This window comes from Ornithinimicrobium sp., assembly GCF_035267225.1.
Classification (GTDB): domain Bacteria; phylum Actinomycetota; class Actinomycetes; order Actinomycetales; family Dermatophilaceae; genus Ornithinicoccus.
The window spans coordinates 1-56,107 of record NZ_DATFMA010000062.1 but is presented as its reverse complement, the minus strand read 5'-3'; the positions used below and the strand labels follow the sequence as shown (position 1 = coordinate 56,107).

Annotated in this window: 58 protein-coding genes and 1 tRNA gene (1 of these 59 cut by a window edge); 51 read left to right on the top strand and 8 right to left on the bottom strand. The window is 70.9% G+C overall.

The window, feature by feature from the left end; all coding sequences use genetic code 11:
* The 13 genes from VJ976_RS05325 to VJ976_RS05265 all read left to right on the top strand — a co-directional run.
* Positions 1–516, top strand: the 3' portion of a protein-coding gene (locus VJ976_RS05325; RefSeq protein ID WP_324099075.1) for a hypothetical protein. 9 nt of this gene lie to the left of the window's left edge; 516 of the gene's 525 nt are visible here — the last part of the coding sequence; its start codon lies off the left edge, out of view; it ends in the stop codon at positions 514–516.
* Between the two features lie 42 nt (positions 517–558).
* Positions 559–1,467, top strand: a complete 909-nt coding sequence (gene pdxS / locus VJ976_RS05320; protein ID WP_324099074.1) for a pyridoxal 5'-phosphate synthase lyase subunit PdxS — start codon at positions 559–561, stop codon at positions 1,465–1,467.
* Positions 1,468–1,547: 80 nt separating this feature from the next.
* Complete coding sequence (pdxT, locus tag VJ976_RS05315; protein WP_324099073.1) at positions 1,548–2,195, top strand: pyridoxal 5'-phosphate synthase glutaminase subunit PdxT; 648 nt, start codon at positions 1,548–1,550, stop codon at positions 2,193–2,195.
* A 4-nt stretch (positions 2,196–2,199) separates the two neighbouring features.
* The gene (locus VJ976_RS05310) at positions 2,200–2,958 is read left to right on the top strand and encodes a YebC/PmpR family DNA-binding transcriptional regulator (RefSeq protein ID WP_324099072.1); all 759 of its coding nucleotides are present in this window, start codon (positions 2,200–2,202) and stop codon (positions 2,956–2,958) included.
* A gap of 38 nt (positions 2,959–2,996) precedes the next feature.
* Positions 2,997–4,232, top strand: a complete 1,236-nt coding sequence (locus VJ976_RS05305; protein WP_324099071.1) for a potassium/proton antiporter — start codon at positions 2,997–2,999, stop codon at positions 4,230–4,232.
* A 181-nt stretch (positions 4,233–4,413) separates the two neighbouring features.
* Positions 4,414–5,058, top strand: coding sequence for a crossover junction endodeoxyribonuclease RuvC (locus VJ976_RS05300; protein ID WP_414693568.1), 645 nt, complete (start codon positions 4,414–4,416; stop codon positions 5,056–5,058).
* Complete coding sequence (gene ruvA, locus VJ976_RS05295; RefSeq protein WP_324099069.1) at positions 5,055–5,678, top strand: Holliday junction branch migration protein RuvA; 624 nt, start codon at positions 5,055–5,057, stop codon at positions 5,676–5,678. Before VJ976_RS05300 ends, ruvA begins: the two co-directional genes overlap by 4 nt.
* Positions 5,675–6,790, top strand: coding sequence for a Holliday junction branch migration DNA helicase RuvB (gene ruvB, locus VJ976_RS05290; protein WP_324099068.1), 1,116 nt, complete (start codon positions 5,675–5,677; stop codon positions 6,788–6,790). The genes ruvA and ruvB overlap by 4 nt, the downstream gene beginning before the upstream one ends.
* A gap of 173 nt (positions 6,791–6,963) precedes the next feature.
* The gene (locus tag VJ976_RS05285) at positions 6,964–7,317 is read left to right on the top strand and encodes a preprotein translocase subunit YajC (RefSeq protein ID WP_324099067.1); all 354 of its coding nucleotides are present in this window, start codon (positions 6,964–6,966) and stop codon (positions 7,315–7,317) included.
* Positions 7,318–7,324: 7 nt separating this feature from the next.
* On the top strand, positions 7,325–9,139 hold the full coding sequence (gene secD, locus VJ976_RS05280; protein ID WP_324099066.1) for a protein translocase subunit SecD: 1,815 nt from the start codon (positions 7,325–7,327) through the stop codon (positions 9,137–9,139).
* Positions 9,139–10,305, top strand: coding sequence for a protein translocase subunit SecF (gene secF, locus VJ976_RS05275; protein WP_324099065.1), 1,167 nt, complete (start codon positions 9,139–9,141; stop codon positions 10,303–10,305). Before secD ends, secF begins: the two co-directional genes overlap by 1 nt.
* A complete protein-coding gene (locus VJ976_RS05270) occupies positions 10,302–10,862 on the top strand; it encodes an adenine phosphoribosyltransferase (RefSeq protein WP_324099064.1) in 561 nt (186 codons plus the stop codon). Before secF ends, VJ976_RS05270 begins: the two co-directional genes overlap by 4 nt.
* Before the next feature lie 55 nt (positions 10,863–10,917).
* On the top strand, positions 10,918–13,218 hold the full coding sequence (locus VJ976_RS05265; RefSeq protein ID WP_324099063.1) for a bifunctional (p)ppGpp synthetase/guanosine-3',5'-bis(diphosphate) 3'-pyrophosphohydrolase: 2,301 nt from the start codon (positions 10,918–10,920) through the stop codon (positions 13,216–13,218).
* A 22-nt stretch (positions 13,219–13,240) separates the two neighbouring features.
* Here VJ976_RS05265 and VJ976_RS05260 read toward each other — a convergent pair whose 3' ends face one another.
* From VJ976_RS05260 to VJ976_RS05250, 3 genes are read right to left on the bottom strand one after another with little or no spacing between them, the layout of a single operon-like run.
* The gene (locus VJ976_RS05260; RefSeq protein ID WP_324099062.1) at positions 13,241–14,569 is read right to left on the bottom strand and encodes a M18 family aminopeptidase; all 1,329 of its coding nucleotides are present in this window, start codon (positions 14,567–14,569) and stop codon (positions 13,241–13,243) included.
* A 12-nt stretch (positions 14,570–14,581) separates the two neighbouring features.
* Positions 14,582–15,976 (bottom strand): DUF349 domain-containing protein, encoded by a 1,395-nt coding sequence (locus VJ976_RS05255; protein ID WP_324099061.1) that lies wholly within the window; start codon positions 15,974–15,976, stop codon positions 14,582–14,584.
* Positions 15,973–16,692, bottom strand: coding sequence for a peptidylprolyl isomerase (locus tag VJ976_RS05250; protein WP_324099060.1), 720 nt, complete (start codon positions 16,690–16,692; stop codon positions 15,973–15,975). Before VJ976_RS05250 ends, VJ976_RS05255 begins: the two co-directional genes overlap by 4 nt.
* Before the next feature lie 161 nt (positions 16,693–16,853).
* Between VJ976_RS05250 and VJ976_RS05245 the strand changes: the two genes are divergently transcribed.
* From VJ976_RS05245 to VJ976_RS05190, 12 genes are all read left to right on the top strand, one after another.
* A complete protein-coding gene (locus tag VJ976_RS05245; protein ID WP_324099059.1) occupies positions 16,854–17,615 on the top strand; it encodes an MBL fold metallo-hydrolase in 762 nt (253 codons plus the stop codon).
* A gap of 10 nt (positions 17,616–17,625) precedes the next feature.
* Complete coding sequence (gene hisS, locus VJ976_RS05240; protein WP_324099058.1) at positions 17,626–19,014, top strand: histidine--tRNA ligase; 1,389 nt, start codon at positions 17,626–17,628, stop codon at positions 19,012–19,014.
* Positions 19,015–19,081: 67 nt separating this feature from the next.
* Positions 19,082–19,411 (top strand): YerC/YecD family TrpR-related protein, encoded by a 330-nt coding sequence (locus VJ976_RS05235; RefSeq protein WP_324099057.1) that lies wholly within the window; start codon positions 19,082–19,084, stop codon positions 19,409–19,411.
* 61 nt (positions 19,412–19,472) lie between these two features.
* Positions 19,473–20,396: an ATP phosphoribosyltransferase gene (hisG, locus tag VJ976_RS05230; protein ID WP_324099056.1), complete on the top strand. Its 924-nt coding sequence runs from the start codon at positions 19,473–19,475 to the stop codon at positions 20,394–20,396.
* Positions 20,393–21,718: a histidinol dehydrogenase gene (hisD, locus tag VJ976_RS05225; protein WP_324099055.1), complete on the top strand. Its 1,326-nt coding sequence runs from the start codon at positions 20,393–20,395 to the stop codon at positions 21,716–21,718. Before hisG ends, hisD begins: the two co-directional genes overlap by 4 nt.
* Entirely contained in the window at positions 21,715–22,839 is a 1,125-nt protein-coding gene (hisC, locus tag VJ976_RS05220; RefSeq protein WP_324099054.1) for a histidinol-phosphate transaminase, read from the top strand. The genes hisD and hisC overlap by 4 nt, the downstream gene beginning before the upstream one ends.
* Positions 22,836–23,960, top strand: a complete 1,125-nt coding sequence (gene hisB, locus VJ976_RS05215; protein WP_324099053.1) for a bifunctional histidinol-phosphatase/imidazoleglycerol-phosphate dehydratase HisB — start codon at positions 22,836–22,838, stop codon at positions 23,958–23,960. The genes hisC and hisB overlap by 4 nt, the downstream gene beginning before the upstream one ends.
* Positions 23,957–24,571 (top strand): imidazole glycerol phosphate synthase subunit HisH, encoded by a 615-nt coding sequence (hisH, locus tag VJ976_RS05210; protein WP_324099052.1) that lies wholly within the window; start codon positions 23,957–23,959, stop codon positions 24,569–24,571. The genes hisB and hisH overlap by 4 nt, the downstream gene beginning before the upstream one ends.
* Positions 24,564–25,310, top strand: a complete 747-nt coding sequence (gene hisA / locus VJ976_RS05205) for a 1-(5-phosphoribosyl)-5-[(5-phosphoribosylamino)methylideneamino]imidazole-4-carboxamide isomerase (protein WP_324099051.1) — start codon at positions 24,564–24,566, stop codon at positions 25,308–25,310. The genes hisH and hisA overlap by 8 nt, the downstream gene beginning before the upstream one ends.
* The gene (gene hisF, locus VJ976_RS05200) at positions 25,307–26,098 is read left to right on the top strand and encodes an imidazole glycerol phosphate synthase subunit HisF (protein ID WP_324099050.1); all 792 of its coding nucleotides are present in this window, start codon (positions 25,307–25,309) and stop codon (positions 26,096–26,098) included. The genes hisA and hisF overlap by 4 nt, the downstream gene beginning before the upstream one ends.
* Positions 26,095–26,742 carry a bifunctional phosphoribosyl-AMP cyclohydrolase/phosphoribosyl-ATP diphosphatase HisIE gene (gene hisIE, locus VJ976_RS05195; RefSeq protein ID WP_324099049.1) on the top strand — a complete coding sequence of 216 codons (648 nt, stop codon included), beginning with the start codon at positions 26,095–26,097 and terminating at the stop codon, positions 26,740–26,742. Before hisF ends, hisIE begins: the two co-directional genes overlap by 4 nt.
* A gap of 8 nt (positions 26,743–26,750) precedes the next feature.
* Complete coding sequence (locus VJ976_RS05190) at positions 26,751–27,800, top strand: Leg1-related protein (protein ID WP_324099048.1); 1,050 nt, start codon at positions 26,751–26,753, stop codon at positions 27,798–27,800.
* On the opposite strand, the gene VJ976_RS05185 is transcribed toward VJ976_RS05190, so the two are convergent.
* Positions 27,751–28,359 carry a hypothetical protein gene (locus tag VJ976_RS05185; protein ID WP_324099047.1) on the bottom strand — a complete coding sequence of 203 codons (609 nt, stop codon included), beginning with the start codon at positions 28,357–28,359 and terminating at the stop codon, positions 27,751–27,753. The genes VJ976_RS05190 and VJ976_RS05185 overlap by 50 nt on opposite strands.
* 37 nt (positions 28,360–28,396) lie before the next feature.
* On the opposite strand from VJ976_RS05185, the gene VJ976_RS05180 reads away from it, so the two are divergent.
* The 21 genes from VJ976_RS05180 (at position 28,397) to VJ976_RS05080 (ending at position 46,765) form a co-directional block, all read left to right on the top strand.
* Positions 28,397–29,374, top strand: coding sequence for a site-specific tyrosine recombinase XerD (locus VJ976_RS05180; protein ID WP_324099046.1), 978 nt, complete (start codon positions 28,397–28,399; stop codon positions 29,372–29,374).
* Positions 29,375–29,454: 80 nt separating this feature from the next.
* Positions 29,455–30,384, top strand: coding sequence for a ParA family protein (locus tag VJ976_RS05175; protein ID WP_324099045.1), 930 nt, complete (start codon positions 29,455–29,457; stop codon positions 30,382–30,384).
* A complete protein-coding gene (locus VJ976_RS05170) occupies positions 30,368–31,234 on the top strand; it encodes a ScpA family protein (protein WP_324099044.1) in 867 nt (288 codons plus the stop codon). The genes VJ976_RS05175 and VJ976_RS05170 overlap by 17 nt, the downstream gene beginning before the upstream one ends.
* Entirely contained in the window at positions 31,231–31,860 is a 630-nt protein-coding gene (gene scpB, locus VJ976_RS05165; protein WP_324099043.1) for an SMC-Scp complex subunit ScpB, read from the top strand. The genes VJ976_RS05170 and scpB overlap by 4 nt, the downstream gene beginning before the upstream one ends.
* Positions 31,857–32,627, top strand: coding sequence for a pseudouridine synthase (locus tag VJ976_RS05160; RefSeq protein ID WP_324099042.1), 771 nt, complete (start codon positions 31,857–31,859; stop codon positions 32,625–32,627). The genes scpB and VJ976_RS05160 overlap by 4 nt, the downstream gene beginning before the upstream one ends.
* 19 nt (positions 32,628–32,646) lie before the next feature.
* A complete protein-coding gene (gene cmk, locus VJ976_RS05155) occupies positions 32,647–33,381 on the top strand; it encodes a (d)CMP kinase (protein ID WP_324099041.1) in 735 nt (244 codons plus the stop codon).
* The gene (locus tag VJ976_RS05150) at positions 33,365–34,234 is read left to right on the top strand and encodes a sulfurtransferase (protein WP_324099040.1); all 870 of its coding nucleotides are present in this window, start codon (positions 33,365–33,367) and stop codon (positions 34,232–34,234) included. The genes cmk and VJ976_RS05150 overlap by 17 nt, the downstream gene beginning before the upstream one ends.
* The gene (locus VJ976_RS05145) at positions 34,234–34,701 is read left to right on the top strand and encodes a SufE family protein (RefSeq protein ID WP_324099039.1); all 468 of its coding nucleotides are present in this window, start codon (positions 34,234–34,236) and stop codon (positions 34,699–34,701) included. Before VJ976_RS05150 ends, VJ976_RS05145 begins: the two co-directional genes overlap by 1 nt.
* Positions 34,698–36,173, top strand: a complete 1,476-nt coding sequence (der, locus tag VJ976_RS05140; protein ID WP_324099038.1) for a ribosome biogenesis GTPase Der — start codon at positions 34,698–34,700, stop codon at positions 36,171–36,173. The genes VJ976_RS05145 and der overlap by 4 nt, the downstream gene beginning before the upstream one ends.
* A gap of 82 nt (positions 36,174–36,255) precedes the next feature.
* Positions 36,256–36,329 (top strand) — tRNA-Pro (locus tag VJ976_RS05135).
* 292 nt (positions 36,330–36,621) lie between these two features.
* Positions 36,622–37,263 (top strand): CDP-alcohol phosphatidyltransferase family protein, encoded by a 642-nt coding sequence (locus VJ976_RS05130; protein WP_324099037.1) that lies wholly within the window; start codon positions 36,622–36,624, stop codon positions 37,261–37,263.
* Positions 37,260–38,132: a DUF881 domain-containing protein gene (locus tag VJ976_RS05125; RefSeq protein WP_324099036.1), complete on the top strand. Its 873-nt coding sequence runs from the start codon at positions 37,260–37,262 to the stop codon at positions 38,130–38,132. The genes VJ976_RS05130 and VJ976_RS05125 overlap by 4 nt, the downstream gene beginning before the upstream one ends.
* A complete protein-coding gene (locus VJ976_RS05120; protein WP_324099035.1) occupies positions 38,129–38,461 on the top strand; it encodes a small basic family protein in 333 nt (110 codons plus the stop codon). The genes VJ976_RS05125 and VJ976_RS05120 overlap by 4 nt, the downstream gene beginning before the upstream one ends.
* Positions 38,462–39,187 carry a DUF881 domain-containing protein gene (locus VJ976_RS05115; RefSeq protein ID WP_324099034.1) on the top strand — a complete coding sequence of 242 codons (726 nt, stop codon included), beginning with the start codon at positions 38,462–38,464 and terminating at the stop codon, positions 39,185–39,187.
* Between the two features lie 66 nt (positions 39,188–39,253).
* Entirely contained in the window at positions 39,254–39,643 is a 390-nt protein-coding gene (gene gcvH, locus VJ976_RS05110; protein ID WP_324099033.1) for a glycine cleavage system protein GcvH, read from the top strand.
* 88 nt (positions 39,644–39,731) lie between these two features.
* Complete coding sequence (locus tag VJ976_RS05105; protein WP_324099032.1) at positions 39,732–40,187, top strand: FHA domain-containing protein; 456 nt, start codon at positions 39,732–39,734, stop codon at positions 40,185–40,187.
* Positions 40,184–40,915, top strand: coding sequence for a MerR family transcriptional regulator (locus VJ976_RS05100; protein WP_324099031.1), 732 nt, complete (start codon positions 40,184–40,186; stop codon positions 40,913–40,915). The genes VJ976_RS05105 and VJ976_RS05100 overlap by 4 nt, the downstream gene beginning before the upstream one ends.
* 46 nt (positions 40,916–40,961) lie before the next feature.
* Positions 40,962–41,480 carry a bifunctional nuclease family protein gene (locus VJ976_RS05095; RefSeq protein WP_324099030.1) on the top strand — a complete coding sequence of 173 codons (519 nt, stop codon included), beginning with the start codon at positions 40,962–40,964 and terminating at the stop codon, positions 41,478–41,480.
* A 151-nt stretch (positions 41,481–41,631) separates the two neighbouring features.
* Positions 41,632–42,204 carry a MerR family transcriptional regulator gene (locus VJ976_RS05090; RefSeq protein WP_324099029.1) on the top strand — a complete coding sequence of 191 codons (573 nt, stop codon included), beginning with the start codon at positions 41,632–41,634 and terminating at the stop codon, positions 42,202–42,204.
* Between the two features lie 106 nt (positions 42,205–42,310).
* Positions 42,311–45,196, top strand: coding sequence for an aminomethyl-transferring glycine dehydrogenase (gene gcvP, locus VJ976_RS05085; RefSeq protein ID WP_324099028.1), 2,886 nt, complete (start codon positions 42,311–42,313; stop codon positions 45,194–45,196).
* Between the two features lie 48 nt (positions 45,197–45,244).
* Positions 45,245–46,765, top strand: coding sequence for a glutamate--cysteine ligase (locus VJ976_RS05080; protein ID WP_324099027.1), 1,521 nt, complete (start codon positions 45,245–45,247; stop codon positions 46,763–46,765).
* Here the strand turns inward: VJ976_RS05080 and VJ976_RS05075 are convergent.
* Positions 46,737–47,357 (bottom strand): histidine phosphatase family protein, encoded by a 621-nt coding sequence (locus VJ976_RS05075; RefSeq protein WP_324099026.1) that lies wholly within the window; start codon positions 47,355–47,357, stop codon positions 46,737–46,739. The genes VJ976_RS05080 and VJ976_RS05075 overlap by 29 nt on opposite strands.
* Positions 47,358–47,459: 102 nt before the next feature.
* Between VJ976_RS05075 and VJ976_RS05070 the strand changes: the two genes are divergently transcribed.
* Entirely contained in the window at positions 47,460–48,743 is a 1,284-nt protein-coding gene (locus VJ976_RS05070; protein WP_324099025.1) for an APC family permease, read from the top strand.
* Positions 48,744–48,795: 52 nt separating this feature from the next.
* On the top strand, positions 48,796–49,362 hold the full coding sequence (locus tag VJ976_RS05065) for a type 1 glutamine amidotransferase domain-containing protein (protein ID WP_324099024.1): 567 nt from the start codon (positions 48,796–48,798) through the stop codon (positions 49,360–49,362).
* Between the two features lie 12 nt (positions 49,363–49,374).
* On the opposite strand, the gene VJ976_RS05060 is transcribed toward VJ976_RS05065, so the two are convergent.
* Positions 49,375–50,214 carry an aldo/keto reductase gene (locus VJ976_RS05060; protein WP_324099023.1) on the bottom strand — a complete coding sequence of 280 codons (840 nt, stop codon included), beginning with the start codon at positions 50,212–50,214 and terminating at the stop codon, positions 49,375–49,377.
* 81 nt (positions 50,215–50,295) lie between these two features.
* Between VJ976_RS05060 and VJ976_RS05055 the strand changes: the two genes are divergently transcribed.
* A complete protein-coding gene (locus VJ976_RS05055) occupies positions 50,296–50,916 on the top strand; it encodes an L-threonylcarbamoyladenylate synthase (RefSeq protein WP_324099022.1) in 621 nt (206 codons plus the stop codon).
* Positions 50,917–50,991: 75 nt separating this feature from the next.
* Here the strand turns inward: VJ976_RS05055 and VJ976_RS05050 are convergent, their stop codons facing one another.
* On the bottom strand, positions 50,992–53,472 hold the full coding sequence (locus VJ976_RS05050; protein ID WP_324099021.1) for a LysM peptidoglycan-binding domain-containing protein: 2,481 nt from the start codon (positions 53,470–53,472) through the stop codon (positions 50,992–50,994).
* Positions 53,473–53,710: 238 nt separating this feature from the next.
* Here VJ976_RS05050 and VJ976_RS05045 point away from each other — a divergent pair, with 238 nt between their 5' ends.
* Both VJ976_RS05045 and VJ976_RS05040 read left to right on the top strand, forming a co-directional pair.
* Positions 53,711–54,535, top strand: coding sequence for a D-hexose-6-phosphate mutarotase (locus tag VJ976_RS05045; RefSeq protein WP_324099020.1), 825 nt, complete (start codon positions 53,711–53,713; stop codon positions 54,533–54,535).
* Entirely contained in the window at positions 54,532–55,881 is a 1,350-nt protein-coding gene (locus tag VJ976_RS05040; protein WP_324099019.1) for an AI-2E family transporter, read from the top strand. The genes VJ976_RS05045 and VJ976_RS05040 overlap by 4 nt, the downstream gene beginning before the upstream one ends.
* 15 nt (positions 55,882–55,896) lie before the next feature.
* Here VJ976_RS05040 and VJ976_RS05035 read toward each other — a convergent pair whose 3' ends face one another.
* Positions 55,897–56,079, bottom strand: coding sequence for a CsbD family protein (locus VJ976_RS05035; RefSeq protein WP_324099085.1), 183 nt, complete (start codon positions 56,077–56,079; stop codon positions 55,897–55,899).
* Positions 56,080–56,107 lie beyond the last annotated feature (28 nt).

Sequence of the window (56,107 nt, the reverse complement as noted above, 5' to 3'; positions counted from 1 at the left end):
CAGACCGTGTCCATCTTCGCCGTCCTGCTCTCGGTCCTGCTGGCCGTGGGGTGGTACCTCTCCTACACCGCGGTGCGGCTCGACCGCCTGCACACCCGTCTGGACGCCACGGCGGCGGCGCTGGACGTGCAGGTGGTGCGTCGCGCCGAGTGCGCCATCGAGCTGGCCTACGCCGGTGGTCTCGACCCGGCCGGCTCCGCGCTCGTGCTCGACGTGGCCAGGGCGTCCTTGGAGCAGGAGGGCCCGTGGACCCGGCAGCGGAGGGAAGCCGAGTCGGCCATGACGGCCATCCTGCGCCGGGTGCTCGCCGACGGGGACGAGTGCGCGGCGATGCAGGACTGCGCGCTGCGAGTGCGGCTGGCCCGCCGGTTCCACAATGAAGCCGTGGACCGGACCCGGGCGGTCCGCCGACGCCCGGTGGTGCGGGCCCTGCGTCTAGCGGGCCACACGGACCTGCCGGAGCCGGTCGACTTCGACGACGACTGGCCGGGCGTCACCGGCGCTCGGGCGGCGTAGACTGGGAGTCGTTCCCCACTTGTTCTTCTGAAAGGCCTCTGCATGTCGCTCACCCAGTCCGCCCCCGAGCAGCGCAGCGGGACCATGCGAGTCAAGCGTGGGATGGCCGACATGCTCAAGGGTGGCGTGATCATGGACGTGGTCACCCCCGACCAGGCCAAGATCGCCGAGGACGCCGGCGCCGTCGCCGTCATGGCGCTGGAGCGCGTACCGGCCGACATCCGCGCCCAGGGTGGCGTCGCTCGGATGAGTGACCCGGACATGATCGCCGGCATCGTCGATGCCGTGTCGATCCCGGTGATGGCCAAGGCCCGCATCGGTCATTTCGTGGAGGCTCAGATCCTCCAGGCCCTCGGGGTGGACTACATCGACGAGTCCGAGGTGCTCACGCCCGCCGACTACGCCAACCACATCGACAAGTGGCAGTTCACCGTGCCCTTCGTGTGCGGGGCGACCAACCTGGGGGAGGCGCTACGACGGATCACCGAGGGCGCGGCGATGATCCGCTCCAAGGGCGAGGCCGGCACCGGCGACGTGTCGAACGCGACCACACACATGCGCAAGATCGGCGGGGAGATCCGTCGGCTGCAGAGTATGTCCACGGACGAGCTGTTCGTCGCTGCGAAGGAGCTCCAGGCGCCCTTCGACCTCGTCACCGAGGTCGCGGAGGCCGGCTCGCTGCCCGTCGTCATGTTCACCGCCGGGGGGATCGCCACGCCCGCCGACGCCGCCATGATGATGCAGCTCGGTGCCCAGGGTGTCTTCGTCGGGTCCGGCATCTTCAAGTCGGGCAACCCTCAGGCTCGTGCGGAGGCCATCGTCAAGGCCACCACCTTCCACGACGACCCCGAGACCCTGGCCTCGGTGTCGCGCGGCCTGGGCGAGGCCATGGTCGGGCTCAACGTGGACGACATCCCGGAGCCTCACCGCCTCGCCGAGCGCGGGTGGTGAGAGGGCCGCTGGGGCGTTCGGGGCCGGATTGCGCACGGCAGGCCGGGCGCGATCCGGCCCGCGTCGCCCCTGTGGTGGGTGTGCTCGCGCTGCAAGGCGACGTCCGCGAGCACCGGGACGCCCTGGGCCTCGTCGGTGCCGACACCCTGGAGGTCCGTCGCCCGGCCGAGGTGGCCGCCGTGGACGCTCTCGTGGTTCCCGGTGGGGAGTCCACCACCATCGACCGGCTCACCCGCATCTTCGGCGTCCGCGAGCCGATCCTGAAGCGGATGGCGGCGGGCATGCCGGTCTTCGGCTCCTGCGCGGGCATGATCATGCTGGCCGACCAGGTGCTGGACGGCCATCGCGACCAGCAGAGCCTGGGCGGGCTGGACATCACGGTGCGGCGCAACGCCTTCGGCCGGCAGGTCGACTCGTTCGAGTGTGACCTCGACGTCACGGGCCTGGCCAGTGACCCGGCCTACGGCATGGTGCAGGACCAGCCGTTCCGTGCTGTCTTCATCCGCGCTCCGTGGGTGGAGCGGGTCGGGCCACGGGTCGAGGTGCTGGCCACGGTGGCGTACCAAGGTCAGGACCACGTCGTCGCCGTCCGGCAGGGGAACCTGCTGGCCACGTCCTTCCACCCCGAGGTGAGCGGTGACTACCGCGTGCACGGCCTCTTCGTCGACATGGTCGCCGCGCACGTCGGTAGCATCGGCAGCCGACCCGACCACCACCACGAGGGATGAGCGCATGAGTGGGCACTCCAAGTGGGCGACGACGAAGCACAAGAAGGCGGCCATCGACGCCAAGCGTGCCAAGTCCTTCGCCAAGCTGATCAAGAACATCGAGGTCGCGGCGCGCACCGGCGGCGGCGACATGGCGGGCAACCCCACCCTGTACGACGCGGTGCAGAAGGCGAAGAAGACCTCGGTCCCGAACGACAACATCGAGCGCGCGGTCAAGCGCGGTTCGGGCGCTGAAGCGGGGGGAGCGAGCTACGAGGCCCTGACCTACGAGGGCTACGCCCCCGGCGGAGTGGCTCTGCTGATCGAGTGCCTGACCGACAACAAGAACCGCGCCGTGATGGAGGTACGCACCTCGTTGACCCGCAACGGAGGGCAGATGGCGGACTCCGGCTCGGTTGCCTACCTCTTCAACCGCAAAGGGGTGGTCGCGGTACCCAAGGAGGGCCATACCGAGGACGAGGTGCTGGAGGTCGTGCTCGACGCCGGGGCCGAGGAGATGAAGGACACCGGCGACGGGTTCGAGATCGTCAGCGAGGCCGGCGACATGGTGGCGGTCCGCACGGCCTTGCAGGACGCCGGGATCGACTACGACTCGGCGGACGTGTCGTTCCTGCCGAGCGTCGAGGTGCCCCTGGACGCTGACGGGGCCCGCAAGATGATCCGGGTCGTCGACGCCCTCGAGGACTGCGACGACGTCCAGAACGTCTACACCAACGCGGACGTGTCGGACGAGGTGCTCACCGAGCTGGACAGCGCCGACTAGGCCTGTCCTGTTCTTCTGCCACGCCGAGGGGGCTGAGAGTGGCTGTCGACAACGCCTCGACCGCGATGCTGTTTGCGGGCGTGCTGATCCTGCTGGCGGTGCTGGCCGCCCGGCTGTCGGAGCGCATCCGCGTCCCCACCCTGCTGCTGTTTCTGCTGGTTGGGATGCTGGCGGGCTCGGAGGGTCCGGGCGCAGTCGAGTTCGACTCGCCCGCTCTGGCCCAGGCCGTCGGCTCAGCGGCCCTGGCGGTCATCCTCTTCTCCGGGGGCCTGGACACCCGGTGGTCCTCCATCAGGCCGGTGCTGGCTCCGGGCCTGGTGCTGGCCTCAGCAGGGGTGCTCGTCACGGCCGGCATCGTCGGCACGTCCGCTTGGGTGCTGCTGGGGTCCTTCACCGACTTCGAGCTCGGTACCCAGGGGCTGAGCTGGCCCGAGGCGCTGCTGCTGGGGGCGATCGTCTCCTCCACCGATGTCGCGGCCCTCTTCGGCCTGTTCCGCGGACCGACCCCCGCTCCACGTGCCCGCATCCGTAGCCTGCTGGAGCTGGAGTCCGGGACCAACGACCCGGCGGCGATCATCCTGACCACGACGCTGCTCGGCCTGCTCGGCACCTCGGACGCAGGCGCCCTCGACGTGCTGGTCGACGTGACGAGGCAGGTGAGCCTCGGCCTGCTCTTCGGACTCGTGCTCGGACTCGGGGGAGTGTGGTTGGCCAACCGACTGCACCTGCAGAGCACCGGGCTGTTTCCCCTCTACGTGCTCTCGATCGGGCTGGTCAGCTTCGGCGTCGGGGAGATCGCCGGGGCCAACGCCTTCCTCATCGTCTACATCGCAGGCATCGTCATCGGCAACCGGCTCCGCAGACACCGCGACCTGGTGCTGAGCACGACCGACGCCTTCGCGTGGCTGGCCCAGATCATCATGTTCCTGGTCCTGGGCCTTCTCGTGGTGCCCAGCCACCTCGTCGACATCGCGCCGGTGGCGATCGTCCTGACCCTCATCCTCGTCGTCATCGCGCGCCCGGCAGCGGTCATCCTGTGTCTGGCTCCGTTCGACTTCGACCGTGAGTCGACGCTCTATGTCTCGTGGGCGGGGCTGAAGGGGGCGGTGCCCATCGTGCTGGCCACGTTCCCCGCCACCTACGGCATGGCGGGAGCCAGCAACATCTTCTCCATCGTCTTTACCGTGGTCGTCGTCTCGGTGCTGGCTCAGGGCGTGAGCCTGCCGAGCGTCGCTCGGCGGCTGCGGGTCACCGAGGACGAGTCCCGCAGCTGAAGGGGGCGCTGGTCGAAAGTGCCGGTACAGAGCGGGAGCAACGGCGAGTCGGTCACCTCCTCCAGCCTCGCCTCATCGTAGCGTGGAAGCGAACACATGTTCGTAGTCCTGAGGTCAGGGACAATCAGCGTCGAGCGAGGAGTTCGATGCAGACCGTCGGAGGAGGACGTCCGTGCGCGTCATGGCAGTCGACCCTGGGCTGACCCGGTGTGGCCTGGGCGTGGTCGAGGGTGACCGTGGCCGGTCGCTGCGCATGGTCGGCGTCGGAGTGGTCCGTACGCCGGTCGGCGACGATCCCGGGGAACGACTGCTCACCTTGCAGACCGAGATCGACGCATGGTTGGTCGAGCACCGGCCCGACGCAGTGGCGGTCGAGCGCGTGTTCGCCAAGGCCAGCATCAGAGGGATCATGGGGACCGCGCAAGCCTCGGCAGTGCCGATGCTTGCGGCCGCACGGCTGGGGCTCCCGCTTGCCCTGTACACGCCCACCGAGGTCAAGGCGGCGGTCAGCGGGAACGGCCGTGCGGACAAGGCCCAGGTGACGCACATGATCACGCGGATCCTGCAGCTCGAGGTCGCCCCGACGCCCGCAGACGCGGCCGACGCCCTCGCGCTGGCCATCTGTCATCTGTGGCGCTTCGGTGGCCAAGGACAGCGGGACCATGCGGCCTCGACGGAACGAACGCGGCGGGCCTCGTATGGGTCCGCATCCTCGGGATCGAACCGCCTGGCAGCCCTACATGCACAGGCCACGACGAAGACGGCCCCGGGGTCGGCACAGTGGGCGGTCCACGCGGGTCGTCGGCACAGGAAGACACAAGGATGATCGCCACCGTCCGCGGCACGGTGGCTCACGTGGGGCTGGACCATCTGGTCGTCGAGATGGGCGGTGTCGGCGTGAGGGTGCTCACCACGCCTGCCACCGCCGCCGCCTTCAGCGCTGGTGACGACGCCCACCTGCACACGTCGCTGGTGGTGCGCGAGGAGTCGCTGACCTTGTACGGCTTCGCAGACGGTGAGGCCCTGGCGCTGTTCGAGCAGGTACAGACCGTCTCCGGGGTGGGCCCGCGCCTGGCCCAGGCCATGTTGGCCGTGCACGACCCGCTGGAGGTGCGGCGGGCGATCAGCGGTGGCGACGTGGTGGCCCTGACGAAGGTGCCGGGGATCGGGCGCAAGGGGGCGGAGCGCATCGTGCTCGAGCTGCGCGACAAGGTGACTCCACCGGCGTTGGCCCACGATGCCGCCCCGTCGGCCGCGTCCACGAGCCAGACGGGGCATCCGGAGTCCGGTCAGGTCGTCGAAGCGCTCGTCGGTCTGGGCTGGAGCACCCGCCAGGCGGAGGAGGCGGTGCGCACGGTGACCGAGGACCCCGGCCCCGCGAGCTCCACCGGGGCGGCCGAGGTTTCCGGCCTGTTGCGGGCCGCACTCCGGGAGCTCGGGCGATGAGCGTGCCCGACCAGCCGTTCGCCGACGGCTCGGCCGACGCGACCGACAGCTCCCGCCTTCTGGGCGCGGAGCCGGTCGAGGACGAGCGCCAGGTCGAGGCGGCGCTGCGACCGCGCCGGCTGGCCGACTTCCCCGGGCAGGGGCGTGTGCGCGACCAGCTCGGGCTGCTTCTCGAGGCGGCTCGTCGTCGCGGTGCCCCACCTGACCACGTGCTGCTCTCGGGCCCCCCAGGACTGGGCAAGACCACGCTGGCCATGATCGCCGCCGCTGAGCTCGAGCAGCCGATCCGCATCACCAGCGGCCCGGCGATCCAGCACGCCGGAGACCTGGCGGCGATCCTGTCGTCGCTGTCCGAAGGAGAGGTCCTCTTCCTCGACGAGATCCACCGGATGTCGCGGCCGGCTGAGGAGATGCTCTACCTCGCCATGGAGGACTTCCGGGTCGATGTCATCGTCGGCAAGGGACCGGGGGCCACGGCCATCCCGCTCGAGCTGCCGCCGTTCACCGTGGTGGGAGCGACGACCCGTGCCGGCCTCCTGCCCGCTCCGCTCCGGGACCGGTTCGGCTTCACCGGGCATCTCGACTTCTATGGCACCGACGACCTGGTGACCATCCTGACCCGCAACGCCCAGCTGCTGGACATCCGTGCCGATGCGCCGGGCGTGGAGCAGATCGCCTCGCGCTCGCGCGGTACCCCGCGCATCGCGAACCGTCTGCTCCGCCGCGTCCGGGACTGGGCGCAGGTCCACGGGCGGCACGTGGTGGACCTCGAGGCGGCGATGTCCGCGCTGTCGCTGTTCGACGTGGACGACCGCGGCCTGGACCGGCTCGACCGGGCGGTGCTGGACGCGCTGTGCCGGCGCTTCGACGGCGGTCCGGTGGGTCTGAACACTCTGGCCGTCGCCGTGGGGGAGGAGCCCGACACCGTCGAGAGCGTCGCTGAGCCCTTCCTGGTCCGGGAGGGTTTCGTGGTGCGTACGCCGCGCGGGCGTTCCGCCTCGCCGGCAGCCTGGCGTCATCTGGGTCTCCGTGCCCCGGATGAGTCAGCCCAGGCCGCGTTGCCGTTCGCAGCAGGCGATGGTCCCGCCGAGGGGCGCAGCAGGCTGGGCTGACACGCGTTCCCGCTCGGGGCAGGGCGTGTGTGACACGCGGCACCCGGCGGGCGGCGCGCCCAGGAGCCGCGCGTGATTGTGGCGGCCCGCTGGGCCTCACCTACACTGCCGAAGGGCCATCGCGGGCGTACGGCCCCGAGCGATCACCACTGTTCCGCCGTCGAAGGACGATCATGCATGTCTATGCCGCCGCCGCCAGCGGGGGAGGGAGCGGCTCGCTCTCTCTGTTGATCTTGACCCTGCCGCTGCTGCTCCTGGCCTACCTCATCTTCTCCCAGCGTCGGCGAGCCCGCCGCGAGGCCAAGGTGCAGCAGGAGCTGGCCGAGGGTGACGAGGTGATGACCCGGGCCGGCATGTTCGGCACCATCACCTGGCTGAACGGCCCGGTCGTGGGTGTCCAGGTCGCGCCCGGGGTGGTGCTCACCTTCGACCGTCGAGCGGTGATCCCTGCCGTCGTGCCCTCCTCCCGCGACGCCGGGCAGGCCCAGGACCCCGACCCGGACGCCCCCGACGACGGTCGGGGCTGAGGCCTTCGTGGCGCTCAAGCCGCGCAACCGGAAGCCGGCGCGCACCCTCGGTGCGCTCGTCGCCCTGATCGTGCTGCTCTTCGGCGGGCTCGTGGCGGCGACCCAGTGGGCCGACCCCAGAGCGCAGCTCACCCCCCTGCTCGGCCTGGACCTGGCCGGGGGACGTCAGATCGTCATCGAACCGGTGGTCAGCGGGTCGAGCGAGGCGTCCGAGGAGCAGGTGCAGCAGGCGATCGACATCATCCGCCGACGTATCGACGGCAGTGGCACCGCCGAGGCCGAGGTCTCGCGGCTCGGAGGCGACAACATCGCGGTAGCGATCCCGGGCAATCCCTCGGCGGCACAGCTGGAGGCCCTGAGCCGCTCCTCTCAGCTCCAGTTCCGCCCGGTGCTGGTGGCCCAGCCGGTGGGAGCGGACGCCGAGCAGCCGACCGAGCAGCCCGTTCTGCCACTGCCGGACAGCTTTCAGCCCGAGCCGTCGGTGGAGGGCCAGGAGGGCAGCCCCGACGCGCCGACCACCGAAGAGGGTCCCGACGACGCTGAGACGAGCAACGGACCCTTCCCCGAAGGACTGCGGGCGCAGGACGACGCAGACCGGACCGAGGACGTCCCAGGACTGCCCGAGGACGGTGTGGCCCCGGAGCCGAGTGACGCCAGCGACCTGGCGCAGATCACCCCCGAGCTCGAAGAGGAGTTCCTGGCCCTGAACTGTGCCGAGAACACCGAAGGTGAGCGGGTGGCAGCCGCCGCCGAGGACGAGCCCGTCGTCGCGTGCGCCACCGACGCCTCCGAGAAGTACATCCTGGGCCCGGTCGAGCTGACCGGTGCCGCGGTGCAGGACGCCACTGCGGGGCTGGAGCAGGGGCAGGGTGGCTCGACCACCGGTCGCGTCCAGGTGGCCCTCGACCTCGACAGCCAGGGCGGGGACAAGTTCGCCGAGATCACGGCCCGGTTGTTCCAGTACCCGCAAGGACAGGCACAGAACCGGTTCGCCATCGTCCTCGACGGCAGCGCCATCACCGCTCCGGGGATCAACGAGCCGATCTCCGGGGGCCAGGCCAGCATCACCGGTGACTTCACGATGGAGACCGCCGAGATCCTGGCCAACCAGATCAAGTTCGGCGCGCTGCCGATCTCCTTCGACACACTGACCAGCGAGCAGATCAGCCCCACCCTCGGTGGCGAGCAGCTGCGGATGGGCATCATCGCTGGAGTCGTCGGGCTGATGCTGGTCTTCGGGTACTCCTTGGCGCAGTATCGCGCCCTCGGCCTGGTCACCATCGGCTCCTTGGCGGTCGCGGCCGTCCTCGCCTACCTGGCGGTGAGCCTGCTGGGGTGGGCCGCCAACTTCCGGCTCACCATGGCCGGCGTGACCGGGCTCATCGTCGCCATCGGCATCACCGCCGACTCCTTCATCGTCTACTTCGAGCGCATCCGCGATGAGGTACGCGCCGGTCGTCCGTTGCGGTATGCGGTGGACACGGGCTGGGCCCGGGCCCGGCGCACCATCCTCATCTCCGACGCGGTGAACCTCATCGCCGCGGGGGTGCTCTTCTGGCTCTCCGAGTCCAGTGTCAAGGCCTTCGCCTTCACCCTGGGTCTGATCACGGTCATCGACCTCATGGTGATCTTCATGTTCACCCACCCGGTGGTCAGTATGCTCGCCAACACCAGGTTCTTCGGGGAGGGACACCGGTGGTCCGGAATGGACCCCGAGCGCTTGGGGGCCAAGCGGTCCACCTACCTGGGGCGCGGCCGGGTCAACCTGCCGCCGGTCAAGACGAAGCCCTCGCGTGCCGAGATCGAAGGGGGTGTGGTCTGATGGCCCGCTTCGCCACCCTGGGCAACGACCTCTACACCGGCAAGCGTTCCTTCGACATCGTCGGGCGACGCAGGCTCTGGTATGTCGTCTCGGCCGTGCTCATCGTGCTGTCCCTGGTCGGGTTGCTCGGCAGGGGGCTGAACTTCGGCATCGAGTTCCGCGGGGGCTCCGAGCTGCGGGTCAGCAGTGTGCAGGACCTCGGTGACTACGAGGACACCGCGACCGCCGCTGTGGAGCAGGCGGCACCCGATACCGAGCCAACGGTCACCCTGATCGGCGACGACACGGTCCGGGTGCAGACCGGCCAGCTGCGCAACGCCCAGTCCGAGCAGGTGCGAGCCGACCTCGCCGAGGCCTTCGACGTCGGGACCGAGGAGGTGACCAGCTCGTTCGTCGGGCCCTCCTGGGGCGACACGGTCACCACCAAGGCGATCCAGGCGCTGGTCGTCTTCCTGCTGCTGGTCTCGCTGGTGCTGGCCTTGTACTTCCGGACCTGGAAGATGTCCGCCGCCGCGCTGGTGGCGCTGCTGCACGACGTGGTCTTCACCGTCGGCACCTACGCTCTGCTCGGCATCGAGGTCTCACCAGCCTCCATGATCGGCTTCCTGACCATCCTGGGCTACTCGATCTACGACATGATCGTCGTGCTCGACAAGGTGCGCGAGAGCACCGAGCAGGCCATGGACACCAGCCGGATGACGTACGCCGAGGCCGCCAACCTCGCCGTCAACCAGACGCTCGTGCGCTCGATCAACACCTCGGTGGTGGCACTGCTGCCCGTCGCCACCATCGTGGTGGTCGGCGTCGTGTTCATCGGTCCCGGCACGCTGCTCGACCTCGCGGTTGCGCTGTTCATCGGGATCGCGGTGGGCACGTTCTCCTCGATCTTCATCGCCACTCCGCTCTTGGTGCAGCTGCGCCAGCACGACGACGAGGTCGTGACCCTCGACGGCAAGGTGAACCGGCGGGTCCAGCGTGACGCCGCCAAGGCGGACGCGGTCGCTGGGAACACCGGACTCGGTGAGGGCGACCCCGCTGCGTCGTCGCCAGGCTCAGCGTCCGGGCGGCCGGCTCCCCGAGAGGCGGTGACGGGGCGAGAGGTCCACCCCTGGGCCCAGCGCGGTCCACGTAACCAACCCAAACGCCCACCGAGGTCGCGCCGATGAGCTCACTGTCCGATCCCCACCCCGACCAGCGCCGTGACGAACTGGCGCGTGAGGTCTCCCAGGTGCTCCGGGACGTCCCGGACTTCCCGGAGCCCGGCATCGTCTTCAAGGACTTCACGCCTCTGCTGGCCGATCCCGGCCTCAGCGCCCGCGTGGTGGATGACCTGGCCGGGCGGCATCGAGGCGAGATCGACATCGTGGCGGGGATCGAAGCGCGAGGCTTCGTCTTCGGCGCGGCCACCGCCTACGCACTCGCCGTCCCGTTCGTGCCCATCCGCAAGGCCGGGAAGCTGCCCAGCGCGACGTACCGGGTGGACTACGACCTCGAGTACGGCAGCGCGACGCTCGAGATGCACACCGACGCCGTCCGGCCCGGCCAGCGCGTGCTGCTCGTGGACGACGTCCTGGCCACCGGTGGCACCGCCGCGGCGACCGTCGAGCTCCTTCGCCGTGCGCAGGCTCACGTCAGTGCGGTGGAGGTCATCCTCGAGCTCGGCTTCCTGTCCGGCCGGGAGGCCGTGCCGGACGTCATGGTCCGCTCGCTGCTGAGCACCTGAGGCCTCGTTCTCCTCGCCTCGGGGCGGCCACACCCTGCGGGCATACACTGGAGGTATGGGTGAGGACACCGTGGGCCAGGCCGCACCGGCTGTCTCGCCTGGTGTCCGGGCCCGTTGGGCGATTCTCGGCGGTACCCGGTCCACCGACAACCCGGTGCTGGAGCCGCTGCTGCGCGCTGTGCGGGCCACCCACCCGCGGGGCGACCTCAGCCTCATCGAACGCGCCTACCGGGTCGCCGAGGGCGCCCACCGGGGGCAGATGCGCAAGAGCGGCGATGCCTACATCACCCATCCGCTCGCCGTAGCCACGATCCTGGCCGAGCTCGGCATGACCCCCTCGACCATCGCTGCGGCCCTGCTGCACGACACCGTGGAGGACACCACCTACTCGCTCGAGCAGCTCCGCTCCGAGTTCGGCGACGAGATCGCCATGCTCGTCGACGGCGTGACCAAGCTGGACAAGGTGGTCTACGGCGAGGCCGCCCAGGCCGAGACCGTGCGCAAGATGGTCGTGGCCATGTCGCGCGACATCCGGGTGCTGGTCATCAAGCTCGCCGACCGGCTACACAACGCCCGTACCTGGCGCTACGTCTCGGCCGAGTCCGCCGCCCGCAAGGCAGCGGAGACTCTGGAGATCTACGCCCCCCTGGCCCACCGGCTGGGGATGAACACGATCAAATGGGAGCTGGAGGACCTGTCCTTCGCCTACCTCTACCCCAAGGTGTACGACGAGATCGTGCGCATGGTGGCCGAGCGGTCACCGGCCCGGGAGGAGTACCTGGCCCGGGTGCGGTCCCAGATCAGCGCGGACCTCAAGGTCAGCAAGATCCGCGCCACGGTCACGGGCAGGCCGAAGCACTACTACTCGGTCTACCAGAAGATGATCGTGCGTGGGCACGACTTCGAGCAGATCTACGACCTGGTGGCCGTCCGTGTCCTGGTGGAGTCGGTCGGGGACTGCTATGCCGTGCTGGGGGCCCTGCACGCCCGCTGGAGCCCGGTGCCCGGGCGGTTCAAGGACTACATCGCCGTGCCCAAGTTCAACATGTACCAGTCGCTGCACACGACGGTGATGGGGCCGGACGGCAAGCCGGTCGAGGTGCAGATCCGGACGTACCACATGCACCGCCGCGCAGAGTACGGCGTGGCCGCCCACTGGAAGTACAAGGAGGTCGGCAAGGCCAAGAACGGCGACGGCAACGGTGCGGGGGACATGACGTGGCTGCGCCAGCTGGTGGACTGGCAGCGCGACACCAGCGACCCGGACGAGTTCTTGGAGTCACTGCGCTACGAGATCCGCGAGGCCGAGGTGTACGTCTACACCCCGGCCGGCGACGTGATCGCGCTGCCGTCGGGGTCGACCACGGTGGACTTCGCCTACGCCGTGCATACCGAGGTCGGTCACCGGTGCGTCGGCGGCAGGGTGAACGGCAGGCTCATCCCCCTGGAGAAGCCGCTGGTCAGCGGCGACTGCGTAGAGATCATCACCTCCAAGGCGCAGGACGCGGGACCGAGCCGAGACTGGCTGACCTTCGTCAAGAGCGGCCGGGCCCGCACCAAGATCCGGCACTGGTTCTCCCGTGAGCGCCGGGACGAGGCGATCGACCGCGGACGGGATGAGATCGCCAAGGTGCTGCGCAAGCGCAACCAGCCCCTGCAGCGCCTGATGTCCCACGAGTCACTCACGGCGGTGGCAGGCGAGCTGCGCTACCAGAGCATCGAGTCGCTCTACGCCGCGGTCGGAGAGTCCCACGTCTCTGCCGACCACGTGGTCAAGCAGCTCGTGGCCACCCTGGGCGGGGAAGCGGGGGCGACCGAGGACATGGCCGAGGCGGTCACCCCGCGTCGAGGGCGCACCCGCGCGACCAACCCCGGGGTGATGGTCGTGGGGACCGACGACGTCTGGGTCAAGGTCGCCAAGTGCTGCACCCCCGTTCCGGGCGACGAGATCCTGGGCTTCGTCACCCACGGCAAGGGTGTCTCCGTACACCGTGTCGACTGCACCAACGTGGAGAACCTCAAGCGCCACCCCGACCGGCTGATCGACGTCGCCTGGTCGCCGACCGAGGCCAGTGTGTTCATGGTCAACATGCAGGTCGAGGCCCTGGACCGGCCGGGCCTGCTGACCGACATCACCCGGACGCTGGCCGAGCAGCGGGTCAACATCACCTCGGCGTCGGTGCAGACCAGCCGGGACCGGGTGGCGCTGTCCCGGTTCACGTTCGAGATGGCCGACCCCTCCCACCTGGAGAGCGTGCTTCGGGCGGTGCGCCGGGTCGAGGCCGTGCTGGACGTCTACCGGGTCACCGGCACCCAGAACACCGACCCGCACCGGCGGGAACAGCAGGGAGCCTGAACCTGAGCACGCGAGGACGTTTTCAGGCGGTGGGAGCCAGGAAGGCGGCCAGCGCGGCGACGTAGGCAGCGTGGTCGGCCACGCCACACACCTCGCGGGCCGAGTGCATGGACAGCGTGGCCGCGCCCACGTCCACCGTGCTCGCCCCGGTGGCCGCAGCGGTGAACGGCCCCACAGTGGAGCCGCAGGGCAAGTCGGTGCGGTTCACGAACACCTGCAACGGCACCCCGGCCTGTTCGCACGCCAGCCGGAAGGCGGCGGTGCCGACCGCGTCGGTGGCGTAGCGAGCCTGGGCGTTGACCTTCAGGACAGGACCGCCGTTCATCGCCACCGGGTGGAGCGCGTCGTGGCGCTCGGGGTAGTTGGGGTGGGTGGCGTGGGCCATGTCCGCCGAGGCGACCACGGTGCCGGCCATCGCCCGGGCATAGGTCTCGCGTGATCCGCCTCCGGCCAGCACGATGCGCTCCAGCCAGGTGGGGAGAAGCGATGACTGGGCGCCGCTGGCCGTGGTGCTCCCTACCTCCTCATGGTCGAAGAGCACGACAACCGGCACGGGGCCTTGGCCGTCGTGCGCGCCCGGCACGCTACGTAGCAGCGCCTGCACCGCGGCGTGGCAGGTGGCCTGGTTGTCCAACCGAGCCGAGGCCACCAGGTCCCGGTCGCGCCCGATCCGACGAGCGGGGGTCAGGTCATGGGCCATAGCCTCCCAGGCGAGCAGGTCCTGGGGGGCCACGCCCAGACGATCAGCCAGATAGCCGTGGAAGTCACCTGGCTCGTCACCCAGCCCCCAGTGCGGGGCCAGGTGGCGCGCCGGGTTGAGCTTCAGCCCCTCGCGTGTGCTGTCGCGATCGAGGTGGATCGCCAGCTGGGACACTCGCAGCAGCGGGTCGTCGAGATGGAAGAGGATGTGCTGGGCGGCCGTGCCGCGGTCGGTCCGGAGGACGGCTCGCCCCGACAGCCCGAGGTCACGGTCCAGCCAGGAGCTGAGCAGGGGGCCCCCGTAGACCTCGACCCCCAGGCCCTGCCACCCGGCCACGCTCTGGTCAGGGCGAGGTTTGATCCTCAGGTTGGGTGAGTCGGTGTGGCCGGTGACGACGCGGAACGTCGTGGCCGGCGGGTCTGGAGTCCTCGACCATCCGGCACCGGGTTGCACCCAGGCGAGCAGCGATCCGCCCCGGCGCAGCAGGTAGCGGCCGGGGGCGGTGGGCGTGCTGTCTGCCTCGTCGACCTCCACGAAGCCGGACCCGCTCAGCTGTGCCGCGGCGGTGGCCACCGCATGGAAAGGAGAGGGGCTGGCGTCGAGGAAGGCGCACAACGAGCCGGCCAGCTCCGCCGGGTCGGGTACCGACACGTGCAGTCCGCCTCAGCCCGACAGGCCGGAACGCGCCGACGCAAGCCACTGGCGCCTCGTCGTCAGGGCCTGCTCGGCGGCGACGGCGGCCGCGTCGTCACCCCGTTCCCGAGCCGCAACCAGGTCACGCTCCAACCCGGCGACCGCCTTCTCCAGCTGCTCGACCATCGACTGTGCCCGTGCGGTGAGCTCGGGGTCGGTGCGCTTCCATCGGCGGTCCTGCGCGTCGCGGACCGCCTGCTCGACCTTCTTCAGCCGTCCCTCCACCCGCTGCATGTCCGATCGTGGCACCTTGCCGGCCTCATCCCATCGGTCCTGGATCGAGCGCAGCGATCGCTTGGCTGCGGCGAGGTCGGTGATGGGCAGCAGCGCCTCGGCTTCGGCCAGCAGCTTCTCCTTCACCGCGAGGTTGGCCTCGAACTGCCTCCCCTCGGCCGCCACGACTTCGTCCTTGGCGGCGAAGAAGCTGTCCTGCGCGGTGCGGAACCGCTGCCACAGGGCCTCATCGGTGGTGCGCTGGGCTCGGCCCGCGCGGCGCCAGGCCTCCATGAGGCGCTTGAACTCGCCGGCCCCTGCGGCCCAGTCCTTGCTGCCCGACAGTGCCTCGGCCTGCGCCACCAGCCGTTCCTTCTCCCGGCGTGCGGAGGCCTGCTCCTGCTCCAGGTTGGCGAACCAGGCCTTCCGCGTGGCGTCGAACTCCGAACGCGCGTGGGTGAAACGACGCCACAGCTCGTCCTCGACCGGCTTGTCCAGCCGGGGCCCCGCCTGTTGCTGGGACTTCCACTCCTCGAACAGCTCACGCATCCGAGCGCTGGCGGACTTCCACTGCACTTTCGCCGGGTCCTTCTCCGCCATCTTCTCGGCCGCCCGCACCACCTTCTCCCGGGCAGCCGCGGCCGTCGCCTTGGCCTCGGCTCGACGCTGCGACTCGGTCTCCGCGCGGCGGGAGAGCTGGGCCTCGATCTGGCTCACGCGCGCTCGCAACAGCTCCAGGTCACCCACCACGTTGGCTTCGCCGATGTGGGCTCGCAGCGTCTTCAGCGCCTCACGACCTTCCTGAGCGGACAGGTCCGTCTGCTCCAGCCGCTGCGCGAGAAGCACCGCCGAGGCCATGAGCTCGTCGTACTTGCGGGCGAAGTAGGCCAGCGCCTCGGACTCGGTCGAGCCGGGGTATGAGCCGACGGCGCGTTCGCCGTCGGCCGTGCGTACCAGCACCGTCCCGTCGGGGTCGACCCGCCCGAAGGCCAGCGAATCCGGGTCCGGCCCAGGGTGGGCAGCGACGGCAGGACGCACCCTCGCCTTGCGCCCTGCCAGCTGTGCGGGCGACGGAGCCGCAGGTCGCGCGGGGTCTGGCTGCCGGTTCTGCTGGGCGGCGGCCGTCGGCTCCGGTGCGGGCTTCTCGCTCACGACGACGCCTCTCCCTCGATGTCGATCCCGACGATGCTGATCGGCTGCGCCGGGGGGCCTTCGGTTCCACCACCGTCCACACCCTGATCGGCGATGTGATCCACGATGTCCATCCCGCCTGTGACTCTACCGAAGATGGTGTAGCCACCCCCGGCGACCGGCAGCTCGGTGTCATCGAACACCACGAAGAACTGCCCGCCGTTGCTGTCCGGATCCTGGCTGCGCGCCATCGCGACGGTACCCCTCGGGTAGGTGCCGTTCGGGGGTGCGTTCTCGATCCCGAAGGTGTAACCCGGGCCACCTCGGCCGGTGCCCGTGGGATCGCCACACTGCAGCACGTGGATGCCCGAGTCCACCAGCCGGTGGCACGGACTGTCGACCCAGTAGTCCCCCTTGCTGAGCAGCAGGAACGAGGCCACAGTCTGGGGAGCGTCGGCCCCGTTCAGCGTCAGCGTGATCGGCCCGCAGTTGGTCTCGACGGTCACAACCTGCTCATCCGGCGCCGTGGCCGACGGCGCCTGGGTCGAGCGGAAGGTGGGCACGTCGCTCGGCAGCGGTGGCGGCTCGTCGCAGAGTCCGGACCCGGACGCCTGCTCGGGCCCTTGGTCCGCCTGCTCGGCGTCGCTCTCCGGTGCCGCGTCCGAGCTGAAGGTGCACCCGGTGAGCAGGACCGCACCGAGCATGACCGTGAGGAACCCACGGGATCGCCGCGTCATCGGCCGATGACAGGGCAGCATGCATGACCTCCAAGTAGTCCAGGGGCACGGGTCGACCTGCCAGTGTAGGCAACTGCCGCTCCGCGCGAGGTCACCGGCAGGCAACAGTTCAGACACGACTCATGGGGGGCTGGGTCACATCACGTGGCTAGGGTGAGGAGGTGATCGTGCACGCCCTCGAGGCGCAGGCCTTCGGCACCAACTGCTACGTCATCGCCGCCGACGCGGGTGCCGAGTGCGTCATCGTCGACCCCGGTGTCGGAGTCGCGGACCGGGTCAGCCGCCTTCTGAAGCGGCAGCGGCTGACGCCCGCGGCGGTGCTGCTGACCCACGGTCATCTGGACCACGTCTACGACCTGCCCCTCGTCGTAGGGGCCGCGCCGGGGCGACCCGCCGCACATATCCACCCCGAGGACCGCTACCGGCTGCGCAACCCCGCTGGCGACCTGGACCCGGCGTTCGTGACCATGATCGAGGCCCAGCTGGGCTCGCGAGCCGTGTGGCACGAGCCGGAGGTCGTGGTCGAGCTTGCTCCCTCGTGCACCACCGGCGCACGGGCGCCGGGGGTGATGGCCACCCTGTCCGTGGCGGGCCTGGACATCTCGGTGACCCATGCGCCGGGACACACCGAGGGCTCGGTGGTGTTCGGCTTCGACGAGGTCCCCGAGGGGCCGGTCCACCCGGCCGGCTCGCAGAGCGAGCCACCACTGCAGCGGACCGTGCTGTCCGGAGACGTGCTGTTCGCCGGGGCCATCGGTCGCACCGACCTCCCGGGCGGTGACCCCGCCGCGATGACCCGCTCGCTGCGCGACGTCGTCCTGGCCTGGCCAGACTCGACGTTGGTCCTTCCCGGTCACGGCCCCGCGACCACCATGGCCCGCGAGCGCACCTCGAACCCGTTCCTGCGCGGCCGCCTCGTCTAGACTCCGCGGCGTGATCACACCGCGCACGCCCTCCGGAGTCCTGGAACTGCTGCCGGCTGAACAGATCGCCTTCCAGCGGATGCTGGACACCATCCGCGCCGGGTTCGAACGCTTCGGCTTCCTGCCCGTCGAGACGCCCGCCTTCGAGGTCAGCGATGTGCTGTTGACCAAGACCGGGGGGGAGACCGAGCGGCAGGTGTACTTCGTGCAGTCCACCGGTTCGCTGGAGAAGGCCGCCGACGGTGACTCCGGCGCACGGCCGGAGATGGCCCTGCGCTTCGACCTGACTGTCCCGCTGGCCCGCTACGTGGCCGAGCACGAGCATGAGCTGACCTTTCCCTTCCGGCGCTACCAGATGCAGCGCGTCTACCGGGGGGAGCGAGCCCAGCGCGGCCGGTTCCGCGAGTTCTACCAGTGCGACATCGACATCATCGGCAAGGACCACCTCAGCGTGCGGCACGACGCCGAGTGCCCGGCGGTCATCCACGCGCTGTTCGCCGACCTGGACATCGGGCCGGTGACCATCGGCATGAACAACCGCCGCCTGATGCGCGGCTGCTTCCAGCGGCTGGGGCTGGACGACCCCGCCTTGCAGGGCCAGGCGCTGCGTGAGGTGGACAAGCTGGACAAGAGGGGTGAGGGACACGTCAGGGCGGCGCTCTCGTCCGCGCCGTTCGACCTCGATCCGGGCCAGGTGCAGGAGCTCATCGAGCTCGTCGGGGTGCGCAGCACCTCGCACGCAGACGCGATGGCGCACCTGGACCGCCTCGCGGCTCTGCCAGGGCAGGACGCCGAGCTCGAGCAGGGTGTCGCCGAGCTCCGTGAGGTGCTGGAGCTTGTGCGGGCCCTGGGGGTTCCGGAGAGCGACTACTGCCTCAACCTCTCGATCGCCCGCGGGCTGGACTACTACACCGGCACGGTGTACGAGACCACCCTGGACGAGCACCCCGGCATTGGTTCGATCTGCTCGGGTGGGCGCTACGACGAGCTCGCCCGTCATTACACGAGGTCCTCGCTGCCGGGTGTCGGCATCTCGATCGGCTTGACCCGCCTGTTCTGGCAGCTTCGCGAAGCCGGCCTGCTCCACGTCGCGACCAGCACGGTGCAGGTGCTCGTGCCGCTGGTCGACGCAGGCCTGATGACGGAGTCCATGGAGCTGACCACCACGCTTCGCCGCGGTGGCATCAACACCGAGTCGGTCCTGGAGGGCGGCAAGCTCGGACGCCAGCTGCGCTACGCCGACCGCGCCGGAATCCGGTTCGTCGCCATCCTGGGCCCGGCCGAAGTCGCGGAAGGCACCGTCACGCTGCGGGACCTGTGGCGTCAGGACCAGTACACCGTGCCCCTGGCTGAGGCTGTGCGGACCCTGCGCGTCGAGCTCGCCCAGCCGCGGGTGTGAGACGAGCGCGACCGATGTGTTAGCGTGCTATCGCACTAGCACGTCCCGTCCCTGGTCCGAGGTAGGTATGAAACGCCGCAGCCCCACGCGCGACAGCGTGACCGAGCTGTCCTGCGTGCTCGCCGCCCTCGACGACCCGGAGGTGGTCGCCGACTTCCTGGTGGACCTCTGCACTCCGGCCGAGCTGGAGGCGCTGTCGGACCGATGGGCGGTGGTGCCGCTGCTGGCCGAGGGGGTGGCCTACCGTGCCATCCACGACCGCACCGGAGTGAGCGTGACCACGGTGGGTCGCGTGGCCCGCTGTCTGGAGCAGGGGTCGGGTTACCGCGCGGCCCTGGCCTGCCATACCGACCAGGCTGCGCAGCCCGGCGAGCACCGGACCGCACCGGCACGCTAGCCGCGCCGCCCGCCGGCACCGGCACGCCCCCTTGTCCACTCCCGTCGCCACGGAAGGCTCCATGACTCCTGCTGCCGCCCCACGAGAGCGCCTGCGCGTCGCGATCCAGCGCTCCGGGCGCCTGGCCGCCCCCTCACGTGACCTGCTGGCCTCCTGCGGACTGACCTGGCGGGAGAGCCGGGACAAGCTGTTCTGCTACGGCGAGTCGCTGGCCGTCGACCTGCTCCTGGTGCGCGACGACGACATCCCGGGCCTCATCGCGGACGGAGTCTGCGACCTGGGGATCGTCGGTCGCAACGTCGTGGTCGAGCACGACCTGGCCCGTGCCGCCGCCCACCCCGACGAGTCGCTGACCGAGCTGCGAGAGCTGGGGTGGGGCCGGTGCCGGCTGGACATCGCGATCGACGCGGGCGAGCGGTGGCAAAGCCCTGCCCAGCTGGCCGGGCAGCGGATCGCCACCTCCTACCCGTGCATCGTGGGCGCCTGGCTGGCGGAGCACGAGGTGGAGGCCGACGTCGTCACCCTGTCCGGCTCGGTCGAGATCGCCCCTCGCCTCGGGCAGGCCGACGTGGTGTGCGACCTGGTCTCCAGCGGGGCGACGCTGGCCGCGAACAACCTGACCCCGGTGGCCACCCTGCTGCACTCGGAGGCCGTGGTGGTCGGGCCCTCCCATGCGTTGGAAGAGAGCCGGGGCGATCTGGCCGACCTCCTCCTGCGCCGGATGGACGGCGCGCTGCGCCTGAAGGAGACGCGACTGCTGATGCTGCGCAGCCCGCGTGCGGACCTCTCGGTGGTGCTCAACCACCTCCCCGAGGGCCACGAGCCCACCGTCACCGCGGTGGACTCCGCTGCCGGCGGCGTGCAGGACGAGGTGAGCGTCCAGATGCTCTGTCACGGCGCCGTCTCGTGGCAACGGCTGGAGGAGCTGAAGCGCGCCGGTGCGCGCCAGGTCATGGTGCTTCCGGTGGAAGGGATGCTGGCATGAACATCGTCGAGTGGTCTTCCCTCGGCTTCCGGGAGCGCCAGGAGGTCACGGCCCGTGCCACCGCTGCCGCCGGCCCCGAAGTGACCGCGTCGGTCACCCGGACCATGGCGGCCGTCGAGGCCGAAGGCGACGCGGCGGTCCTGGCTGCCACCGCGCGCTTCGACGGGGTCGATCTCGACACTCTCGCCGTGAGCCCGCAGCAGGTCCAGGACGCGGTGAGGCGCCTGACGCCCGAGCTACGGGGGGCGATCACCGAGGCCGCGGGGCGCATCCGGACGTTCCACGCCGCCGGAGCCGTGCCGGACTATGCCGTCGAGACCGCCCCCGGGGTGCGGTGCGAGCGCGTCATGCGCCCGATCGAGCGCGTCGGGCTGTACGTCCCGGCCGGTTCGGCACCGTTGCCCTCGACCGCTCTCATGCTCGGGGTTCCGGCCCAGCTGGCCGGATGCCCGCACATCGTCCTCATCACCCCACCCGACCCGAGCGGCCAGGCCGACGACGCGGTGCTGGCGGCGGCCGCCGAGTGCGGCATCACCGAGATCTTCCTCGGCGGCGGAGCACAGGCGATCGCCGCCCTGGCCTACGGCACCGAGACCGTTCCCGCATGCGACAAGATCTTCGGGCCCGGCAACGCCTGGGTGACCGAGGCCAAGCGCCAGGTGAGCACGGCCGAGGGTGGCCCGGGGATCGACCTGCCGGCCGGGCCCTCCGAGGTCGTGGTGATCGCCGACTCAGGGGCGGACCCGGAGTTCGTGGCGGCGGACCTGCTCTCCCAGGCCGAACACGGGCCGGACTCCCAGGTGCTGCTGCTCACCGACGACCGTCCCCTGGCCGAGGCCGTCGTGGAGCAGGTGGAGACCCAGGTCGAGCAGCTGCCCAGGGCCGAGATCGCGCGCAAGGCGCTGGCCAGCAGCAGGGTGGTCCGGACCGCGACCCTGGACGAGGCCTTCGAGGTCAGCAACGCCTACGCGCCCGAGCATCTCATCCTGGCCCTGCGCGACGCCCACGCTCGCCTGGCGGACGTGCGCCGCGCCGGCTCGGTGTTCCTCGGCGACTGGGCACCGGAGACCCTGGGCGACTACTGCAGCGGCACCAACCACGTGCTGCCCACGGCTGGCGCCGCGCGCTACACCGGCGGGGTCAACGTAGCCAGCTTCCAGGTCGCCATGACCGTCCAGACGGTGACCGAGCAGGGGCTGCAGGCGGCCGGCCCCTGCGCCGTGGAGCTCTCCGAGGCGGAGCACCTGCACGCCCACCAGCGTGCCGTGACCCGGCGGCTGGACCGCGCGGCGCGGCCACCCGGTGACGGAGGGCGGCCATGACGCGCTTCCCGCGCCATCTGGTGCGGGCGGACCTGCAGGCCTTCGACGGATACTCCTCGGCGCGCACCAGCTTCGCCGGACCGCCGGCCCGGATCTGGCTGAACGCCAACGAGGCGGCCGAGCCCAACCGGGCCGATCCCGGCGGAAGCGTGCGTCGTTACCCACCGCCCCAGCCGGAGCCGCTGCGGCGGTCGTTCGCGGACTATCTCGGCGCCCGGCAGAGCCAGGTGCTGTTGGCGCGGGGGAGCGACGAGGCCATCGACGGCCTGGTGCGGACGCTGTGTCCCCCGGGCAGCGACGCCGGGATCGTGGTGTGCCCGCCGACGTTCGGCATGTACGCGGTCAGCGCCGCCGTGCACGGAGTCCCCGTGCATGAGGTGCCCCAGGTCGACGCCGGGCACCGGTTCCGCCACGACCTGGGGGCCGTTGCCGACACCGTCCGCCGGACCGGCGCGCGCGTGGTCTTCCTCGACTCGCCAGGCAACCCCACCGGCAGCACCGTGGACCCAGGCCAGCTGGACACGCTGCTGGGCGACCTCGCCGAGCACAGCGTGGTCGTGCTGGACGAGGCCTACGCCGAGTTCGACGTGGCCGGCAGATCGTGGGTGCCGGACCTGGCACGCCACCCCCACCTGGCCGTGCTGCGCACCATGTCCAAGGCGCACGGCCTGGCCGGGGCCCGCGTGGGCGCCCTCGTCGCCGACCCCGAGCTGGTGCAGGTGGTCGGTCGGGTGCAGGCTCCCTACCCCTTGCCCGCTCCGGCGGTCGAGATGGCGCTGAGCGCTCTCGCACCCGAGGCCATCCAGCACACCCACGCCCGGGTGGCCGCCACCGCGCGCCGCCGTGAACGACTGGCGGCCGTGCTGGCCGGGCACCCGGGCGTGGCCACCGTCTACGACTCGGCCGCCAACTTCGTTCTGGTGCGCTCCGGAGAAGCCGACTCGATGCTGAGCCGACTGCGCGAAGCCGCGATCGCAGTGCGCGACATGCGCCACCTACCCGGCTTGTCCGACGCGCTGCGGGTCAGCGTGGGCACCGAGGAGGAGATCGACGCGGTCGTCCGAGCCCTGCGCGATGACCGCGCCCCCGCCACTGCCCTCAGAGAGGAGCGTGCGCCATGAGCGCCTCGCCCCAGCCCGTGCTGCTGCTCGACCGTGACGGCACCCTGATCGTCGAGCCGGAGGACAACCAGGTCGACTCGTTCGACAAGCTCGCCCTCGTCCCCGAGGTCGTTCCCGCCCTGCTTCGGTTGCGCGATGCGGGCTTCGCCTTCGTCATGGTGAGCAACCAGGACGGCCTGGGCACGCCCGCGTTCCCGGCCGAGGACTTCCAGGGCCCGCACGACCTGCTGCTCCAGATCCTGGCCAGCCAGGGCATCGCGTTCCGCGACGTGGTGATCGATGTCACCCGGCCGGAGCAGCAGGCTCCGACGCGCAAGCCGGGGACCGCGCTGATGACCGGGCTGCTCAGGGACCGCAGCATCGACTGGGAGCGCAGCGCGATGGTCGGCGACCGGATCACCGACGCCGAGTTCGCCCGCAACCTGGGCGTCCCGGCCTATCTGCTCCCGCCCCGGGGCGGTACCCCCGGCCCCCTGCCCGAGCCCAGTGCCGAGGTGCCGTTCACCGTGGCCGACTGGCCGAGCATCGCCCACCAGCTCGTCGACCGGCCCCGCACTGCCGCGGTGCGCCGCGTCACCTCGGAGACGGAGATCGACGTCACGGTCGACCTGGACCGCGCCGGACGCAGCCGCATCGCGACCGGCGTGGGCTTCCTGGATCACATGCTCGACCAGCTCGCCAAGCACGGCGGCTTCTCGCTCACCGTGCACTGCGACGGGGACCTGCACATCGACGAGCACCACAGCGTGGAGGACATCGCACTCGCGGTGGGCGAGGGGATCCGCACCGCCTTGGGGGACAAGCGGGGCATCGGGCGCTATGGCTTCACCCTGCCCATGGACGAGGCACAGGCCACCGCCGCCCTGGACCTGTCCGGCCGACCGTTCTTCGCCTTCTCCGCCGACTTCGACCGCGAGCGCGTGGGCGACCTGCCGACCGAGATGGTGGAGCACTTCTGGCGCTCCTTCGCCGACGCCCTGCGGTGCACCCTGCACCTGTCCATCGCGGGCGGCAACACCCACCACCAGGTGGAGGTGGGCTTCAAGGCGGTCGCCCGAGCCTTGCGACAGGCCATCCGTGCGGAGGGAACAGAGCTTCCTAGCACCAAAGGGGCGCTGTGAGCCCGCCGACAGTGGTGCTGGTGGACTCCGGCGGCACCAACATCGCCTCGGTCCGGTTCGCGCTGAAGCGGCTCGGGGTGAGCGCCGAGCTCACTGCCGATCCGGTCACCATCGAAGCGGCGGACCGCGTCATTCTGCCTGGAGTGGGTGCCGCGGGGGCAGGAATGCGACAGCTACGGGAGGCCGGCCTCGTCCGCGTGCTGCGCGGCCTGCGGCAGCCGCTGCTGGGGGTCTGCCTGGGCATGCAGCTGCTCTTCGAGGCCAGCGACGAGGACGGGGGTGTGCAGTGCCTGGGGCTGCTTCCGGGCCGAGTGCAGCCCATCACACCTGGCCACGGGGTGCGCGTGCCGCACATGGGCTGGAATACTCTGACCCTGAGCAGCCCAGACCCCCTCATCCGTGGCCTCGGCGACGGGGATCGAGCCTATTTCGTGCATAGCTACGCAGCGCCGGTGGACGACCACACCCTGGCCAGCACCCACCACGGGCGCGACTACGCCGCGGTGGTACGGCTGGGCAACCGGTGGGGGTGCCAGTTCCACCCCGAGCGTTCGGCCGGTGTCGGCGAACGGATCCTCGCCAACTTCGTCGCGGGGCAGGCCGATGAGTGAGTTCACCGTGTACCCGGCCCTGGACCTGCGCGGAGGCACGGTGGTGCGTCTGCACAAAGGCGACTACGAGCGGGAGACCCGCTACGCCGGGAATCCGGTCGAGGTGGCCCAGGACTATGCGCGGGCCGGAGCTCGGTGGCTCCACCTGGTCGACCTGGACGCAGCCCGCGCCGGGGGCTACACCCTCACCGCGGTGCTGGAGGAGATCGCGACCAGCACCGGGCTGTGCGTGCAGACCGGTGGGGGGGTCCGGCGTGCGGAGGATGTGCAGCGCCTGCTCGACGCGGGCGCCGCGCGGGTGGTGATCGGGTCGATGGCCGTGCGCGAGCCGGAGACCGTCCTGGGGTGGATCGAGACCTTCGGCCCCGACCAGCTCACCGTCGCCCTGGACACGCGCACCTCCGAGGACGGCGTGTGGGAGCTGCCCGTCTCGGGCTGGACCTCGGTGGCCGAGACCGACCTGCCCACCATGTTGCACCGCTACGCCGAGTCGGGTTTGAAGCACGTCCTGTGTACCGACATCGGCCGCGACGGCACGCTGGGCGGACCCAACCTTCACCTCTACACCTTCATGACCCGCTCCAGCCCCGGGCTGTCGGTACAGGCCTCGGGCGGCATGCGTGACGTCGCCGACGTGCGCAGCGCCCGCAAGACCGGCTGCGCCGGGGCGATCCTCGGCCGGGCGCTCCTGGAAGGACGGATGAGCCTGGGGGACGCCGTGATGGAGGAGCACCCATGAGCCTGGCCCGTCGCATCATCCCCTGTCTGGACGTCCGGGAGGGCCGCGTGGTCAAAGGCACCCGGTTCCGCGACCACGTGGACATGGGTGACATCGTCGACCTGGCCCGGCGCTACCGCGCGGAGGGTGCCGACGAGCTGGTCTTCTACGACATCACCGCCAGCCCCGAACGTCGCCGCGTCGACGTCGAGTGGGTCGCCCGCGTCGCCCGGGTCATCGACATCCCGTTCTGCGTGGCGGGTGGCATCCGCTCCGTCGACGACGCCCGCGCCGTGCTGCACGCCGGGGCGGACAAGGTCTCGGTCAACACCCCCGCCACCCAGCGACCCCAGCTGGTCTCCGAGCTGGCGGAGGCGTTCGGTGTCCAGTGTGTCGTGGTCGGCGTGGACAGCCTGCGCGACGACGACGGACACTGGCGGATCCGCCAGCTCACCGGCAGCCCCGAGGCGACGCTGGCACTACAGACCACCACGCTGGAGTGGGTGACGCGGGTGCAGCAGCTGGGGGCCGGGGAGATCGTGCTCAACTGCATGGGCAGTGACGGCGTCCGGGCGGGTTACGACATCGAGCAGCTGTCCGCGGTGCGCCAGGTGTGCCAGGTTCCGCTCATCGCCTCCGGTGGGGCCGGGCTCGCCGAGCACTTCGCCGAGGTCTTCGCCCTCGCCGATGTCGACGGAGCGCTGGCGGCCAGCGTCTTCCACTCCGGCGCCGTCCCCATCCCCGCGTTGAAGCAGGCGCTGGTCGATGCTGGTGAGGTCATACGCCTGAACCGGGTCGAGGCCGCATGAGCCCGGGGGGACCACTGCGGCTGGACGGCGTACGGGGGGTCGAGGACCTGGCGTTCGAGAAGTCCGACGGGCTGATCCCGGCCGTGGTCCAGGACGCCGACACCGGGCTGGTGCTGATGGTGGGCTTCTGCGACGAGGCCGCCGTACGCCAGACCCTGCAGACTCGGTTGGCCACCTTCTACAGCCGCAGCCGCGGACGAGAGTGGGTGAAGGGCGAGACCAGCGGGAACACGCTCACCGTGGTGCAGGCCAGTGCCGACTGCGACGCCGACACCCTGTTGCTGCGGTGTCGGCCGGCCGGGCCCACCTGTCACACCGGCAGCACGACCTGCTTCGGTGAGCCGGAGCCGACGACGTTCCTCGCTGCCCTGGACCAGCTGGTTCGCCAGCGCGCCCAGTCACGGCCCACCGGCTCGTACACCACGACGCTGCTGGAGGCCGGAGTCTCCCGCGTCGCGCAGAAGGTGGGCGAGGAAGGTGTCGAGACCGCCTTGGCCGCGGTGGGTGAGGACGACGCCACGCTGCTGGGCGAGTCGGCCGACCTCGTCTACCACCTGCTGGTGCTGCTGCGCAGTCGCGGACTGGGATGGGCCGACGTCGAACGCGTGCTCGCCGAGAGGCACAGCGACCGAGTGCACGGCTGACGGCGGGCATGGCCACGGGCTTCCCGCAGGAGCTGACCGACCTGGACCTGCACCGCGAGTGGGTCGCCGGGCACGAGCTTCCGGCCACGTTCGACCCGTTCCGCTGGACGCACCGGGTGGCCGCCTACCGCGCACTGCTCGCTGCCACCAACACCAGTGAGGCGTTCGGCCCGGACAACCGCCGCAACCCGCTGTGGGGGCTGATCTTCCAGCTCCACTGGCAGCTGCGGACCGGCCGCCTGGGGGCCGCGGCCCATGCGAGGGACACGATCGACCCCGACTCCGCCTGGGGCTACGGCAACTACACCCTCTGCGTGCTGCCCTGGCTGGGCGCCGAACGGGCTGGTCTGGTCTCACCGCGGACCATTGCGGACCCGCCCACCAGCAGCCGGTTCCGGTACGTGCGCGCAGGCAGGGTCCCCGCCGAGCTCGACGCCGGTGTCGAGGGTTGGCGGGAGTTCTTCGTGGATCTCGCCCAGCTCGAGCACACCCGGGCGATCGGGCCCACAGCTGGGGAGGGGGACGAGCAGCTCCGGATGGCGATGTGGCGTGCCCACAAGAGCTGCCTCGACGTGGTCGCGGCCCGTTCGTCACGCGACGTCCCCGGCCCGCTGCCGCAGACCGAGCTCGACTTCCTGCGCGGCTGGTGTCGCATGGTCGACTTCCTGTGGGCAGCGGCCTTCCCCACCGACTTCGAGTTCACCGTGGCGCACGGTCTCGACGTCCTGCCGGAGCGGGTGTTGAGCGGCCCCGAGACGGCGACACAGCTGCCGGAGCGAGCTGCCGGCACCACGGCCAACGTCCTGGGTCTGGCCAAGGCCGGCCCGTGGCGTACGCGAGTCAGCCTGTGGCTCTGGCGGCGCGCCATGCGAACCGCTCAGGCGCGGTCCGACGTCCTGACCCTGCTGGACGCGGCGTTTCATCGGCGGGCCGACAACGCCGCCACCCGGGCGCGGTTGCTCTGGCTCGTGGTCGCGCCTCGGCGCCGTCCACACCGGGGGGTGCCGGTCAGCCGGGCGCAGGCTTCAGGCCGTGGCGCCGGGCCTCCAGGGCCGTGAGCGCCCGGATCACCTGCGGGTCGCCGCGCTGCCAGGCCTGCAGGGGCTCCTCCGAGATGGCCGCCAGCTCGCTGGCCCGGGCGTTGGTCAGCGCGCGCAGCGCAAGCAGCTGATGCAGCCGCGGGTCGTCACGGTCCCGGGCGGCAGCGTTCATGGCACGTATCCCGCGTAGCCGGGCCAGCACGTAGAGCCCGAGTACCAGCAGGACGGGAGTACCGCAGGTCAGCAGGCTCAGCCACCATGCGGCCCGGTCCACCGAGGACTCGAGACGGTCGCCGGCCGCCGACAGGTCGGTGCCCGCCGCCGCCACCCCCGTGAAGGCGGCCTGCAGATCGTCACCGACAGCAGGCACGCTGCCGACCCGGCCCACGACGTCGAGCATCCGGTTGGACAGCGCATCACCCGCCTGGCGCATCGACGCCGCGGGAGCGGCCAAGGCGGAGACGGCGGTGTGCACGGCCCGGGCGGCCAGGAGCCAGCCCACCACCCACACGGCCACAAGGACATCGGCCAGGACCTGTCGGCCACGGCGGGCCGGCGTCTGCGCGTACCAGTACATACCGCCCATCATCTCGGCGGGGCCGCACAATGATCCAGTGACCGTCGAACCGGCGCGGGGCCTTCAGGTGGCGCAGCAGCGATGGCTGGACCATCTGCGCGTCGAGCGCGGGCTGGCCGAGCTCTCCCTGGCGGCCTATCGGCGCGACACTGGGCGCTACCTGCAGTTCCTCGCCGAACGGGGCATCCACAGCCCGGCGGACGCCGACCACGGCTCCGTGCAGGACTTCGTGACCGTGCTCACCGACGGTGACGAGAGGCACTCGCCGCTGGCCGCGACCTCGGTCGCCCGTGCCGTCACCGCGGTGCGCGGGCTGCACTCCTTCTGGCTGCAAGAGGGGGAGAGCCCCACCGATCCCGCGGTCACCGTCGCTCCCCCCACGCCGGGGCGCCGCCTGCCCAGCGGGCTCACGGTGGCCGAGGTGGAACGGCTCCTGCGCAGCGCCGCGGTGGGCGGGACACCGGCTGCCCTGCGGGACCGGGCCCTGCTCGAGCTGCTGTACGGGTGCGGGGCACGGGTCAGTGAAGCGGTGGGCCTCGACGTCGACGACGTACATCTGGACTCCGACGCCCCGGAGGCGCCGGACGACCCTGACCACGGGAACACCGGGTCGGTGCGGCTGTTCGGCAAGGGCAGCAAGGTCAGGCTGGTTCCCGTCGGCTCGTACGCGGTGAGCGCGGTCCAGGCCTACCTCGTCCGGGCCCGGCCGGAGCTGGCTCGCGGCGGCCCCGGCACCCCCGCGCTGTTCCTCAACGCACGCGGTGGCCGCCTGAGCCGCCAGAGCGCGTTCACCGTCATCCGCTCCGCGGCGCAGCGGGCCGGCCTGACCCAGACGATCAGCCCGCACACCCTGCGCCACTCCTTCGCCACCCACCTGCTCAGCGGGGGCGCCGACATCCGCGTGGTGCAGGAGCTGCTCGGGCACGCGTCGGTGACCACCACCCAGATCTACACCCACGTCTCCACCGAGCATCTTCGCGAGGTCTACGCCACGGCCCACCCGCGCGCGAGGTAGCCCGTGGCAACCTCGGCGACTAGGGTCGGATGGGTCGGCGGGAGCCGACCTCACCGACTTCAGACAAGGCTGAGACTCACGTGACATCCGAGGCGAACAGCACGCAGACGGGGGCTCGGGGCGGGGCCGAGCACCATCGGCTGCCGGGCACCGAGGGGGCGGGCTCCGGACAGATCGGCCCCACCGGGCGGCCGTTGCCCGACTTCGGGTTCCCCCAGCCCCTGGCCTCCCACGGCCCCGCGCGCGTCATCGCCATGTGCAACCAGAAGGGGGGTGTCGGCAAGACCACCACCACGATCAACCTCGGCGCCGCACTGGCCGAGTACGGCCGCCGCGTGCTGCTGGTGGACTTCGACCCGCAAGGCGCGCTGTCGGTGGGATTGGGTGTGCGCACGCACGAGCTGGACGTCACGGTCTACAACCTGCTCACCGAGCGCGGGCACGACATTGCGGACGTGGTGCAGTCCACCCGTGTCCCCGGGCTCGATGTCGTCCCGGCCAACATCGACCTCTCCGCGGCCGAGGTCCAGCTGGTCGGCGAGGTGGCGCGCGAGCAGGTGCTCTCCCGCGTGCTGCGCCCGGTGGTCGACGACTACGACGTCGTGCTCATCGACTGTCAGCCCTCGTTGGGCCTGCTGACCGTGAACGCGCTGACTGCCGCGCACGGGGTGGTGATCCCGCTGGAGTGCGAGTTCTTCGCGATGCGCGGGGTGGCCCTGCTGATCGAGACCATCGAGAAGATCACCGACCGGCTCAACCCGGCCCTGCAGCTCGACGGCATCCTGGCCACGATGTTCGACGGGCGCACGCTGCACTCCCGGGAAGTGGTGCGCAGCGTGGTCGACCACTTCGGTGCCGACGTCTTCCACACGGTCATCTCGCGCACCGTGAAGTTTCCCGACGCCACCCTGGCGGCCGAGCCCATCACCTCCTACGCCAGTACCCACAGCGGCGCCGAGGCCTACCGCCAGCTGGCCCGGGAGCTGGTCTCGCGTGGCAGCTCGCCCTGAGACGGGCGACGCGGTGCCCGGTGGTGTCCTCACCCGGCGCGGCGCCCCCTTCGAAGTGCACCTGGACGCGTTCACGGGCCCGTTCGACCTGCTTCTGGGGCTGATCTCCAAGCACCGCCTGGACGTCACCGAGATCGCCCTGGCCCAGGTGACGGACGAGTTCGTCGGCTACCTGGACGCCGCTGACTGGGACCTGTCCCAGGCCTCCGAGTTCGTGCTCATCGCCGCGACCCTGCTGGATCTCAAGGCCAGTCGGCTGCTCCCGCAGCCGGACGTCGGTGCCGAGGAGGACCTCGAGCTGATCGAGGCGAGGGACCTGCTCTTCGCACGGCTGCTGCAGTACCGGGCCTTCAAGCAGGTAGCCAGCGACTTCGAACGCCGGATGGCGGCCACCGGCCGGGTGTGGCCTCGGGACGTGGGAGTGGAGGAGCGCTACGCCTCGGTGCTGCCGGAGCTGGTGATGAACGTCTCCGGTGAAGAGCTCGCGCGGGCGGCAGCTCGCGCGCTCACTCCTGTCCCTGAGCCGGCCGTTCCCGTCCGCCACCTGCACGCGGCGACGGTGTCGGTGCGAGAGCAGGCGGTGCTCGTGCTGCAACGGCTACAGCAGGCGGATGGCGCGCCGCTGGCTTTCGACGAGCTGGTGCGGGACGCAGGCTCCCGGGCGGTGGTGGTGGCGCGCTTCCTCGCGCTGCTCGAGCTGTTCCGCGACGCGGCCATCGCCATCGAGCAGTCGGGTCCGTGGGACCCCTTGACCGTGCGCGCGGTGGCCGAGGGCCCGCGTGCGGGGAGCCCGGGCACGCCGCCAGGCCGGCGCACAGCGAGTGAGTTCGACGAGGAGGGCCAGACATGAGCGAGGCCGAGCAGGCGCCTCGGCGTAGGGGTGAGCCCGAGCCGGAGGCGGTACGCCTTGCGGTCGAAGAACTGCCCGGGGGGCTGCGAGCGGCGGTCGAGGCCGTGCTCATGGTGGTGGACGAACCGGTCACCGCACCGCTCTTGGCCGCCGCCTTGGAGGTCGGCGCCGCAGAGGTCCAGGGCGTGCTCGAGCAGCTGGCCGCCGACTACGACCAACAGCAACGCGGCTTCGTGCTGCGCCGCTACGCCGGGGGATGGCGGGTCTACTCCCGTGCCGAGTGCGCCCCGGCCGTCGAGCGGTTCCTGCGCGGTGGCGCCCAAGCGCGGCTGTCCCAGGCCGCGCTGGAGACCCTGGCGGTCGTGGCGTACCGGCAGCCCATCTCCCGGGCCCGGATCAGCGCGGTGCGCGGGGTCAGTGTGGACGGGGTCGTGCGTACACTGCTGGCCCGAGGCCTGATCGCCGAGATCCCGCCGGAGAACCCGTCGGCCGCGATGCTGTTCGGCACCACCGACTCGTTCCTACAGCGGATGGGCATCAGCGACCTGGAGGAGCTGCCGGCGTTGGCTCCCTACCTGCCCACCGACGACGTGCTGGACGAACTGGCCGCGGAAGGACTCGCATGAAGCGCACGGCTGCTGCCCGTGACCAGCACGACCGGCACGACCCGGGCGGCGTGCGCCTGCAGAAGGTGCTGGCCGGAGCGGGATGGGGCTCTCGCCGGGCCTGTGAGGCCCTGATCACCGCCGGACGGGTACAGGTCGACGGCACGGTGGTCAGTGAGCTGGGTCTGCGGGTCGACCCCAGCCGACGGACCGTCCACGTCGACGGCACCCGGGTGGTGCTGGACGACACCCTGGTCTACCTTGCCTTCAACAAGCCCAGAGGTGTCGTCTCGACCATGAACGACGAACGAGGGCGGCCCTGCCTGGCCGACTACGTCGAAGGGCACCGTGGCCGGCTGTTCCACGTGGGGCGTCTCGACGCCGACACCGAGGGCCTGCTCCTGCTGACCAACGACGGTGACCTCGCCCACCGGCTCGCCCACCCTTCCTACGAGGTCGCCAAGACCTACGTGGCTCAGGTTCCCGGGCCGGTGCCCAAGGACCTGGGCCGCCGCCTCCGCGCGGGCGTGGAGCTGGAGGAGGGCACGGTGAGGGTGGACAGCTTCCGGGTCGTCGACTCCCTGCCCGGCAAGGCGCTCGTGGAGGTGGTGCTGCACGAGGGCAAGAAGCACGTGGTGCGCCGCTTGCTGGACCGGGTCGGGCACCCGGTCGAGTCGCTCTCCCGGGTCCAGGTCGGCCCGGTGCGCTTGGGGGAGATCAGGCCCGGTCGCTCCCGTGCGCTGACCCGCGAAGAGGTCGGCGGGCTGCACCGCGCCGCCGGGCTGTAGCGGCCGCTACCCTGACCGAATGCCCCCACGTCCGGTCACCATCGCCATCGACGGGCCCAGTGGCTCGGGCAAGTCGAGCGTCTCGCGAGCCGTGGCCGGCCGACTGGGCCTGCGTTACCTGGACACCGGAGCCATGTTCCGCGCCGTCACCTGGTGGTGCCTCAGCCGGGGGATGGACCTGGGTGACCGGGACCTCGTCGCCGAGGCGGCGGACTCCATCCGGCTGCGGATGGGCACCGACCCGCAGGACCCGTCGGTGGAGGTCGACGGCGAGCGGGTGGACCGCCCCCTGCGCACCGCCCAGATCAGCGCGCAGGTCTCCCAGGTGGCCACCAACCCTCAGGTGCGGCGCATCCTGGCCGCTCAGCAGCGGCGGATCATCGACCAGGCCCGCGGCGACGGTGGAATCGTGGTCGAAGGACGAGACATCACCACGGTGATCGCCCCGGACGCCGAGCACCGGGTGCTGCTCAGCGCCAGCGAGGAGGCGCGCCTGCGCCGGCGGGCTGCCGAGCTGCAGGCCGGGGGGGAGACCCAGAAGGCCGCCCAGCTCCGCGACCAGGTGCTGCGCCGGGATCGCGACGACTCCACCGTGTCCTCGTTCCAGGCCCCGGCCCCGGGCGTACACGGAATCGACACCTCCTCGCTGACGTTCGAGGAGTCGGTGGCTGCGGTGATCGCTGTCGTCGAGACGCCTGGCGAGACCGCCGAAACCCGACCACATACGGAGGATCCCGATGAGCCTGCCCCATGACCCTGCCGACAAGATCGCCGAGTACGCCCATCCCGAGCGGCTGGTCAGCGTGCCCTGGCTCCAGGAGCACCTGGGCCAGCCCGGTCTGGTGGTGCTGGAGTCCGACGAGGACGTCCTGCTGTACGAGACCGGGCACATTCCCGGGGCGCAGAAGCTCGACTGGCACCTGGACCTCAACGACCCGCTGACGCGTGACTACGTCGACGGCGAGCGCTTCGCCGAGGTCATGCAGGCCCGGGGCGTCACCCGCGAGAGCACCGTCGTGATCTACGGCGACAAGAGCAACTGGTGGGCGGCCTACGCCCTGTGGGTTCTGACGCTGTTCGGTCACCCCGACGTGCGGCTGCTCGACGGGGGCCGGGCCGCCTGGCTGGCCGCCGGAGGCGAGATGACCACCGAGGTGCCACAGGTCGAAAGCACCGGCTACCCGGTGGTCACACGAGACGACACGGGGGTGCGCGCGTTCAGGGAGGACGTGCTGGAGCACCTCGGCAAGCCCCTGGTCGACGTCCGGTCGCCGGGTGAGTTCTCCGGTGAGCTGCTGCACATGCCCGACTACCCACAGGAGGGCGCCATGCGCGGCGGCCACATCCCCGGGGCGGCCTCGGTGCCGTGGGCCCGGGCTGCGGCCGAGGACGGCACGTTCCGCCCCCGGGCCGAGCTGGAGGCGATCTACCAGCAGGAGCAGGGGTTGCGCCCCGACGACGAGGTGGTGGCCTACTGCCGGATCGGGGAGCGGAGCTCGCACACCTGGTTCGTGCTCACCCACCTGCTCGGGTTCGACTCCGTCCGCAACTACGACGGTTCGTGGACTGAGTGGGGCAACTCGGTCCGCGTGCCGGTGGAGCGCTGATGACCTCGCAGACAACCGACCTGCCCGCGGCGATGGCCGAGCTGGTCGAGGACTTCACCGCCGTGGGTGAGGCCGACCGGCTGCAGCTGCTGCTCGAGCTGAGCAAGGAGCTGCCCGACCTGCCGTCCCGCTACGCCGACCGGACCGCGGAGATGGAGCGCGTGCACGAGTGCCAGTCGCCACTGTTCCTGGCGGTCGAGGTCGAGCGCGAGAGCGAGGGGGAACCGGCGGTGCGGCTGTTCTTCGACGCACCACCCGAGGCGCCGACCACCCGCGGCTTCGCCGGCATCCTGCACGAGTCCCTGGACGGGCTCAGCCCCGCACAGGTGCTCGCCGTCCCCGACGACGCGCCGTACCGGTTCGGTCTGGCCGCGGCGGTCTCCCCGTTGCGCATGCGCGGCATGGTCGCCATGTTGTCCCGGATCAAGCGGCACGTGGCGGCCGACCACCCGGGGCCGCCTCGATGACGAGCGAGGCCGACGCGACGAGCGACCCGAACGCGTCGGGGTCGCGGGTAGACGACGCGCTGCGAGCCGGGCTCGAAGGCTTCGAGCTGACCGATGCCGACGTCGAGCTCGTCCACGGGGCGCCGGACGCGCTCGGGCCCGACGACGCCGGTGCGGCGGCATTGCCGGTCGTGGCCGTGGTCGGCCGCCCCAACGTCGGCAAGTCCACCTGGGTCAACCGCGTGCTCGGACGGCGCGAGGCGGTCGTCGAGGACGTGCCGGGGGTCACCCGCGACCGCGTCTCCTACACCGCCGAGTGGTCGGGTCGGGAGTTCACGCTGGTGGACACCGGCGGGTGGGAGGTGGACGCCAGCGGCATCCACCTGCGCGTGGCCGAGCAGGCGGAGGTTGCCGTCCAGCTCGCCGACGCGGTGCTGTTCATCGTGGACGGCAAGGTAGGGGCGACCGACACCGACGAGGCGGTGGTGCGGCTGCTGCGCCGGTCGGGCAAGCCCGTCGTGCTCCTGGCCAACAAGGTGGACGACGCGCGCGGCGAGGCGGACGCGGCAGCGCTGTGGTCCTTGGGGCTGGGGCAGCCGTGGCCGGTCTCGGCGCTGCACGGGCGGGGGAGCGGCGACGTCCTGGACGCGTTGTTGGACGTGTTGCCGGAGGTGTCGCACGTGGCGGGTGCGCCCGAGGGCGGGCCGCGTCGGGTGGCGCTCGTGGGGCGCCCCAACGTGGGCAAGTCGAGCCTGCTGAACCGGCTGGCCGGGGCCGACCGCGTCGTCGTGGACGAGGTCGCCGGGACCACCCGCGACCCGGTGGACGAGCTGGTCGAGCTCGGGGGGCAGAGCTGGCTGTTCGTCGACACCGCGGGGATCCGGCGCCGGGTGCACCAGAGCCGGGGTGCCGACTTCTACTCCTCGCTGCGGACCCGGGCGGCGTTGGACAAGGCCGAGGTGGCCGTGGTCCTCATCGACGTCTCCGAGCCGGTGGCCGAGCAGGACATCCGGGTCATCCAACAGGTCATCGACGCCGGCCGAGCGCTGGTGGTGGCCTACAACAAGTGGGACACCCTGGACGAGGAGCGCCACTACTACCTCGAGCGCGAGATCGAGCGGGAGCTGGTCCAGGTCACCTGGGCCCCGCGGGTGAACATCTCCGCCGCGACCGGTCGGCACGTCGGTCGTCTGGATGCGGCGCTGCGGACGGCGCTCGGCTCGTGGGACACCCGCATCCCGACGGGGAGGCTGAACGCGTTCCTCGGCGAGGTCGTGGCGGCCCAGCCTCACCCGGTCCGGTCGGGCAAGCAGCCGCGGATCCTCTTCGCCACCCAGGCCGACACGCGGCCACCCCGCTTCGTGCTCTTCGCCAGCGGCTTCATCGAGGCCGGCTATCGGCGCTTCCTCGAACGCCGGCTTCGGGAGGAGTACGGGTTCGTCGGAACGCCGCTGGAGATCTCGGTGCGGGTCCGCGAGAAGCGTCGCCGCTGAGGGCCGCCCTGGCGCCCGACGGGTGATTGGGAGGCGTGAGCGCTCATGCGATACGGTGCATCTCGCTTCGGCCACGAAGTCTCGGGATGTGGCGCAGCTTGGTAGCGCACCTGACTGGGGGTCAGGGGGTCGCAGGTTCAAATCCTGTCATCCCGACACGACTGACCTGGTGAGAGGGGGTTTCTCACCAGGCCTGCCCCCGGCGGCGATGGCCGTCATCCTCTGCCTGCTCACCTGCATCGTCGGTGTCAGGGTCATCTGCATTGGACATTCATCTGAAGCTCCCGTGACCGCTGCCAGGCAGGTCCAGCCGCGTAGGGGCCGCTCAACGCCGGACTCTGGCCACGCTGCCGGCCACCGATCCTTGCGCCGGACGCCCGTACCTCCCGTGCGCCCGGCGGAGCTCGACGTCGCCGTCTCACGCGGGGGGCGTGCCTATCCTGATCCTGTGAACGGGGAGGGTGAGCGGCGGGGCGTACCCGCAGAGCATCCGCCGGCCGAGTCGCCGAGCCGGCCGGCGTGGGTGCCCAGCCCCAACCTGCTCTCCGCCTTGCGCCTGGTGGGCGTACCGGTCTTCTTCTGGCTGTTGCTCATCGGGGCCGACCTGTGGGCGGTGCTGGTGCTCGTCATCTCGGGGCTCAGTGACTATCTAGACGGCAAGATCGCACGGGCCTACGACCTCACCTCGAAGGCCGGCGGCTACCTGGACGCGATCGCCGACCGGCTCTACATCGCCTCCACACTGCTGGGTTTCGGGCTGCGCGGCATCGTCCCGTGGTGGTTCGTGCTGATCCTGGTTGCGCGGGACGCCTTCGCCGCAGGCATGTACCCGCTGGCCCGGATCTACCGCCTGCCCCCGCCACCGGTCCATTTCGTGGGCAAGGCCGCCACCTTCAACCTGCTGTACGCCTTTCCCCTCCTGTTGTTGGCTGAGCAGGGTGGGGTCGTGCAGGCGCTCGCCCAGCCGGTCGGCTGGGCCTTCATCTGGTGGGGCACGGGGCTGTACTGGATCGCCATCCTCATCTACGCGGTCCAGGTCGCCGACATGGTGCGGCAACGGCGACGACACTGGCAGGTGGCGTCCTCGTGAGGTGGCCCCGTCGCGGTGCGGCTCAGCGCGACGAGGACCCGGCCGCCTCGATGGCTCTGCTCGTGGAGGTGCTCGACCGCCCCGTTGACCCGGGGTACTGGACCGCGACGCAACAGCGGCGGGAGGCGGGCCTCCCAGGTCAGACCAGCAGGCGCAGCCCGTTGCTGGTCCTGACCGTGGTGCTGCTGGGTTTCCTGTTGAGCATTGCCGCCGTGGCGCTGCGTGCCCCGGACCCTCAGGACGCCACCGAGCGCCGCGAGCTCGCCGAGCGCATCGAGATGGCGGGGGAGCAGGGCGATGCCTCCGCGGCGCGGGTGGAGGTGCTGCGCGAACAGGTGTCGGCCCTGGAGTCCCGTCAGGACAATTCGGCGGACCCGGCCCTGGCCGCCGCCCTCGACCAGGCGGGAGAGCAGGCAGGGGCACGCGCCGTGCGGGGGCCCGGGGTGACCATCACCGTGGACGACGCCCCCCGTGAGGGGCTCGAGGATGACCCCGAGCCGGCCGAGCCCGAGCAGCGAGTCCTCGCCGCCGACCTGCAACAGCTGGTCAACGGGCTGTGGTCGTCGGGGGCCGAGGCCATCAGCATCAACGAGCAACGCCTTACCTCCACCGCGTCCATCCGCTTCGCCGGCGAGGCCATCATCGTCGACTTCCGGGGTCTGACCCGGCCTTACACGGTGCGAGCCATCGGGGCCCCCGACGCGCTGGCCGGCGAGCTGGTGGAGGGGCCCACCGGCGAGTACTTCGCCGATCTGGACGCTGAGTACGGGATAGTGATGACCTGGGAGCGCGGGCGGGAGATCGAGGTCCCGGCAGCCGAGCGGCTGAGCACCCGTGTGTCCAGCGTCGAGGATGAGGAGGGCTCGTGATCCCGGTGCTGGGCCTGGTCGTGGGGGTCGTCCTGGGGTTGCTGTTGCAACCCGAGGTGCCGCTGTGGTTGGAGCCGTACCTGGCGATCGCCGTGATCGCCGCGCTGGATGCGGTATTCGGCGGCGTCCGGGCCGGTCTGGAGGGCGTGTTCAACGACCGTATCTTCGTCATCTCGATCGCCTCGAACGTCGTGGTCGCCGCCCTGATCGTGTTCCTCGGTATCCAGCTGGGCGTCGGCGCCCAGCTCTCGACCGGAGTGGTCGTCGTGCTGGGGCTGCGGATCTTCTCCAACGTGGCCGCGATCCGCCGTCACCTGCTGGGAGCCTGAGTGAGCGCACCGGTGCGCGCAGCGGCCTGGCGACGCCTGAAACGGCTGGGCGGGCCGCGGCTGACCCGGGGGAACCTGCTGGCGGCGGGGGTGACCCTGCTGCTCGGAGTGGCGCTCGTGGCGCAGGTGCAGAGCACGGCGGCCTCGGACCTGGAGGAGCTGCGGGAGGAGGACCTCATCGCCCTGCTCGACGACGTGACCAACCGGGCCGACAAGCTCGAGGACGAGGTGCGGCGGCTGGAGCAGGACAAGGCCAGGCTGGAGGCAGGCGGGGACGACGACGCCGCAGCCCGAGCGGCCGAGCGCCGGCTGGAGAGCTACCAGATCCTGGCGGGTACGGTGCCGGTGTCGGGGCCGGGGGTCGAGGTCGTGGTGCGTGATCCCGAGCGCGAGCTGAACACCACCATCGTCATCGACGTGATCCAAGAGCTGAGGGACGGCGGCAGCGAGGCCATCCAGATCGGTGAGGTGAGGGTCGTGGCCAGCACCTGGGTGGAGATGCGGCGCGACACCCTCGTGGTCGACGGGACTTCGGTGTCCGCGCCGTACGAGGTGCTGGCGATCGGCGACCCACACACGCTGGCCGGCGCGCTGGCGATTCCGGGCGGGTTCATCGACAACGTGCGCCGTAGCGGCGGGTCTGTGGACGTCGTGGAGCGCCCGGACATGGTGGTGGATGCGTTGCACGAGCCGAGCCCCCATCAGTACGCTCGGCCCGTGCCATAGCGCCTCGTCCGCCGCGCCGACCGCGGACCGGCACCGCCACCGACGTCGGCCCTGCCAAGGAGATCCATGAGCGAGTTCGAGTACCCGGAGGACCTGCGATACAGCACCGATCATGAGTGGGTCCGGGAGCAAGGCGACGGCGTGGTGCGGGTGGGGATCACCGCGTACGCCCAGGACGCGCTGGGTGACGTCGTCTACGTCAGCCTGCCTGCTGTGGGCGACTCCCTGAGCAAGGGCGACGCGTGCGGCGAGGTCGAGTCGACCAAGTCGGTCAGTGACCTCTACGCGCCGTTGGCCGGGGAGGTCACCTCCGTCAACGAGGCGCTGGACGAGACACCGGAGTCGATCAACACCGACCCCTACGGTGAGGGGTGGATGTACGAGCTCAAGCTGGACGACACCAGCGACCTCGGCGACCTACTCGAGGTGGAGGGGTATCGCGAGCACGTCAACTGAGGTGGAGGCTGGACTACAGTAGGGTGCGGGCCCGTGACGCCGCCAGCGTCAGGTGGCCGTGATCCGTGAGAGAAAGGGCGGTGCCGGCGTGAGCGACCGGGAACGGGAACACCGCTGGAACCAGGCTGACCCGACCACAGCGCGTCTTCCCCCGGGGGCGGACGCACCCAGCGGCGACCACACGTTCGAGGAGGACGCGCCGCGGCTCTCGGCGGAAGACCAGGCCACGGTGGACGCACTGCGACCGGGTACGGCCCTGCTCATGGTGCAGCGTGGCCCCAACACCGGGGCGCGCTTCCTGCTCGACGACGACGAGGTGGGCTCAGGGCGTCATCCTGAAAGTGACATCTTCCTCGACGACGTCACCGTCTCTCGGCGGCATGCCGTCTTCCTGCGCGACGAGGGGGGGTACCGGGTGCGCGACATCGGCTCACTGAACGGCACCTACGTCAACCGCGAACGGATCGACGAGGTCACCCTGGAGCCCGGCGACGAAGTCCAGATCGGCAAGTTCCGGCTCATGTACTACCTCGGGCGGCAGTGAGATCGTCCTCGGCCGAACCGCCTGAGCCGACTACGTCCATCGGGGGAGTCGTTGCCGAGCTGCGTCCGGACTTCCCCGGTGTCAGCGTCTCGAAGATCCGGTTCCTCGAGGCCCAAGGCCTGATCGTGCCCGATCGCAACGACAGCGGGATGCGCGTCTTCCACCCCCGAGACATCGAGCGTCTTCGGTTCATCCTCACCGCACAACGTGACCGGTTCTTGCCGTTGAAGGTCATCCGCGACCATCTGGACGGCCACGACCGGCAGGGCGAGGAGGCCGCAGCGGCGCCACCCGCAACCCTTCCCACACCCGCCGCCACGGCGACCGACGAGGTCGCCCCGCCCCCGGCGCGACGTCGGCAGGTGCGGGTCTCAGCCAGTGAGCTCAGAGAGCACACCGGTCTGGACGCCGCGACCTACGGCGCCCTCAAGAGCTTCGGGCTGTTGCGGGTCGACGCGGCCGGCCGACACGGGGTCGACGACATGGAGATCGCACGCCAGGCCGCGGCCCTGTCCGCCTACGGAATCGAGGCGCGGCACCTGCGGCTGTTCCGGGTGGCGGCGGACCGGGAGATCGGGCTGGCCGAGCAGGTGCTGGAGCCGCTGCGGCGGCGGCGTGCCCGGGGCGCACCGGGGGCCGACCCGGAGCAGGTCCAGGCCGACATCGTCGCGCGCAGCCTCGCGTTGCACTCGGCGCTGGTGCGTGCGGGACTGCGCGCTTCGCGCTGAGCCGCGACGTCAAGCGTCGCGTACCCGGCGGAGGTACGGTGGACAGATGAAACAACTCGACGTGCTCGGGGTGCGGGTGGAGATGCCCACCAACAGCCCCATCGTGCTGTTGCGCGAGCGCGAGGGTCAGCGGTATCTGCCGATCTGGATCGGGGCACCGGAGGCCACCGCGATCGCGTACGCCCAGCAGGGGGTCGAGCCGCCTCGCCCCCTGACGCACGACCTGATGGTGAACCTGGTCACCGCCCTCGGCCACCGCCTGCAGCAGGTGCACATCACCGCCATGCGGGACGGGGTCTTCTACGCCGAGCTCGTCTTCGACGACGGGGAGCGAGTGGTCGAGTCGCGCCCCTCGGACGCCATCGCCCTCGCGCTGAGGTCCTCCACGCCCATCTGGGCCGCCGAGGATCTTCTCGACCTGGCGGGCATCACCATGGCGATCGAGGACGAGGACGAGGTGGAGCGGTTCAAGGAGTTCCTGGACTCGGTCTCGGCCGAGGACTTCGAGGGCGCCGCCGGCTCATCCGAGGGCGACGACGAACCCGACTCCGGCCCCGGGACGTGAGAGCCCGGCGCGTCATCGTTGACCCCGTCCACGGCGCGGCCTACCGTGGACCGAGCCGTTCCACCGGGCCCGTTCTTCCGCAGTCCCGGATGGTGCTGGGGTCAGGCAGGCCGATCCCGGAGGAAGCCGAGCAACGAAGGTCGAGGTCGCCGTGGTAGCAGGAGTGCACCCGTCCGGAACCTCCGGCTCCGGCCCGCGACAGGGAGTGCTGTTCGCGCACGAGCCGTTCTCGGTCGACGAGAGCACCGGCTATCGGGGTCCCACCGCGTGCGGGGCAGCCGGTGTGACCTATCGGCAGCTGGACTACTGGGCCCGGACGGGGTTGCTCGAGCCCTCGGTGCGCAACCCGAGTGGGTCGGGCACCCAGCGGCTGTACAGCTTCCGCGACATCCTGGTGCTCAAGATCATCAAGCGACTGTTGGATACCGGGGTCTCCCTGCAGCAGATCCGCGTCGCGGTCACCCAGCTTCGCGAGAGCGGGGTGGAGGACCTCGCGAACATCACCCTGATGAGCGACGGGGCCACTGTCTACGCCTGCACCTCCGACGACGAGGTCATCGACCTCGTGCGTGGGGGACAGGGGGTCTTCGGCATCGCGGTCGGCAGCGTGTGGCGTGAGGTCGAGGGCGATCTGTCGAGCCTGCCGACCGAGCGGCACGAGCGCCGGGTTCCGCACGCGGCCGACGAGCTGTCTGCCCGCCGGGCCGCCCGCAGCACCGGTTGAACCTGGGGCGCCGCCGTGGCGCCCACCCCCTTTGCTAAGTTGAGACGGTCGCCGGGGGGAGGCGCCGTCGCTTCACGCTGAACGCCGGATACCGCGAAGGAGTCTCATGAGCACGCCGTCCCCCCACCCCCAGACCGTCGACTTCGTCTCTCGTCACATCGGTCCTCGGGACCACGACATCGACACCATGGTCTCGGCGCTGGGCTTCGGCTCACTGGAGGAGCTGGTCTCCCAGGCGGTGCCCGCGGACATCCGCAGCGAACGCGAGCTCGACATCGAGGCGGCGCCGAGCGAGGGCGCGGTCACCGCCGAGCTGCGTGAGCTGGGTGCGCGCAACACGGTGGTGACCTCCATGGTGGGGCTCGGCTACTACAACACCGCCACCCCGCCGGTGGTCCGGCGCAACCTGCTGAAGAACCCGGCCTGGTACACCTCCTACACCCCCTACCAGGCGGAGATCTCCCAGGGGCGCCTGGAGGCCCTGCTGAACTTCCAGACCATGTGCTCGGACATGACCGGCCTGGAGACCTCGGGGGCGTCCCTGCTGGACGAGCCGACGGCCGCCGCGGAGGCGATGACGGTGATGCGTCGCGCGAGCAAGGTGGCCAAGGATGCCGTCCTGCTGGTGGACGAGCACCTGTTCCCGCAGACGCATGCCGTGCTTCGCGGCCGGGCCCACCCGGTCGGCATCGACATCGTGCGCACCGACGTGGCAGCCATCACCGACGAGGTCGACCTGTCGCACGCGACCAAGGGCCGGCCGGTGTTCGGTGTGATCGTGCAGTACCCGGGCGGCGACGGTCGGATCCGCGACTTCCGCCGGGTGACCCAGGTCGCTCACGACGCGGGGGCGCTGGTCGCGGCCGCGGCGGACCTGCTGGCCCTGACCCTGCTCACCCCGCCCGGGGAGTGGGGCGCCGACATCGCCGTCGGCTCCGCTCAGCGCTTCGGGGTCCCGATGGGCTTCGGCGGGCCGCACGCCGGCTACATGAGCGTGCGACGAGGGCTGGAGCGGATGCTCCCGGGGCGCCTGGTCGGGGTGAGCAAGGACGCCGACGGCTCCACCGCCTACCGGCTCGCTCTGCAGACCCGCGAGCAGCACATCCGGCGGGAGAAGGCGACGAGCAACATCTGCACCGCACAGGTGCTGCTGGCCGTGATCTCCAGCATGTATGCCGTCTGGCACGGCCCGGAGGGTATCCGGGCGAACGCGCTGAGGGCCTACACGCACGCCCACGTCCTGGCCCACGAGCTGCGCGCCGGCGGCTACGGCGTCAGCAACGACGACTTCTTCGACACGATCAGGGTGACGGCCACCGGTCGCGCGCGGCGGATCGTGCAGCGGGCCGAGGGTCGCGGGGTCAACCTGTGGTGCGCGGACGAGAACACGGTGCTCGTCAGCGCCGACGAGACCACCATCGACGAACACCTGGCTCTGGTGTGCGACGCCTTCGGCGTGCCCGCGCCTCCGGCTGGAGTGCCTTCGGCCGAGGAGACGGACTGGGCCGAGGAGCACCAGCGCACGTCGGCGTACCTGACGCACCCGGTCTTCCACCGCTACCGCAGCGAGACCTCCATGCTGCGCTACATGCGCCGGCTGGCCGACAAGGACTTCGCCCTGGACCGCGGGATGATCCCGCTGGGGTCCTGCACGATGAAGCTGAACGGCACCACGGAGATGGAGACCATCACGTGGCCGGAGTTCGGGGCGATCCACCCCTTCGCGCCGGCCAACCAGTCGATGGGCTACCACGAGCTCATCGACCAGCTCAGCACCTGGCTGTGCGAGGTCACCGGTTACGACCGGGTCAGCCTGCAACCGAACGCCGGCTCGCAAGGAGAGTTCGCCGGCTTGCTCGCGATCCGCGGGTACCACGTGGCCCGGGGGCAGGAGCAGCGCCGCATCTGCCTCATCCCCGAGAGCGCCCACGGCACCAACGCCGCGAGCGCGGTCATGGCGGGGATGAAGGTCGTGGTCATCAAGACTCTCGACAGCGGCGACATCGACCTGAAGGACCTCGACACCAAGATCGCCGAGCACGGGGACGAGCTCGCCGCGATCATGATCACCTACCCCTCGACGTACGGGGTCTTCGAGAGCACGGTCTCCGAGCTCTGCGCCAGGGTGCACGACGCGGGCGGCCAGGTCTACGTGGACGGCGCCAACCTCAACGCCCTGATGGGCCTGGCCAAGCCCGGGCACTTCGGCGGCGACGTCTCGCACCTCAACCTGCACAAGACGTTCTGCATCCCGCACGGTGGGGGAGGCCCCGGGGTCGGACCGGTCGGGGTGCGCGCCCACCTTGCCCCCCATCTGCCCAACCACCCGCTGGACTCGACCGCCGGGCCGGACCACGGAGTGGGAGCCATCGCCGGAGCGCCTTTCGGCTCCGCGGGCATCCTGCCCATCTCGTGGGCGTACGTGCGCCTGATGGGCGGCGCCGGGCTGACCAAGTCGGCCAAGGTGGCCGTGCTCTCGGCGAACTACATCGCCCACCGGCTCCGCGAGCACTACCCGGTCCTGTACAGCGGCGAGGGCGGTCTGGTCGCGCACGAGTGCATCCTGGACCTGCGCCAGCTGACCAAGCAGACCGGGGTGACCGTCGACGACGTGGCCAAGCGCCTCATCGACTACGGCTTCCACGCCCCGACGATGTCGTTCCCCGTGGCGGGCACCCTGATGGTCGAGCCCACGGAGAGCGAGGACCTGGCCGAGGTCGACCGCTTCTGCGACGCGATGATCGCGATCCGGGCCGAGATCGACCAGGTGGCAGGGGGTGACGTGAGCACCAGCGTGCTGCGCGGCGCCCCGCACACCGCCCAGTGCCTGACCGATGAGTGGACGCATGAGTACGATCGTGTGACCGCCGTATACCCGGGTGGCGTGGACCCCGAGAGCAAGTACTGGCCACCGGTGCGCCGGGTCGACGGTGCCTGGGGAGACCGCAACCTGCAGTGCAGCTGCCCGCCGCTGGAGCAGATGGCCGAGTAGCAGAGGCCGCACTGGATGCGCGGGTCCGGGTGTGGTTAGGTCTCTGCCATGGGAGCAGAGGTCACATCCGCCGCGTTCAGCCGCGAGCAGCGCATCAACTTCCGGCAGAAAGTGGTGCTCGACCTCGATGTCTTCGAACGGATGCTCGAGGACGCGCGGTTCGACTTCACCCGGCCGCAGATGGGACTGGAGATCGAGCTCAGCCTCGTGGACGACGGCTTGGACGCGGCGCTGATCAACGAGGAGGTCCTCAGCGACCTCCACGACGCGAACTTCACCTCCGAGGTGGGGCGCTACAACATCGAGATCAACGTGCCGCCGCGTCCGATGGCGGGGGACCAGGCGGTGCGTCTGGAGCGCTGGCTCAGCCAGTCCCTGCGCAACGCAGGGGACACGGCCCGCGAGCACGGGGCCCGCGTCGTCGCCACCGGCATCATCCCGACGCTGCAGGCCGAGGTTTTCGACGGCGAATGGCTCAGCCTCGGGGTGCGCTACACCGCGCTCAACGACGCCGTGCTCAACGAGCGGGGGGAGGGGATGCAGCTCGACATCGAGGGGCCCACCGGCGAGCAGGTGGTGCAGTACTTCGAGACCATCGGGCCGCTGTCGGGATGCACGTCCGTCCAGCTGCACCAGCAGGTGACCCCGCAGGATTTCCCGACCTACTGGAACGCCGCGTCGGTGATCTCGGGCATCCAGATCGCCATGGGTGCCAACTCGCCGTACCTGTTCGGCAAGCGACTGTGGGCCGAGACCCGGGTTCCGTTGTTCTCACAGATGGTCGACACCCGCTCGGAGGAGCTCAAGCATCAGGGTGTGCGTCCCCGTGCCTACTTCGGACGGCACTGGATCACCTCGATCTTCGACCTGTTCGAAGAGAACGTGAACTGCTTCCCGGCGCTGCTGCCCGAGGCCAGCGACGAGGATCCGGTGAAGACCCTGCACGAGGGCCACACCCCCGACCTGTCCGAGCTGAAGCTGCACAACGGCACGGTGTGGCGGTGGAACCGGCCGATCTACGACAACGCGAACGGCATGCCCCACCTGCGGGTGGAGAACCGCGTGCTGCCGGCCGGGCCCTCGGCCGTCGACATGGTCGCGAACGCGTGCTTCTACTACGGCCTGCTGGAGAAGCTCACCTCCAGCGGTCGGCCGATCTGGACGAAGATGTCGTTCGCCGACGGGGAGCAGAACTTCTTCGACGCCTGCCGGGACGGCATCGCCACGACCGTGACGTGGCCCGGGCTGGGCCGGGTGGCGGCGACCGACCTCGTGGCCGACCATCTGCTCGCGCAGGCCGAGGAGGGCCTGGCCGCCCTCGGCCTACGCCGTCAGGTGCGAGAGCACTACCTGTCGTTGATCGAGGGCCGGTGTGCGGCGAAGCAGAACGGCGCCAGCTGGCAGGTCGCCACCACCGAGGCCTACGAGGCCGCGGGCTACGACCGGAACGGGGCGCTGAAGGAGATGTTCGGACACTACGTGGAGCACCAGGAGGAGAACCGGCCGGTGCATACGTGGCCGGTACCCTCGGTCGAGCCGGTCAGCGGCGACGGTTCCACGCCTCGATGACCGGATCTTCGTGGTGGTGGCCCAGCACGGCGATGGTGCCGGTCTCGAAGGTCACCCGACGCCCCCAGCGCGGGTTCTGACGGAGGTAGACGCCGGCCAGGATGCGCAGCGCATGCCCGTGGCCGACGAGGGCCACGTCCCCGCGATGCAGCTCGGGATAGATCTCCTCCAGCACCCGTGAGCCACGTGCAGCGACCTCCTCCACGGTTTCACCCGGGGTCTCACCCGGTATGACCCCGTGCTCGAACACCGTCCAGCGGAACCCGCGGCGCTCACGGATCTCGTCGGTGGTCACGCCCTCGTAGCCGCCGTAGTCCCACTCACGAAGGTTGTCGTCCACCAGGTCCGGGGTCAGGCCGGCCAGCTCGGCGGTACGCCGGGCCCGCTGCAGCGGGGAGCAGCGCACGTGCACGAACTCGAACTCCTCCAGGGCCGGTCGCACGGCGGTGGCGCCCTCCTCGCCCTCCGGCAGCAAGGGCAGGTCGGTCACGCCGGTGTGCTGACCTGACTTCGACCACTCCGTGGCTCCGTGTCGGACCAGCACCAGCTTGCCTTGCGGGATGATGGGGTTGCCGTCGTCGTCGAAGTCCATGGGGCCGACCCTAGCCAATACGGTGGCGACCCGCGCCCGGTCAGGGGGCACGGGCACCACGGTGTTCGTCTGCGGTTCATCCGGCCATGGCACTCTGGCGCGGTGACGTCGCAGGGCAGGCCCTCGGGCTCGCTGGCTCGCACCCTGACCCGGGGCCAGGCCGTGACCATCGGCATGGGCTCGATGGTGGGCGCCGGGCTCTTCGTGGTGTGGACGCCGGCTTCCGCTGCGGCAGGGCCGCTGCTGCTGCTCAGCCTGCTGCTGGCCGCCCTGGTGGCCGGCGCGAACGCGTGGTCCTCGGCGGTGCTGGCGGCTCGCTACCCGGCGGCCGGCGGCACCTACGTGTACGCCAGCCGGCGTCTGGGCGAGGCGCCGGGGTTCCTCGCCGGATGGTGCTTCGTGGTGGGCAAGTCGGCGTCCTGTGTGGCGATGGCGCTGACCGTCGGGCTGTACGTGGCGCCCGACTACGCGCGCCTTGCGGCGGTGGTGTCCGTCCTGGCGGTCACCACCGCGAACCTCAGCGGAGTGCATCGCTCGGCCGAGGTGAGCCGCGCTGTGGTCGCGCTCGTGCTCAGCGTGCTGGCCGGGCTGGCCGTCTCCGTGCTGGTGGCCCAGCGCAGCGGCGCGGAGGTCTTCACCGCCGCGCCCCCCGGCGAGCCGGGTGTGACCGGGGCCTACGGGGTGCTGCAGGCGGCCGGGCTGCTGTTCTTCGCCTTTGCCGGCTATGCACGCATCGCCACGCTGGGGGAGGAGGTGCGCGACCCGCAGCGCACCATCGGCCAGGCCATCGCCCTCACCTTCGTCATCGTGCTGACCGTCTACCTGGTCGTGGCGATGCTCGTGCTCGGCGTGCTCGGTCCGGCGGACGCGGCGCGTCACGATGCTCCGCTGGCCGAGGTCGCCGCCCGGGTGTGGGATCCCGGCTGGGTATGGCTGGTCCGTTTCGCCGCGGCCGTTGCGGCCTTCGGGGCGTTGCTCAACCTGCTGCTCGGGATCTCGCGTACGACTCTGGCCATGGCGCGCGACGGGCACCTGCCGGCCGTGCTGGCACGCGTGGACGGCGTCCGCGGGCTGCCACGCGCCGCTGAGGTCACGGTCGCCGCGGTCGTCATCGTGGTGGCTCTCAGCCTCGACGTGCGGGGGGCGATCGGGTTCTCCAGCTTCGGGGTGCTGCTGTACTACGCGGCCACGAACGCCAGTGCGCTCACCCTTCGCGGCGCGCGCCGGGTGCACCGCATCGCCGCGGTCGCCGGGCTGGTGGGCTGCCTGGTGCTGGTAGCCACCTTGCCCTGGACCTCCGTGCTGTCCGGGCTGGTGGTGCTCTCCACCGGCCTAGTGTGGTACGCCGTAGCCCGACGCGCCCGCAGCCGGAGGGACGGCGAGTGAGACAACCCCGGCTGAGGTTGCGGCGGCCCCGGTGGTCTCGCACAGTGGACAGATGACAGACGACAACGCCAAGACCATCGCCTTCCTCGTCGCTTCGGAGGGCATCGAGCGCGTGGAGCTGACCCAGCCCCGCGACGCGGCCCACGACTCCGGCTTCGCCACCCACGTCCTCAGCCCGCAGAGCGGCACCGTGCAGACCTTCGACCACCTCGACAAGGCCGAGGAGGTCGACGTGGACCGTGAGGTCTCGCAGGCCTCGGTGGACGACTACGCCGCGCTGGTGCTGCCCGGGGGAGTGCCCAACCCCGATGCCCTGCGGATGGACGAGGGCGCGGTGGCCTTCGTGAAGGACTTCGCCGCCAGCGGCAAGCCGGTGGCCGCCATCTGTCACGCTCCCTGGGTGCTCATCGAGGCCGACGTCGTTCGTGGTCGCCGCGTGACCTCGTTCCCCAGTGTGGCGACCGATCTGCGCAACGCGGGAGCCGAGTGGGTCGACGAGAAGGTGGTCGTCGACGGCAACCTCATCACCAGCCGCAACCCGGACGACATCCCGGCCTTCAGCAGCGCCGTTCTCGAAGCCGCCCAGCACGGCGCCGATGCGGCGCGTCAGGCCGGGTAGGCGGGCTGAAGCTCACATCTCCTCGTGCACCTCGGGGTCACCGCCGAAGAGACGACCGTCGGCGCGCCCGAGCGCGGTGATGGCGGCCATCTGCTGCTCGTCCAGCTCGAAGCCGAAGACGTCGAGGTTGTCCTGCTGGCGTTCCGGGGTGGCCGACTTCGGCAGGGGGAGCACTCCCCGCTGGACGTGCCAGCGCAGGACGACCTGGCCGGGGGTGACGCCGAGCGACTCGGCGATGGAGGTGACCGCGGCCTCCTGGTGCGGCGTGGCTGCCTTGCCCAGGGGAGACCAGGCCTGGGTGCGGATGCCCAGCTGGTCGTGCGTGGCCAGCATGTCGGCCTGGGGAAAGTACGGATGCAGCTCGACCTGGTTGACCACAGGGGTCACACCGGTCGCGTCGATGATGTCGTGCAGGTGAGCGGCGGTGAAGTTGCTGACCCCGATACTGCGCACGAGACCTTCCTGCTGGGCCTGCACCAGCCCGCGCCAGGCGTCGACGTAGAGCTGCTGGCTGGGGTTGGGCCAGTGGATGAGGGCCAGGTCCAGCCGTTCCACCCCGAGCCGCTGCGCCGAGTCGCGTAGCGACTGAACGGCCAGACTGCGCCGGTGGAAGCGTCCGGGGACCTTCGTGGCCAGCATCACGTCCTCGCGGGGCAGGTCGCTACGGTGCAGCGCCTCGCCGACCTCCTCCTCGTTCCGGTAGTTCACCGCCGAGTCCAGGAGGCGGTAGCCATGGTGCAGGGCGCTCACCATGGCCTCGATGCCCTCCTCGCCGGACAGGGGATAGGTGCCGAAGCCGACGGCGGGGATGGCGGTGCCGTCGTGCAGCTCGTAGGTCGGAGCAAGAGTCATGGCCTCACGGTAGGGGCACGAACCCGCGGGCGCCACGGCTCGGCAGGCGTTCGCCGGGCCTGGCGCGACATAGGGTGAGGCATGGCGCGATTCCTCGACATCCACCCGCAGGACCCACAGCCCCGACTGGTCCGCCAGGTCGCCGCGACGCTGCAGGACGGGGGGCTCGTGGCCTACCCGACCGACGCCTGCTTCGCGTTGGGTGCCCAGCTGGGCAACGCGGCGGCGAAGCAGCGGATCATCGATATTCGTCAACTCGACGATAAGCATCATTTCACCTTGGTCTGCCGCGACTTCGCCCAGCTGGGCCAGTTCGTCCACCTCGACAACGCGGTCTTCCGGGCCGTGAAGGCGGCCACCCCAGGCGCCTACACCTTCATCCTGCCGGCGACCCCGGAGGTGCCCAAGAAGGTGCTGCATCCGAAGAAGAGGACGATCGGCGTGCGCATCCCGGACCACCGGATCACCCAAGCCCTGGTGGCCGAGCTCGGGGAGCCGATGCTCTCGAGCACGCTGCTGCTGCCAGGACAGGATGAGCCCATGGCGCTCGGCTGGGAGATCAAGGAGGCACTGGACGCCGTGGTGGACGTGGTGATCGACGGCGACGAGACCGGTGGTGACCCCACCACAGTGATCGACCTCTCGGGGGACTACGCCGAGGTGGTCCGGGTCGGCGCCGGGGACCCCGCGCCGTTCGAGTAGAAGCGGGGAGAGCGCGTTGCCGCGACCTTACTTGACATAAGGTTCCTTATCGGCGTTTATGCACTGTCGCCAGGGTCACCAACCGTGCTGTCTGCGCACCGCCATCGTGCGCGGGGCACCGCCGGCGGTCTGTCCGGACGGGCCGGAGGGCGCGAGAGCGATCAGCTCCTGGGCCCGCCCCGCATGGCCGCAGGCGGCCTCGATGGCCACCTCGTCCCACCGGGCCACGTCGTCGTCGGGAGCCGCCAGGCGCGCCGTGGCGTTCGCCCGCCGAGCGAGCTCCTGGTCGGCGACGCTCAGGGCGTGCGTGGTGACGATATGAGCGACGTCGACCACCGCACTGATGATGTCCTGGTCCACGTGACGCTCGCGGGTGAGCCAGGACCATCCTCCCGCCGGCAGGTCGGCGAACGGCTGGCCGCGCACCAGGGACAAGGCGGTCACAAGGTGCTCGATGCCTTCGCATCCCTGGGACTGTGCTCGCAGGCGCAGCCGCCGGAACAGGTCGATGTCGGTCAGCGCGCCGTCGACCCGGTAGCGGCCCGCGACCTCGGTGACCTGCTGGTCGCCCCGCCACCGGTTCCAGGTCAGGTAAGGGGTGTGTGTGCGGGGGTCGTCGCCCAGCCACTCGCGCAGCACCAGCAGGTCGTTGCGCGCACGGAGGCGGTCCAGCGCGAACGTCTCCGCGACCTCGTGCAGGGTTCGCCCGTGCTCCCCGAGCACGAGGAAGGCCATCACCTCGGCGTAGTAGGCCTCGCCCCGGTGCAGCGGAGTGCCGCTGGCGGTGACCTGCGCGGGCCCGAGCAACGACAGCCTCGGGGTGGGGCAGGTGGGGTCGAACCAGGCGCGCAGGTCGGCAGGCAGTCCAGGGTCGGCGGCCCGCATCGTGGCTCGCGCCGAGGAGCTGGCGCAGGGAGCCAGGCGTTGCAGGTCCTCGGCGGTGGTGGCTGCGACCCCCAGATAGACCCGGTCCGGCAGCGGCAGCAATGACTCGGGGCCGGGGCGCCCCCCCAGCCGAGCCGGCCGCGGCATGGTGTACGCGGGCAGGGCCGAGCCGGCCTGGTCCACCACCTGCTGCCACCGACTGCCGGTCTGCCGGGCACGGGGTGCGGCGACGTCCTGCACGCAGCGGGTCTGCATCAGCATCGCCACACAGGCAGCGGCCTCGGCGTCGGAGAGACCGACGGCGTTCAGCGTGAGGTCCGACCCGTCCAGCCTGGCCACTCCCGCCGAGGTGAGCTCGACCTGCCTGTGCCGGCGCATGCGCCCGTCCGGACCGCTGGGTGCCACCAGGCGGGTGCTGCCCTCGGAGCTGGTGACGTGGACCGGCCGGATACGCTTCGGCCGTGGGCCCGCGGCGTCGCCTCGCAGCTCGTTGAGGTCGGCTTCGACCGCGTTGCTCTCCACGCTGACCGACCTCGCCCAGGGGTTCGTCGCCAGCTCGAGGCTCACGTGCCGGGCGAAGTCGGCGCACCGCTGCGGGTCGCCGGTGACCTTCACCTCGGCGCGCGAGCCGGCGTTGACCATCCACAGCTCCCCGGTGACGGTGACCCCGAGCGTGATCAGGAGCGGGTAGGCAGCAGCGGCCGGTGTCTCGTCGCTGGGCAGCGGGCTGCCGTGCCGCAGCAGCCAGCGGTCGGAGCGGGCGGCCTCCCATCCCGGTGGCGGGGCCGCCGGCGCCGCCAGATGCAGCACCAGGCCTAGAGCCCCCAGCTGCAGGGCGTCGACCTCGGGCGGATCGCGGCCCTCCTCGCGGCACCGGGCACTCATCGCGCGCAGGTGCAGGTCGAGACAGTGCAGCGTCTCTCGGTGAGCCCAGCCGAGCAGGCGCACACTCTGTTCGGTGTCCCACACCTCGGGGGGCGGAAGGGCGGTTGTGCGGCCGGGGCGGCGGGCTCGGCGCTGGTCGCGGCGCTGCGCCTGCCACAGCTCGAACAAGGCGCCCGCCAACAGGCTGCCGCCGCGCTCCAGGCCCGGGTTCAGCCAGGACGGCCGGGTGCCCCTGGCCCGGGCCACCTGGCCGTCGCGAGACGGAGTCGGAGCGCTCCGGGGCGGGATGGCCACCTTCCATCCGGGCTCCACCTGGTCGGCATCGGCCAGCCGGTGCCCGCCCGGCTGGATGATGTCGGCCGAAGCCTCCAGGATCTCGGGGTACCGGCTTGCCGAGCCCAGCCAGTGCGCCGCGATCGAGGCCAGCGTCTCCCCGGCCTGGACGGTATGCACGTGGTGGGACCGGAGCCTGTCGTGGGTCCCGTCCCTGCTGCTCAGGGCCGCGGCTCGGGGTTCGGCCGGTGGCAGGGTCAACACCAGGCCGGGAGTGAGGAAGCCCGGGCGCATCCCCAGCAGCTCGGAGTTGAGGTCGAGGATCTCGGTGTAGCGCGCCGCCGACCCGAGCTGGTTCTCGGCGATCGACCACAACGACTCCCCGCGGCGCACGGCGTGCCGGCGCTGAGGAGCCCGGTTCACCTCGGCGTGCCCGTTGGTCCTGGAGTGCCGGAGACGACGGCGCGCCACGATGGCCGCCGCTGCTCCGACGACCAGACGCGTCGCGGACATTCCCCATCGCCCCCTCACCGCTGTCTGGCAGGTCCCCGTACCGGATGTCCGTACCGATACCCCGCTCTTCTTATGGTAGCCGTACGATCTCGGGCGTGTTCCCACCCAGGCTCAGCCAGCTGAGGTATGGCCGTCCCCTGCTGCAGGTCGAGAAGGTCAGCGCTGCGCCCGCGAGGTGACACAACGCCGGCCGCCGGGTCGCCCCGCGACGGGCGCGCCTCTGGCCTAGAGTTCGCCCATGGCGGGATTCGACCGACGCACCGTGACCACCGACACCGATGAGCTCGTGGCCTACGACCACGGTGCCCATGTGACGCGATGGGCGCACCGTGGCGTGCCCGTGGTGTGGGTCAGCGGACACGCACGCTACGAGGAGGGCACGGCGATCCGGGGCGGGGTCCCCGTGTGCTGGCCGTGGTTCGCCAGCGGGCCGGACGGTGACCGTTCGCCGTCACACGGGCTGGCGCGCACCCGCCGGTGGACGCTGGTGCGACAGGAGGAGAGGGTGTTGGCCTGGCGGCTGACCCACGAGGACCTGGACGAGGCGGCGCGCGAGGCTTTCGGCGCCGAGTTCCACTGCACGTTGACCGCCGAGATCGCGCCGGCGAGCCTGCGGCTGCGTCACGAGGTGCTGAACGCGGGGTCGGACGAGCTGAACTACGAGGTGGCACTGCACACCTACCTGCACGTGGGAGACGTGCGGCGGGCCGTGATCGAGGGGCTGGACGGCGTGGGGTACTACGACAAGGTGGCTGAGCACGATGTGACGCAGCAGGGTCCCGTGCAGGTGACCGGGCAGACGGACTCGATCTACCGCTCCCCCGGGCCGGTGCGCGTGCTGGACCCCGTGCTGGAGCGGGAGCTGCACGTCAGCAGCACGGGCGCGGCGAACACGGTGATCTGGAACCCCGGGCCCGAGGGTGCTGCGGAGATGGGCGACTTCGGCGACGAGGAGTGGACCGACGTGGTCTGCGTCGAGACCGCGTGTGTCGGGTCGGCCTCGGTCACCCTCGCCGCAGGTGAGCAGCACGTGGTCGAAGCCCGTATCGACGTGCGCGCATGAGCTCGGTGAGTACAGCGGAGGCCTCGTCCGCCTCCGTCGACCGCGGCGTGGTCATCGCGCGCTCGGTGCGACAGGCTGCCGCGTGGTCGGCCCGGGTGCTGTTGATCCTGGTGACGGTGGCCGCGTTGCTGTGGCTCGTCGCGCAGGCCTGGGTCGCGGTCTTCCCGCTCATCATGGCGCTGATCGTCTCGACGGTGCTGTGGCCACCGGCGCGCTTCCTGCGCCGGCACGGCTGGCCGGCCGGTCTGGCCGCCGCCGTCTCGATCGTGGCGGCCCTGGCCGTCCTGGTCGGCGTGCTGACCACCATTGCCCCGTCGGTGGTCGAGCAGTCCGTGCAGGTGGTGGACCGGGCAGGACAGGGCATCGTGGAGCTCCAGCAGTTCATCGCCGGGCCCCCGCTGAACCTGGACTCCGCCCAGGTCTCGGAGTACGCCGATCGCGCGCGGTCGGCGCTGCAGGACCGGGGCAGCACCATCGCCGCGGGGGTGTTCACCGGTGTGGCCGCCTTGGGCAACTTCATCGTCACCCTCTTCGTGGTCCTGGTGCTCACGTTCTTCTTCCTCAAGGACGGCACCCGCTTCCTGCCGGCCCTGCACGGCCTCACCGGCCGCTACGCCGGCCAGCACCTCGTGGAGGTGTGCGTGCGGGTCTGGAACACCGTCAGCGGCTTCATCCGGACCCAGGCACTCGTGGGCGTCATCGACGCCGTGCTCATCGGCGGCGGTCTGTTCTTCCTCGGCGTACCGCTGGCGTTCGCACTGGCCGTCCTGACGTTCTTCGCCGCCTTCGTGCCGGTGGTGGGCGCCTTCGTCGCGGGCGGCTTCGCGGTGCTGGTGGCGTTGGTCTCCAACGGCCTGGGCACCGCCGCGCTCGTCGTGCTGCTCGTGCTCGTGGTCCAGCAGCTCGAGGGAAACGTGCTGCTGCCGGTGCTGCAGAGCAAGACCGTGGACCTGCACCCGGGAGTGGTGCTGGTAGCCATCGTGGCCGGCAGCACGTGGTTCGGGGTGGTCGGTGCCTTCCTCGCGGTGCCGGTCACCGCCTCGTTCATCGTCGTGCTGCGCTACTACAGCGAGCAGGTCGACCTGCTCGCGGGATCACGGTCGGCGCAGGAGGCGACGGCGGTCACCTCGGAGGGCAAAGTCGTGGCACGCCGGCAGGAGACGCAAGGCGCGGTGATGCGTAGCCGGATCCGTGCCGACGCCGGCGCCGAGGCCCCCGCGTCCCCGGGTGGGCCGCATTCAGAAGCGTCTCCCGAGAATGCGGGCGACCCCGCGGCGACGGGTGAGGGTGCGCCGGGCGGACCACAGCGGTCCTGGTGGCGAGCCCTCCTCCGTCGCGGCGGGTGAGCGTCGCGGACGGCGCTACTTCTTGATGTCCTTGGCGGCGTCCTTGACGTGCTCGCCGCTCTGCTTGACCGAGGCCTCGGACTGCTCCGCGGTGCCCTCGGCCTGCATCTGCTCGTTGTCCGTCGCGTCGCCCGCCCGCTCCTTGGCCTTGCCCTTGGTCTCGTCAACCTTGTTGCTGACCTTGTCGCCGATTCCCATGCGTGTCTCCTGATGTCGAGGGTTGGAT

Coding starts and splice junctions, on each gene's coding strand:
- VJ976_RS05035 (WP_324099085.1), bottom strand. CDS start 56,079: ATGGGAATCGGCGACAAGGTCAGCAACAAGGTTGACGAGACCAAGGGC.
- hisG (WP_324099056.1), top strand. CDS start 19,473: ATGACTCCTGCTGCCGCCCCACGAGAGCGCCTGCGCGTCGCGATCCAG.
- hisA (WP_324099051.1), top strand. CDS start 24,564: ATGAGTGAGTTCACCGTGTACCCGGCCCTGGACCTGCGCGGAGGCACG.
- VJ976_RS05060 (WP_324099023.1), bottom strand. CDS start 50,214: ATGACTCTTGCTCCGACCTACGAGCTGCACGACGGCACCGCCATCCCC.
- ruvA (WP_324099069.1), top strand. CDS start 5,055: ATGATCGCCACCGTCCGCGGCACGGTGGCTCACGTGGGGCTGGACCAT.
- hisC (WP_324099054.1), top strand. CDS start 21,715: ATGACGCGCTTCCCGCGCCATCTGGTGCGGGCGGACCTGCAGGCCTTC.
- VJ976_RS05235 (WP_324099057.1), top strand. CDS start 19,082: ATGAAACGCCGCAGCCCCACGCGCGACAGCGTGACCGAGCTGTCCTGC.
- VJ976_RS05285 (WP_324099067.1), top strand. CDS start 6,964: ATGCATGTCTATGCCGCCGCCGCCAGCGGGGGAGGGAGCGGCTCGCTC.
- scpB (WP_324099043.1), top strand. CDS start 31,231: ATGAGCGAGGCCGAGCAGGCGCCTCGGCGTAGGGGTGAGCCCGAGCCG.
- VJ976_RS05190 (WP_324099048.1), top strand. CDS start 26,751: ATGGCCACGGGCTTCCCGCAGGAGCTGACCGACCTGGACCTGCACCGC.
- secF (WP_324099065.1), top strand. CDS start 9,139: ATGGCCCGCTTCGCCACCCTGGGCAACGACCTCTACACCGGCAAGCGT.
- VJ976_RS05145 (WP_324099039.1), top strand. CDS start 34,234: ATGACCTCGCAGACAACCGACCTGCCCGCGGCGATGGCCGAGCTGGTC.
- VJ976_RS05250 (WP_324099060.1), bottom strand. CDS start 16,692: ATGACGCGGCGATCCCGTGGGTTCCTCACGGTCATGCTCGGTGCGGTC.
- VJ976_RS05095 (WP_324099030.1), top strand. CDS start 40,962: ATGAAACAACTCGACGTGCTCGGGGTGCGGGTGGAGATGCCCACCAAC.
- VJ976_RS05050 (WP_324099021.1), bottom strand. CDS start 53,472: ATGTCCGCGACGCGTCTGGTCGTCGGAGCAGCGGCGGCCATCGTGGCG.
- hisIE (WP_324099049.1), top strand. CDS start 26,095: ATGAGCCCGGGGGGACCACTGCGGCTGGACGGCGTACGGGGGGTCGAG.
- pdxS (WP_324099074.1), top strand. CDS start 559: ATGTCGCTCACCCAGTCCGCCCCCGAGCAGCGCAGCGGGACCATGCGA.
- VJ976_RS05075 (WP_324099026.1), bottom strand. CDS start 47,357: ATGGACTTCGACGACGACGGCAACCCCATCATCCCGCAAGGCAAGCTG.
- VJ976_RS05185 (WP_324099047.1), bottom strand. CDS start 28,359: ATGTACTGGTACGCGCAGACGCCGGCCCGCCGTGGCCGACAGGTCCTG.
- VJ976_RS05265 (WP_324099063.1), top strand. CDS start 10,918: ATGGGTGAGGACACCGTGGGCCAGGCCGCACCGGCTGTCTCGCCTGGT.
- der (WP_324099038.1), top strand. CDS start 34,698: ATGACGAGCGAGGCCGACGCGACGAGCGACCCGAACGCGTCGGGGTCG.
- gcvH (WP_324099033.1), top strand. CDS start 39,254: ATGAGCGAGTTCGAGTACCCGGAGGACCTGCGATACAGCACCGATCAT.
- hisB (WP_324099053.1), top strand. CDS start 22,836: ATGAGCGCCTCGCCCCAGCCCGTGCTGCTGCTCGACCGTGACGGCACC.
- VJ976_RS05080 (WP_324099027.1), top strand. CDS start 45,245: ATGGGAGCAGAGGTCACATCCGCCGCGTTCAGCCGCGAGCAGCGCATC.
- VJ976_RS05160 (WP_324099042.1), top strand. CDS start 31,857: ATGAAGCGCACGGCTGCTGCCCGTGACCAGCACGACCGGCACGACCCG.
- VJ976_RS05040 (WP_324099019.1), top strand. CDS start 54,532: ATGAGCTCGGTGAGTACAGCGGAGGCCTCGTCCGCCTCCGTCGACCGC.
- gcvP (WP_324099028.1), top strand. CDS start 42,311: ATGAGCACGCCGTCCCCCCACCCCCAGACCGTCGACTTCGTCTCTCGT.
- cmk (WP_324099041.1), top strand. CDS start 32,647: ATGCCCCCACGTCCGGTCACCATCGCCATCGACGGGCCCAGTGGCTCG.
- ruvB (WP_324099068.1), top strand. CDS start 5,675: ATGAGCGTGCCCGACCAGCCGTTCGCCGACGGCTCGGCCGACGCGACC.
- VJ976_RS05270 (WP_324099064.1), top strand. CDS start 10,302: ATGAGCTCACTGTCCGATCCCCACCCCGACCAGCGCCGTGACGAACTG.
- VJ976_RS05045 (WP_324099020.1), top strand. CDS start 53,711: ATGGCGGGATTCGACCGACGCACCGTGACCACCGACACCGATGAGCTC.
- VJ976_RS05300 (WP_414693568.1), top strand. CDS start 4,414: ATGGCAGTCGACCCTGGGCTGACCCGGTGTGGCCTGGGCGTGGTCGAG.
- VJ976_RS05065 (WP_324099024.1), top strand. CDS start 48,796: ATGACAGACGACAACGCCAAGACCATCGCCTTCCTCGTCGCTTCGGAG.
- VJ976_RS05150 (WP_324099040.1), top strand. CDS start 33,365: ATGAGCCTGCCCCATGACCCTGCCGACAAGATCGCCGAGTACGCCCAT.
- VJ976_RS05310 (WP_324099072.1), top strand. CDS start 2,200: ATGAGTGGGCACTCCAAGTGGGCGACGACGAAGCACAAGAAGGCGGCC.
- hisD (WP_324099055.1), top strand. CDS start 20,393: ATGAACATCGTCGAGTGGTCTTCCCTCGGCTTCCGGGAGCGCCAGGAG.
- VJ976_RS05055 (WP_324099022.1), top strand. CDS start 50,296: ATGGCGCGATTCCTCGACATCCACCCGCAGGACCCACAGCCCCGACTG.
- hisF (WP_324099050.1), top strand. CDS start 25,307: ATGAGCCTGGCCCGTCGCATCATCCCCTGTCTGGACGTCCGGGAGGGC.